General features: G+C 71.2%; 50 protein-coding genes, 1 tRNA gene and 1 pseudogene (1 of these 52 running past the window's edge). 22 read left to right on the top strand and 30 right to left on the bottom strand.

Features of this window, described 5'->3' with window-relative positions:
• Positions 1-72 precede the first annotated feature (72 nt).
• From EV382_RS34045 to EV382_RS31165, 3 genes are all read right to left on the bottom strand, one after another.
• On the bottom strand, positions 73-1,077 hold the full coding sequence (locus tag EV382_RS34045) for a hypothetical protein (RefSeq protein WP_130409363.1): 1,005 nt from the start codon (positions 1,075-1,077) through the stop codon (positions 73-75).
• 151 nt (positions 1,078-1,228) lie between these two features.
• On the bottom strand, positions 1,229-1,963 hold the full coding sequence (locus tag EV382_RS31170) for a YcnI family copper-binding membrane protein (RefSeq protein WP_130407812.1): 735 nt from the start codon (positions 1,961-1,963) through the stop codon (positions 1,229-1,231).
• A 17-nt stretch (positions 1,964-1,980) separates the two neighbouring features.
• On the bottom strand, positions 1,981-3,648 hold the full coding sequence (locus tag EV382_RS31165; protein WP_208758525.1) for a copper resistance CopC/CopD family protein: 1,668 nt from the start codon (positions 3,646-3,648) through the stop codon (positions 1,981-1,983).
• A 172-nt stretch (positions 3,649-3,820) separates the two neighbouring features.
• On the opposite strand from EV382_RS31165, the gene EV382_RS31160 reads away from it, so the two are divergent.
• From EV382_RS31160 to EV382_RS31145, 4 genes are read left to right on the top strand one after another with little or no spacing between them, the layout of a single operon-like run.
• Positions 3,821-4,411, top strand: a complete 591-nt coding sequence (locus tag EV382_RS31160; RefSeq protein WP_130407808.1) for a sigma-70 family RNA polymerase sigma factor — start codon at positions 3,821-3,823, stop codon at positions 4,409-4,411.
• 32 nt (positions 4,412-4,443) lie between these two features.
• Positions 4,444-4,968, top strand: a complete 525-nt coding sequence (locus EV382_RS31155; RefSeq protein ID WP_130407806.1) for a MauE/DoxX family redox-associated membrane protein — start codon at positions 4,444-4,446, stop codon at positions 4,966-4,968.
• Positions 4,961-5,677 (top strand): DsbA family protein, encoded by a 717-nt coding sequence (locus EV382_RS31150; protein WP_130407804.1) that lies wholly within the window; start codon positions 4,961-4,963, stop codon positions 5,675-5,677. The genes EV382_RS31155 and EV382_RS31150 overlap by 8 nt, the downstream gene beginning before the upstream one ends.
• A complete protein-coding gene (locus EV382_RS31145; RefSeq protein WP_244236868.1) occupies positions 5,674-6,786 on the top strand; it encodes a hypothetical protein in 1,113 nt (370 codons plus the stop codon). Before EV382_RS31150 ends, EV382_RS31145 begins: the two co-directional genes overlap by 4 nt.
• On the opposite strand, the gene EV382_RS31140 is transcribed toward EV382_RS31145, so the two are convergent.
• The 4 genes from EV382_RS31140 to EV382_RS31125 are packed head-to-tail and all read right to left on the bottom strand — an operon-like array spanning position 6,770 to position 9,448.
• The gene (locus EV382_RS31140; RefSeq protein ID WP_130407802.1) at positions 6,770-7,528 is read right to left on the bottom strand and encodes an energy-coupling factor ABC transporter ATP-binding protein; all 759 of its coding nucleotides are present in this window, start codon (positions 7,526-7,528) and stop codon (positions 6,770-6,772) included. The genes EV382_RS31145 and EV382_RS31140 overlap by 17 nt on opposite strands.
• Positions 7,525-8,295 carry a cobalt ECF transporter T component CbiQ gene (gene cbiQ, locus EV382_RS31135; protein ID WP_130407800.1) on the bottom strand — a complete coding sequence of 257 codons (771 nt, stop codon included), beginning with the start codon at positions 8,293-8,295 and terminating at the stop codon, positions 7,525-7,527. The genes EV382_RS31140 and cbiQ overlap by 4 nt, the downstream gene beginning before the upstream one ends.
• A 14-nt stretch (positions 8,296-8,309) precedes the next feature.
• Positions 8,310-8,735 (bottom strand): PDGLE domain-containing protein, encoded by a 426-nt coding sequence (locus EV382_RS31130; RefSeq protein ID WP_130407798.1) that lies wholly within the window; start codon positions 8,733-8,735, stop codon positions 8,310-8,312.
• Positions 8,732-9,448 carry an energy-coupling factor ABC transporter permease gene (locus tag EV382_RS31125; RefSeq protein WP_130407796.1) on the bottom strand — a complete coding sequence of 239 codons (717 nt, stop codon included), beginning with the start codon at positions 9,446-9,448 and terminating at the stop codon, positions 8,732-8,734. Before EV382_RS31125 ends, EV382_RS31130 begins: the two co-directional genes overlap by 4 nt.
• A 177-nt stretch (positions 9,449-9,625) precedes the next feature.
• Between EV382_RS31125 and bcp the strand changes: the two genes are divergently transcribed.
• The 4 genes from bcp (at position 9,626) to EV382_RS31105 (ending at position 11,742) form a co-directional block, all read left to right on the top strand.
• A complete protein-coding gene (gene bcp, locus EV382_RS31120) occupies positions 9,626-10,102 on the top strand; it encodes a thioredoxin-dependent thiol peroxidase (RefSeq protein WP_130407794.1) in 477 nt (158 codons plus the stop codon).
• Between the two features lie 30 nt (positions 10,103-10,132).
• Positions 10,133-11,056 (top strand): HNH endonuclease family protein, encoded by a 924-nt coding sequence (locus EV382_RS32980; RefSeq protein WP_208758524.1) that lies wholly within the window; start codon positions 10,133-10,135, stop codon positions 11,054-11,056.
• A tRNA-Leu gene (locus EV382_RS31110) sits at positions 11,042-11,124 on the top strand. Before EV382_RS32980 ends, EV382_RS31110 begins: the two co-directional genes overlap by 15 nt.
• A gap of 81 nt (positions 11,125-11,205) precedes the next feature.
• A complete protein-coding gene (locus EV382_RS31105; protein WP_130407792.1) occupies positions 11,206-11,742 on the top strand; it encodes a GNAT family N-acetyltransferase in 537 nt (178 codons plus the stop codon).
• 4 nt (positions 11,743-11,746) lie between these two features.
• On the opposite strand, the gene EV382_RS31100 is transcribed toward EV382_RS31105, so the two are convergent.
• The 3 genes from EV382_RS31100 to EV382_RS31090 form a co-directional block, all read right to left on the bottom strand.
• Positions 11,747-12,736, bottom strand: coding sequence for an expansin EXLX1 family cellulose-binding protein (locus tag EV382_RS31100; protein ID WP_208758522.1), 990 nt, complete (start codon positions 12,734-12,736; stop codon positions 11,747-11,749).
• Positions 12,737-12,847: 111 nt separating this feature from the next.
• Positions 12,848-13,666 (bottom strand): MOSC domain-containing protein, encoded by an 819-nt coding sequence (locus EV382_RS31095; protein ID WP_130407788.1) that lies wholly within the window; start codon positions 13,664-13,666, stop codon positions 12,848-12,850.
• A gap of 4 nt (positions 13,667-13,670) precedes the next feature.
• Positions 13,671-14,504: a class I SAM-dependent methyltransferase gene (locus EV382_RS31090; protein ID WP_130407786.1), complete on the bottom strand. Its 834-nt coding sequence runs from the start codon at positions 14,502-14,504 to the stop codon at positions 13,671-13,673.
• A gap of 119 nt (positions 14,505-14,623) precedes the next feature.
• Between EV382_RS31090 and EV382_RS31085 the strand changes: the two genes are divergently transcribed.
• Positions 14,624-15,688, top strand: coding sequence for an LCP family protein (locus EV382_RS31085; protein WP_130407784.1), 1,065 nt, complete (start codon positions 14,624-14,626; stop codon positions 15,686-15,688).
• A gap of 256 nt (positions 15,689-15,944) precedes the next feature.
• On the top strand, positions 15,945-17,375 hold the full coding sequence (locus tag EV382_RS31080) for an exopolysaccharide biosynthesis polyprenyl glycosylphosphotransferase (RefSeq protein ID WP_130409359.1): 1,431 nt from the start codon (positions 15,945-15,947) through the stop codon (positions 17,373-17,375).
• Between the two features lie 31 nt (positions 17,376-17,406).
• Here EV382_RS31080 and EV382_RS31075 read toward each other — a convergent pair whose 3' ends face one another.
• The 3 genes from EV382_RS31075 to EV382_RS31065 form a co-directional block, all read right to left on the bottom strand.
• Positions 17,407-18,669, bottom strand: a complete 1,263-nt coding sequence (locus EV382_RS31075) for a DUF1501 domain-containing protein (RefSeq protein ID WP_130407782.1) — start codon at positions 18,667-18,669, stop codon at positions 17,407-17,409.
• A gap of 1 nt (position 18,670) precedes the next feature.
• Positions 18,671-19,939 carry a DUF1800 domain-containing protein gene (locus EV382_RS31070; RefSeq protein WP_130407780.1) on the bottom strand — a complete coding sequence of 423 codons (1,269 nt, stop codon included), beginning with the start codon at positions 19,937-19,939 and terminating at the stop codon, positions 18,671-18,673.
• A gap of 100 nt (positions 19,940-20,039) precedes the next feature.
• Positions 20,040-20,924 (bottom strand): GH25 family lysozyme, encoded by an 885-nt coding sequence (locus EV382_RS31065; protein ID WP_130407778.1) that lies wholly within the window; start codon positions 20,922-20,924, stop codon positions 20,040-20,042.
• A gap of 320 nt (positions 20,925-21,244) precedes the next feature.
• Between EV382_RS31065 and EV382_RS31060 the strand changes: the two genes are divergently transcribed.
• Positions 21,245-23,287: a S8 family serine peptidase gene (locus tag EV382_RS31060; protein WP_244236866.1), complete on the top strand. Its 2,043-nt coding sequence runs from the start codon at positions 21,245-21,247 to the stop codon at positions 23,285-23,287.
• Between the two features lie 89 nt (positions 23,288-23,376).
• Here the strand turns inward: EV382_RS31060 and EV382_RS31055 are convergent, their stop codons facing one another.
• From EV382_RS31055 to EV382_RS31030, 6 genes are read right to left on the bottom strand one after another with little or no spacing between them, the layout of a single operon-like run.
• Positions 23,377-24,525, bottom strand: coding sequence for a glycosyltransferase (locus EV382_RS31055; RefSeq protein ID WP_130407776.1), 1,149 nt, complete (start codon positions 24,523-24,525; stop codon positions 23,377-23,379).
• A gap of 11 nt (positions 24,526-24,536) precedes the next feature.
• Positions 24,537-25,367: a glycosyltransferase family 2 protein gene (locus EV382_RS31050; protein ID WP_165435890.1), complete on the bottom strand. Its 831-nt coding sequence runs from the start codon at positions 25,365-25,367 to the stop codon at positions 24,537-24,539.
• Complete coding sequence (locus tag EV382_RS31045) at positions 25,364-26,515, bottom strand: glycosyltransferase (RefSeq protein ID WP_130407772.1); 1,152 nt, start codon at positions 26,513-26,515, stop codon at positions 25,364-25,366. The genes EV382_RS31050 and EV382_RS31045 overlap by 4 nt, the downstream gene beginning before the upstream one ends.
• A complete protein-coding gene (locus tag EV382_RS31040; protein WP_165435889.1) occupies positions 26,515-27,624 on the bottom strand; it encodes a polysaccharide pyruvyl transferase family protein in 1,110 nt (369 codons plus the stop codon). Before EV382_RS31040 ends, EV382_RS31045 begins: the two co-directional genes overlap by 1 nt.
• Complete coding sequence (locus EV382_RS31035) at positions 27,621-29,060, bottom strand: oligosaccharide flippase family protein (protein WP_130407768.1); 1,440 nt, start codon at positions 29,058-29,060, stop codon at positions 27,621-27,623. Before EV382_RS31035 ends, EV382_RS31040 begins: the two co-directional genes overlap by 4 nt.
• A complete protein-coding gene (locus EV382_RS31030; RefSeq protein WP_130407766.1) occupies positions 29,047-30,495 on the bottom strand; it encodes an O-antigen ligase family protein in 1,449 nt (482 codons plus the stop codon). Before EV382_RS31030 ends, EV382_RS31035 begins: the two co-directional genes overlap by 14 nt.
• A gap of 522 nt (positions 30,496-31,017) precedes the next feature.
• On the opposite strand from EV382_RS31030, the gene EV382_RS31025 reads away from it, so the two are divergent.
• Positions 31,018-32,256 (top strand): acyltransferase family protein, encoded by a 1,239-nt coding sequence (locus EV382_RS31025; RefSeq protein ID WP_130407764.1) that lies wholly within the window; start codon positions 31,018-31,020, stop codon positions 32,254-32,256.
• 27 nt (positions 32,257-32,283) lie between these two features.
• Here the strand turns inward: EV382_RS31025 and EV382_RS31020 are convergent, their stop codons facing one another.
• Positions 32,284-33,654, bottom strand: a complete 1,371-nt coding sequence (locus EV382_RS31020; protein ID WP_130407762.1) for a hypothetical protein — start codon at positions 33,652-33,654, stop codon at positions 32,284-32,286.
• 129 nt (positions 33,655-33,783) lie between these two features.
• Between EV382_RS31020 and EV382_RS31015 the strand changes: the two genes are divergently transcribed.
• The 6 genes from EV382_RS31015 to hutH all read left to right on the top strand — a co-directional run bounded on the left by EV382_RS31015 (position 33,784) and on the right by hutH (position 41,760).
• Positions 33,784-34,635 (top strand): MurR/RpiR family transcriptional regulator, encoded by an 852-nt coding sequence (locus tag EV382_RS31015; protein WP_130407760.1) that lies wholly within the window; start codon positions 33,784-33,786, stop codon positions 34,633-34,635.
• A gap of 17 nt (positions 34,636-34,652) precedes the next feature.
• Positions 34,653-36,311 (top strand): urocanate hydratase, encoded by a 1,659-nt coding sequence (gene hutU / locus EV382_RS31010; RefSeq protein ID WP_130407758.1) that lies wholly within the window; start codon positions 34,653-34,655, stop codon positions 36,309-36,311.
• Positions 36,308-37,510 carry an allantoate amidohydrolase gene (locus EV382_RS31005; protein WP_130407756.1) on the top strand — a complete coding sequence of 401 codons (1,203 nt, stop codon included), beginning with the start codon at positions 36,308-36,310 and terminating at the stop codon, positions 37,508-37,510. Before hutU ends, EV382_RS31005 begins: the two co-directional genes overlap by 4 nt.
• Positions 37,511-37,682: 172 nt before the next feature.
• Complete coding sequence (locus EV382_RS31000) at positions 37,683-39,044, top strand: formimidoylglutamate deiminase (protein WP_130407754.1); 1,362 nt, start codon at positions 37,683-37,685, stop codon at positions 39,042-39,044.
• Complete coding sequence (gene hutI, locus EV382_RS30995; protein ID WP_130407752.1) at positions 39,041-40,225, top strand: imidazolonepropionase; 1,185 nt, start codon at positions 39,041-39,043, stop codon at positions 40,223-40,225. The genes EV382_RS31000 and hutI overlap by 4 nt, the downstream gene beginning before the upstream one ends.
• Positions 40,222-41,760: a histidine ammonia-lyase gene (gene hutH, locus EV382_RS30990; protein WP_130407750.1), complete on the top strand. Its 1,539-nt coding sequence runs from the start codon at positions 40,222-40,224 to the stop codon at positions 41,758-41,760. Before hutI ends, hutH begins: the two co-directional genes overlap by 4 nt.
• A gap of 63 nt (positions 41,761-41,823) precedes the next feature.
• Here hutH and rdgB read toward each other — a convergent pair whose 3' ends face one another.
• The 9 genes and pseudogenes from rdgB to EV382_RS30945 all read right to left on the bottom strand — a co-directional run bounded on the left by rdgB (position 41,824) and on the right by EV382_RS30945 (position 48,715).
• Positions 41,824-42,441, bottom strand: a complete 618-nt coding sequence (gene rdgB, locus EV382_RS30985; RefSeq protein WP_130407748.1) for an RdgB/HAM1 family non-canonical purine NTP pyrophosphatase — start codon at positions 42,439-42,441, stop codon at positions 41,824-41,826.
• Positions 42,438-43,163, bottom strand: coding sequence for a ribonuclease PH (gene rph / locus EV382_RS30980; protein ID WP_130407746.1), 726 nt, complete (start codon positions 43,161-43,163; stop codon positions 42,438-42,440). The genes rdgB and rph overlap by 4 nt, the downstream gene beginning before the upstream one ends.
• Before the next feature lie 93 nt (positions 43,164-43,256).
• Positions 43,257-44,000, bottom strand: a complete 744-nt coding sequence (locus EV382_RS30975) for an MBL fold metallo-hydrolase (RefSeq protein WP_130407744.1) — start codon at positions 43,998-44,000, stop codon at positions 43,257-43,259.
• Between the two features lie 222 nt (positions 44,001-44,222).
• On the bottom strand, positions 44,223-45,188 hold the full coding sequence (locus EV382_RS30970) for a PLP-dependent cysteine synthase family protein (protein ID WP_130407742.1): 966 nt from the start codon (positions 45,186-45,188) through the stop codon (positions 44,223-44,225).
• A gap of 134 nt (positions 45,189-45,322) precedes the next feature.
• A pseudogene (locus EV382_RS30965) lies at positions 45,323-45,622 on the bottom strand (MoaD/ThiS family protein); the annotation flags it as partial.
• A gap of 65 nt (positions 45,623-45,687) precedes the next feature.
• On the bottom strand, positions 45,688-46,176 hold the full coding sequence (locus EV382_RS30960) for a M67 family metallopeptidase (protein ID WP_030487200.1): 489 nt from the start codon (positions 46,174-46,176) through the stop codon (positions 45,688-45,690).
• Between the two features lie 52 nt (positions 46,177-46,228).
• The gene (locus EV382_RS30955; protein ID WP_030331274.1) at positions 46,229-46,729 is read right to left on the bottom strand and encodes a DUF2017 domain-containing protein; all 501 of its coding nucleotides are present in this window, start codon (positions 46,727-46,729) and stop codon (positions 46,229-46,231) included.
• Positions 46,726-47,016, bottom strand: a complete 291-nt coding sequence (gene clpS, locus EV382_RS30950; RefSeq protein ID WP_030331276.1) for an ATP-dependent Clp protease adapter ClpS — start codon at positions 47,014-47,016, stop codon at positions 46,726-46,728. Before clpS ends, EV382_RS30955 begins: the two co-directional genes overlap by 4 nt.
• 148 nt (positions 47,017-47,164) lie before the next feature.
• The gene (locus EV382_RS30945; protein WP_130407738.1) at positions 47,165-48,715 is read right to left on the bottom strand and encodes a P-loop NTPase family protein; all 1,551 of its coding nucleotides are present in this window, start codon (positions 48,713-48,715) and stop codon (positions 47,165-47,167) included.
• A 194-nt stretch (positions 48,716-48,909) separates the two neighbouring features.
• Here EV382_RS30945 and EV382_RS30940 point away from each other — a divergent pair, with 194 nt between their 5' ends.
• The 4 genes from EV382_RS30940 to EV382_RS30925 are packed head-to-tail and all read left to right on the top strand — an operon-like array spanning position 48,910 to position 54,798.
• A complete protein-coding gene (locus EV382_RS30940) occupies positions 48,910-51,588 on the top strand; it encodes a LuxR C-terminal-related transcriptional regulator (protein ID WP_130407736.1) in 2,679 nt (892 codons plus the stop codon).
• Positions 51,589-51,604: 16 nt separating this feature from the next.
• Complete coding sequence (locus EV382_RS30935; RefSeq protein WP_130407734.1) at positions 51,605-52,891, top strand: nicotinate phosphoribosyltransferase; 1,287 nt, start codon at positions 51,605-51,607, stop codon at positions 52,889-52,891.
• 34 nt (positions 52,892-52,925) lie between these two features.
• Positions 52,926-53,507, top strand: a complete 582-nt coding sequence (locus tag EV382_RS30930) for an isochorismatase family protein (protein ID WP_130407732.1) — start codon at positions 52,926-52,928, stop codon at positions 53,505-53,507.
• Positions 53,508-53,547: 40 nt separating this feature from the next.
• Entirely contained in the window at positions 53,548-54,798 is a 1,251-nt protein-coding gene (locus EV382_RS30925) for an MFS transporter (RefSeq protein ID WP_130407730.1), read from the top strand.
• Between the two features lie 883 nt (positions 54,799-55,681).
• On the opposite strand, the gene ctaD is transcribed toward EV382_RS30925, so the two are convergent.
• On the bottom strand, positions 55,682-57,054 hold the 3' portion of the coding sequence (gene ctaD, locus EV382_RS30915) for an aa3-type cytochrome oxidase subunit I (RefSeq protein ID WP_130407726.1). Its footprint extends 385 nt past the window's final position; the window shows 1,373 of its 1,758 coding nt (coding positions 386-1,758); the start codon falls outside the window, past its right edge; the stop codon is at positions 55,682-55,684.

Genomic DNA, 57,054 nt, shown 5'->3' with positions numbered 1-57,054 from the left:
GTGAGAGTGGCCCTCCGCGTCGGCAGCGCGGCGGGCCACTCGCCGTTTCACCCACCGCCGTGGCCCCGGCCGTCAGCCGGTAGGCCCGTCGCCCGGTAGGACCGCCACCGGCCGGGCCGTGGTGTCGTCCCCGGCGGCCGGCGGCCACGCGAGACTCAGCGTCACCTCCGGTGGGCGGGGCAGCCGGACCGGCTCGTCCAGGTCGGCGAGGGTGGCGGCGCGCGCCGGTTCGGCGCCGATCGCCGACCGGGGCCGTTCCGCCGCGCCGACCGGCGCGAGTTGTCGGCGCGGCAACGGCGGGGTCGACTCGGGTTGCCGCAGGCCCAGGCCACTCAGCGAGGTGACTCCGAGGCGGCCGGCGAGCACCGGCACCTGATCCGGCTCGACCACGAAGATCACCTCACGTGGGCGCAGCGGTCGCAGCAGGAGCAGCGCCGCGCACACCACCAGCAGCACGCCGACGGCCAGCAGGCCCCAGGTGGCCGGGCCGGTCCACTCGGCCCGCAGTTCGGCGCGCAGGTCCAGGGCCAGGTCTGCCTCCCCGTCGGGGCGCATCACCACCAGGCTCATGGGTTGGTCGGCGAGGTCGTCCGCGCTCCACTCCAGGGAGCCGATCCCCTCGCGTACCCAGAAGGGTTGGCCCAGCGGCGTGACCGGCCCGCCGGCCGTCGCGGCGCCCGGGGTGTCCGCGACCGGGCCGGCCGGGTCAAGCCGGACCGGCAGCGGCCCCCGGGCCAGCGCCACCCGGCGGACCGTGGCGTGCGGGACCGCGTCCAGCCAGTTCCGCACCTCGGCGGTGGGCGCCAACCCGACGAAGGCCGGGCCGCCCGCGCCGCGGGCGTCCAGTCGCAGCCGGGTCTGTGCGGTACGCGCGAAGGACGCCTCCTGCCGCAGGAGTCGATCCAGGTCGGTGACGACGACCGCGTGACCCGGTGTGCGGACCGTCTCGAAACGGGCGGTGAAGGCTCCGCCGGGGTCGGCGTGACGGGTCACCAGCCACAGCCCGCCACCGGCGAACAGCGCCGGAATTCCCACGACCAACAGCAGCACTCCGGCGATCACCCGCACGAACCGCATCCGCACCGTCCCCCTCCGTAGCCAAATACCCGGCCGACCTTACCGACGTAGCCCGTCTGATCAGGGGATATCCACGGCACGGCCGGCACCGACTCGGAAAAGCGCGCTGGCCCGCCGGATGATCCGGCGGGCCAGCGGGTGAGACGGGGGGTCAGGCCTTGGCGACCGGCTCCCGGCGGGTACGCGCGAACGCCAGCCCGCCCAGCACCAGGCCGGCCAGGCCGGCGACGAGACCGGCCACACCGAGGCCGACCGCGAGCCCGTTGCCGTCGTCGTCGCCGTCGTCGTCGGGCGACGCGACGGCAGCGGTCGGCGCGGTCGAACCCGCCGGCGTCGCGGCGGCGGCCAGGGTGAGCACCGGCGCCGGGTGATCCGGCTCCTCGGCGCCCGGCGCCGGCTCGTCGATCCAACGCGAGATGTTGCCGTCCGAGTAGGTCTGCAGGGTCTTGAAGACCATCGAGTCGACCTGCGGCAGTGGGCCCAACGAGACCGGGAACTCCTGGAACTGCCCCGGCTTCACACCCGCGTCGCCGGCGGCCGTCCACGTGATCTTGGAGATCGCCTCGGTGAGCTGACTGCCGTGCACCTCGATTGGCGGGTCCACCTTGCGCTTCTCCGTGGTGACCGTCCAACCCGGCACCGGCATCGTCGACACCGAGCCGACCGGGGCGTTCTCCGGGAGCACCACCTCCAGCTTGGTGGTCGAGGCGGTGTCGCTCTCGTTGGGCACCCGGAACGCCAGGCGGGCGTAACCGCCCTGGGTCGCCTCCTTCGGGTTCACCGTGACGTGCGCCGACGCCGGTCCGGCGAAGCCGAACACAGCGGTGGCGGCGGCGGTGAACGCCAGGGCGGCAGCGGCGGTTGCGGTACGCCGGAATCCGGTCATGGGGTTCGCGAACCTCTCTAACGGATGGGCACGGTGGCGGTCACCGTGGCCTGGTCGATGTCGGTCGTACGGGCGGTGATCTTCAGTTGCCACTCACCGGCGGCCGGCAGGCTGATGTCGCCGTAGGCGTGGCTGTCCGTCAACCTCAGCAACGGCACCTCGATCGGCTCGATCCCGGCCGAGGGCAGCGCGACGGTCGCCTTCCACTCCGCGACCAGCAGCGGCTGGTTGTCCTTGCCGTACGCGTACAGGTGCACCGAGTTGTTGCCCCGCTCGGCCGGGCTCACCTCGACCTCCACGGTGACGAGCGGGCTGTCCAGCCTGGTGCTGAAGAGGCCGGCCTCGGCCCCAGCGGAGGGGCCGGCCGCGGCGGTGCGGGCCGGCGTGGTCTGCACGAGCGTGGCGGACACGGCCAGCACCACCACGGTGACGGCCAGCTCCACCAGGGCCGCCCGGCGCACCGGCACCGGACGTTGCGCCGCGACGCGGCTGCGCACCAGGTGCCGGGAGTACGCGGCCACGGCGATGACCAGCGCGAACAGACCGATCTTGGCGAGCAGCAAGCGCCCGTACGTGGTGTCGAAGAGCGCCTGCAGGGTGGCCACCTCGATCAACGCCTGGACGGTGCCGGCGAGCAGCAGCGCCGAGACGGCGAGCGCCGCCCAGCGCGACCAGATCGGCAGGATCGCGCCCAACTCCCGCTCGTCGGCCTGCCGCAGCAGGAAGACGGCGAGCATGAGCAGACCGCCCAGCCAGACCGCCATGCTGCCCAGGTGGACGGCGTCGACCACCACCGAGACCGCCGGCGCCGGGGAGGCCGCCGCGTGCCCGGCCAACGGCCAGGTCAGCAGGGCGACGCCGCCGAGCACGGCCAGGATGATCGCGTCCGCCCGGCCGGCGGGGCGGGCCAGCAGCGGACGCAGCAGGAAGACGGACGCCGCCAGCAGGCCGAGTCGGATCAGGTGGGCGGCCCCGAAGGAACTGCCGAACACACTGCCGAACCCCTCGCCGGTGACGTCGAAGAGACCACCGCCAGCCGTGTAGGGCACCTGCAACCACAGGTCCGCGAGGGTGGCGACGGCCACCAGACCGAGGCCGGTCCAGGCCAGCCGGGTCGGCCCCCGCCGGGAGAGCCGCTGGGGCCAGAGCGCAGCGAGCACCAACGCCGGACCGACCAGCAGCACCAGGCCGAGGTAACCGAGGAAACGGGCCACCTTCACCGCCGTCTCCACCACCGGGTTGGCGCGGCTGTCCGTACCCGAGTCGACCGGCGGGGTCGAGGGTGCGCCGACCGAGTAGGTGAACGCCCCGGAGACCGGATGACTGTCGGCGGAGATCACCCGGAAGCTGACCAGGTAGGTGCCCCGGGCACCGGCCGGGTCCACCGGGATGGTCACCACAGCGTCACCGAACGACGGTTCGCCCCGGTCGGCCCGGGACCCGTCCGGGGCGATGACCCGGATCTTGCCGGGCACCTTGCGGACCGACTCGCTGAACGTGAGGACCACCTCGGACGGCCCGTTCGGCACGATGGACGCGGCGGCCGGACTGCTGCTCTGCAGCACCGCGTGGGCGCTGGCGGGCGTGGCTGGCGCGATCAACAAGGCCACGACGGTGACCAGGAGGCCGGCGGCTGCGGCCAACCGGGCGGCCCAACGGCGGGGGGCGACAGTCATGCCGGCCATGGTCGCCGATGGGTGTCCCTTTCGGCGACCCGAGGGGGGTGGTCGCTGCCGTGTTCACACGTCATGAACTGGTAGTCGGCCCGGGGTGGGGAAAAGTTCCCGACGTGGCGCAGACCATCCAAGGGCCGAACGACCCTAACGCGGTGCCGGGTGCCGCGTAACCTGGTTTGTCGTGATCCCTGTCCCGCGTGACTCCGGTGCCGCCGGCCCGGCCGCGCCGGCCGACGAGGTCGCCCGGGACCCGGCAACCGAGTGGGCGCTGACCGCCCGGGCCGGTGACGCCACCGCCCAGGGCGCGTTCGTCCGGCTGACCCAGGCCGACGTCTGGCGGTTCGCCGCCGCCCTGGTCGACCCGGACAGCGCCGACGACCTCACCCAGGAGACGTACCTGCGGGCGTTTCGGGCCCTGCCCGCCTTCGCGGGTCGCTCCAGCGCCCGCACCTGGCTGCTCGGCATCGCCCGGCGGGTCTGCGCCGACCACCTGCGCACGGTCATCAGGCGTCGCCGGCTCGACGAGCGCCTCGCCGCGAACGCGTACACCGACCGACCGCACCCCGACCCGGCCGGCCAGCTCGGTGCCGCCGACCTGGTCCGCCGGCTCGGCCCCGAGCGGCGCTCCGCGTTCGTGCTCACCCAACTGCTCGGCCTGTCGTACGCCGAGGCGGCCGCCGTCGAGGGAGTGCCGGTGGGCACCATCCGTTCCCGGGTCGCCCGGGCCCGTGACGACCTGGTCGAGGCGGTCGGCGACGCCCTGGCCGGCTGAACCCGGAACTTCCGGCGCGGACGGGACGACAAATGAGCGTGACTGCACCTTCCACCCGAGGCGGCCGGTGGCCCCTGGTCCGCCCCTGGCTCGGCCTCGCGGCCCGGTTCGGCCTCGCCGCCGTCTGGCTGGTCGCCGGCGCGTCGAAGGTCAGCGACCTCGCCGCCTCCGGGCGGGCGGTCAACGCGTACCAGGTGTTGCCGTACGACGTGGCCACCGTGGTCGGCGCGGCGCTGCCCTTCGTCGAGCTGGCATTGGGCGTGCTGCTGCTGCTCGGGCTGGCCACCCGGCTCGTCGCCGGGGTCTCCGCCACGCTGCTGGTGGTCTTCATCGCGGGGATCGCCTCGGCCTGGGCGCGCGGGCTGGCCATCGACTGCGGCTGCTTCGGCAGCGGCGGGCAACTGGCGGCGGGGCAGGCACCCAGTTACCTCCCGGAGATCCTCCGGGACCTGGGATTCTTGGTTCTGGCCGGATTTCTGCTGATCTGGCCGCGTACGCCGGTATCCGTGGACGGGTGGTTGTCCGGCGAACCCGTTGTGGAGGACGAGGATGAGTAGTCGCAAGGGGCAGCGCGACGCCGCCCGGGTGGTGCGTGCGCAGTTGGCCCGCGAGCGCCGACGCCGCCGCACGATCTGGGTCTCCGCCGCCGCGGTCGTCGTCCTGCTCATCGCCGGCGTCATCGGCTGGGCCGTCTGGTCCAGCCAGCGCTCCGACGACTTCACCACCCCACCCGGCGCCAACGACGCCGGCACCGGCATCGTCGTCGGCAGCGGCCCGGTCACCATCGACGTCTACGAGGACTTCCTCTGCCCGATCTGCAAACAGTTCGAGGAGACCAGCGGGTCGACGCTCGAACAGTTGGTGGCCGAGAACAAGGCAAAGGTCGTCTACCACCCGGTCGCGTACCTCAACCGCTTCTCCACCACCGAGTACTCCACCCGCGCCTCGGCCGCCTCCGGCTGCGCCGCGGCGGGCGGCAAGTACCACGAGTACGCCAAGGCGCTCTTCGCCCAGCAGCCGCCGGAGGGCAGCGCCGGGCTCACCGACGACAAGTTGATCGACATCGGCACCAGCGTGGGCCTCGACCGGGGCTCCTTCGGCAGCTGCGTGAAGGACGAGACGTACAAGGGTTGGACCGAACACGTCACCGACGACGCCAGCCGGAGCAACGTCACCGGCACGCCGACCGTCAAGGTCAACGGTCAGCGCGTCGAGAACCCCACCCCGGACGCTCTCACCGCAGCCGTGGCGGCGGCCGGCAAGTGATCCGTACCCTGCTGGGCCGCGCCGGCCTGGTCGCCGCCGCAGCCGCCGTGGCGACCCTGATCAGCGCGGCCCCCGCCGCCGCGCACGGCGCGGACGCACCGAACGGCACCGACTACCGCACCCGGACCACCGGGGTCGCGCCGGCGCGGCCAGGGCTTGAGGTACGCGTCATCGAGGCGGGCGCCCGACTGGAGTTGACCAACCGCACCGGGCGCACCATCGAGGTCATCGGCTACTCCGGAGAGCCCTACCTGCGCGTCGGCCCGGACGGGGTCTTCGAGAACGACCGCTCCCCCGCCACCTACCTGAACCGCACCATCGACGGGGACACCGCGCTCCCGGCCGAGGCCGACCCGGCCGCCGCACCCTCCTGGCGGCGCATCGCCGACGGCACCACCGCGCGGTGGCACGACCAGCGCGCACTGTGGCAGGAGTCGACGCCACCACCTGCGGTACGCGCCGCACCGGACCGCGAGCACCGGGTCCGGGACTGGACCATCCCGCTGCGCGACGGCACCGACCCGGTGATGATCGGCGGCACGCTGGACTGGGTGCCGCCGCCGGACGCGTACACCTGGTGGGCGGTGACCATCGTGGCGCTGCTCGCGGTGGGCGCGCTCGGCCTGCTCGCCGCCGCCGCGACGGCCGGTCGGCGAGCACTCTCCGCGCTCGGTGCGCTGCTGATCGTCGGCGGCGCGGTCGCCGTGGTGTACCCGGTGGGGCGCGAGTTGGACGCCGGCGCGCAGGGTGTCGGCCCGGTGGTGGTCGGGTTGCTCTCCGGGCAGGTCTGGTCACTGCTCACCGGGCTCGGCGCGATCGCCGCCGGGTGGTACGCGCTGGCCCGCCGCCCGTCCGCCGACTTCGTGGTGGCACTGGCCGGGGCCTGCCTGGCACTCTTCGCCGGCGCGGCGAACGCCACCGTGTTCGCCCGGTCCATCGCCCCGGTGCCCTGGTCACCCGAGGTCGCCCGCGTCATGGTGGCGGCGGTGCTGATCGCCGGTGCCGGAGCGACCGCCGCCGGCGTCCTCCGCCTGCACGCCACCGCACGGGCCGCCGCCCGATCGCCGCGCGCCGCAGACACCGACCGGCGGGCTACCGCCGCGGGGTGAAGCCGTAGGGAAGCTCAAGACGGTGACGGGCCAGCAGGGCCGAATCGGTCAGCAGATCCAGGGTGGGAGCGTCGGCGACGATCCGGCCACCGTCCAGGATCACCGAACGCTCGCACAGCTCCGCCGCGTACGGCAGGTCGTGCGTGACCATCAACAGGGTCACCGGCAGGCCGCGCAGGATCTCGGCGAGCTCACGACGGGCCGCCGGGTCCAGGTTCGACGACGGCTCGTCGAGCACCAGGATCTCCGGGTGCATGGCGAGCACGGTGGCCACCGCCACCCGGCGGCGCTGCCCGAACGACAGGTGCTGCGGGGCGCGGTCCCGGTGCTCACTCATCCCCACGGCGGCGAGCGCCTCGTCCACCCGGGCGGCCAGCTCGGCCCCGCGCAGGCCCAGGTTCGCCGGCCCGAACGCCACGTCCTCCGCCACCGTGGGCAGGAACAGCTGGTCGTCCGGGTCCTGAAAGACGATGCCCACCCGGCGACGCACCTCGGCCAGGGTGGCCCGATCCGGGCTGACCGTCAGCCCGCCGACGTTCACACTGCCCTCGGTCGGGGTGAGGATGCCGTTGAGGTGCAACACCAGCGTGGTCTTGCCAGCGCCGTTGGGCCCGAGCAACGCCACCCGGTCGCCGCGCGGCACGGTCAGGTCAACCCCCCGCAGGGCGACGTGCCCGTCCGGGTACGCGTAGCGAACGCCCCGAACGTCCAGCGAGACAGCGGTCTGCACGACACCGATCATGACAGCACCACGGCGGTGGCGGCGACGGAGACCGCCAACACCGGGACGGTCGCCGCGACCAGCCACTGACCGACGCTCGCCGCACCCTCGCCCTGCCACACGGCGGGCATCCGCCCGGTGTAACCCCGCGACAGCATCGCCAGATAGACCCGCTCGCCGCGCTCGAAGGCACGCAGGAACAACGCCCCGATCCCGGCGGCGAAGCCGCGCAACTGCCACAGGAAGCGCGGGTCGTCACCCCGGGAGATCCGCGCCACCCGCATCCGCCGCGCCTCGCCGACGAGCACGTCGAGGTAACGCAGCATGAACGTGGCGATCTGGGTGAGCACCTGCGGGCAGTGCAGCCGGTCCAACCCCACGATCAGGTCCCGGGTGGTGGTGGTCGCCGCGAGCAGCAGCGAGGCGAGCACCCCCAGCGTCCCCTTGGCCAGGATGTTCCACGCCCCGTGCAGCCCGTCCTCGGACAGGCGCAGGCCCAGCACCTCGACCCGGTCGCCGCTGCCCAGGAACGGCAGAGCGACGGCGAACAGCACGAACGGCAGCTCGATCAACGCCCGGCTGAGCAGCCACCGTGGGCCCACCCGGGCCAGCGCCGCCACCACCGCCACCAGCACGGCGTACGCGCCGAAGGCCCAGAACGCCGCACGTGGGGTGGCCACCACGGCGATGGTGAAGACCACCATCGCCACGATCTTGACCTCGGGCGGGAGCCGGTGCACCGGCGAGTCCGACTCGCGGTACAGCACGTGCCCGTGACCGGCCCCCATCCGCGTACCCCCGCTCAGCCGTTGGCGCCGGCGTGGCGGCGATCGTCGCCGGACGCCACGATGTCGCCCTCGGCGGACGTCGTCGCGTCACCGTCGGCCGGCATGGTGCCCCGGCGACGCAGCAGCCAGAAGCCACCGGCGCCGACCGCGAAGGTCACCAGCACCCCGAGCACCCCGGACAGGCCGGTGGACAGGAAGCTGTTCTGCACCCCCCGCACGCCGTAGTCGGCGAGCGGACTGTCGGCCAACTCGTGGTCCTTCGCCTGCTGCGCCGGGCAACTGCCAGCGACGATGGTGTCGTCGGCGTCGACGGTGCAGCCCTTGAGCAACGACGAGTCCAGCCCGTCCGGGTGCGACGAGGCGTAGTTGCTGACCACGCCGGCGAGCAGCAGGGCGACCAGCAGGCCGCCGGCCAGGAAAGCCCAGGAACGGTTCTTCATCGGACACCTCCGGCGACCGGGACGACGGGAGCGGCGGGCGTACGCAGGGAGCGCAGCGCGTACACCAGGTCGGGGCGTACCTTCGCGACGGTGAGCACCGTGGTCGCGGTGATCAGGCCCTCACCGATGCCGATCAGCAGGTGGACGCCGGCCATCGTGCCGGCCAGGCCACCCAGGTTGCTGCCCAGGTCGGTGGTGCCACCCAGCCAGTACTGCAGGACGAAGCCCTGCGACGCCACCACCACGCTGACCGTCGCGGCGACGAACGCGGTCACGGCCAGACCGGCTCGGGTGCGGGGCAGCACCCGCAGCAGCAGCGCGATCAGCGCGTACGCCGCGGCGGTGCCGAGCAGTGCCATGTTCGTGATGTTGAGGCCGAGCATCGCCACCCCGCCGTCACCGAAGATCAGTGCCTGTACGACAAGCACCACGGCCACGCAGAGCGCGCCGACCCACGGGCCGACCAGCATGGCGGCGAGCGCGCCACCGAGCAGGTGGCCACTGACGCCGGCCGTGAAGATCGGGAAGTTGAGCATCTGGACGGCGAAGATGAACGCCGCCACCAGGCCGGCCATCGGGGCCAGCCGGTCGTCCAGGTCACGCCGGCCGCGCAGAACGCAGGCGGTGAGCGCGGCAAGCGCGAGGGCAGCGAAGATCGCTGCCACGGGACCGTCGATGATCCCGTTCGAGATGTGCATCGCCAGTGTCTCCACGCGACCTCCCACGCATCAGCGGGCCCCGACCGGGCCGGCGTGGCTCAGCCTATTTCCCATGCCTCGTTGTTGCCATAGTCTGGCAACAACGCGAGGTAATGATCACCTTTACCGGAGATGACAAGCCGGGGCGGCCAGCAGCGACGGCACCGGCGGGCACGGCGGTAGGGTCGGGCCATGACCGCGCCCGACCGACTCTCCCCCGGTGACCCCGCGCCCGAATTCACCCTCGGCACCGACACCGGCGACCAGCTCTCCCTCGCCGACCTGCGAGGCCGCAAGGTCGTCCTGTACGCCTACCCGGCCGCGATGACCCCCGGCTGCACCAAGCAGGCCTGCGACTTCCGCGACTCGCTCGCCTCACTCCAGGCCGCCGGCTACGAGGTCGTCGGCATCTCCCCGGACAAGCCGGAGAAGCTGGCGAAGTTCCGCGAGCGCGACGCCATCACCTTCCCGCTGGTGTCCGACCCGGACAAGGCCGTGCTGACCGCGTACGGCGCGTACGGCGAGAAGCAGCTGTACGGCAAGACCGTCACCGGCGTGATCCGCTCGACGTTCGTGATCGACGCCGACGGCAAGATCGAGCGGGCGCTCTACAACGTGAAGGCCACCGGGCACGTCGCCAAACTCCGCCGCGACCTCGACCTGGACTGATCTGTCGAACCCGTTCGCTACGGTCCGTCAGTGGTCCGATACAAGTACACGCCCGAAGCGCTGGCCGCCGCTGCCGCCGTCGCCCGCAACATCACCGAGGTGATGCGGTTGCTCGGCGTACGCGTCAGCGGTGGCTCGCACGCGCACATCAGCCGACAGCTCAAGCGGTTCGGCATCGACACGTCGCACTTCATGAGGCAGGCACCCAACAAGGGTCGCAGCGGTGTACGGCGCACCACCTCCGCACAGCTTCTGGTTGTGCTGCCCGAAGGGTCCCGTCGGACGCCCGGAGCGCGGTTGAAGTGGGCGCTGGGCACACTCGGTGTGCCGCAGGAGTGCGAGGGCTGTGGGATAGGGCCGGTGTGGCGTGGCGCGCCGCTCATCCTGCACGTCGACCACATAAACGGTGACTTCCTCGACAACCGGCCACCGAATCTCCGGCTCCTCTGCCCGAACTGCCACAGCCAGACCGCCACCTACGCCGGCCGGCGAAAACGGGCCTTTGATATCCCCAGCCTCGCGACGCCGACCGATGGGGAGGAACGCCACGACGGGGCGGCCAGCTCCGATCGCCGGCCGGCCACTCGCTCAGAGATCGTCGACCTCGTCGGTCGGGTCGACGCCCAGCAGGTGACGGCCTTGGAGGCGGCACGGCAGTTGGGTTGGACCCCGGCGTATCTACACAAGGTTCGGCGAAGGCTCGAGCAGGACGGCGTATTGAAAGCACGCCCGAACCGCAGCTGGCGTTCGGCGGCCCGTCGCGACGCGGTCATCGAACAGGCGCTGGCGCATCCGGATGCCGGGCCGAAGCGACTGTCCGGCATCCTTCGCAATCTGCCTGGCGAAGGATGCAGAGTCAGTCACGGCACGATCTCGACCCTTCTCAGGGAGGCCGGGCTCAACACCGTCGAAGCCAGACGCTCTAGACTCAGGGAGTTGGCGGGAGTGGCGTAACGGCAGCCGCGCAGGTCTTAGGAACCTGTATCCGGAAGGATGTGGGGGTTCGAATCCCCTCTCCCGCACAGGTCGACACAGATCACCTGCTGGGCGGCGGTGTCGGGCGCGTCACTGTTTCGGGTCGCGGGCCTGGTCTCCGGGTCAGGATGGCGGGCGTGAGTCTGCGCTTCGTCCTCGACCCCGACCTGACCCCACAGCTGCGAGCCGAGATCGTCGACCTGTGGGTGGACGTCAGCAACGCCGGCGGGGCGGTCGGCTTCGTGCCACCGGTCACCGCTGCCGACGTGCACGTCATCGCGGATCCAACCTTCGCCGGCATCGCCGACGGACCGGACCGGCTGCTGGTCGGTTACTCCGGGGGCCGACTGGCCGCCATGTTGATCTTCAGTGACAACCGTTTCCCGCTCAAGGCGCACTGGTGTGTGTTGAAGCGGGTGATGGTCCACCCGGACACCCAGGGCAGCGGCTACGGCTCGGCGCTGATGGTGGAGGCCGCCCGGCTGGGCAGGGTGTTCGGCCACGAGGCGCTGCACGTCACGGTGCGCGACGGGCTGGGGTTGGACAAGTTCTACGGCCGCCTCGGCTATCGGGAGATCGGCCGGCTGCCGCGCGCGTTGCGGGTGGCCCCCGATGACGACCGGGACGAGATTCTGATGTGGCTCGATCTGACGGTCGCCGACTGAGCGGTCAGCCCGCACACCAGCGGGCGTTCGCCCCGGCCGAACCGGTGGCCGGCGCGCTGGTGGTCGGCGCGCTCGTCCTCGCCACCTCGACCGGGCGACGGGCCGGCGTGGGCGTGGCGGCGGGCCGGTTCGTCGGTGGCCGGGTCGACGCGGACGGACGCCGGGTGGCCGCCCCGGCGCCGGACGTGTACATCCGGACCGCGCTGTTCTGCACTTGGCCCGGCGCCATCCGAATGCCGCCGACGGTGACCCGGTTGCCGTACACGTCGCTGACCCGAAGGTTGAACGGGCCCGGCCCGGCGCCGGAGGGAATCAGCCAGTAGTTGTAGTCCTGCCGGGCGGCCGACTGCCAGGGGCCGCTGTCACCCTGCCGGACCTCGACGGACCGCAGCGGGTTGCCGTGGTTGCCGACGCGGACGGCGAACCACCACTGGGACGCGCCCTCCTTGATCCGGAAGGTGAGTGGCCCGGGTAGCGGCGGGTTGACCACCGCGCGGTAGGTGACCGGTACGAGGCCCTGGACCGGGTCGGCGATCCGGGCGAACGCCTCACGGGACAGGTCGAGGTGGCCGGGCTCGCACTCCGGGCACTGGTCCATGATGAGCACCCGGACGGTGCCCTTCGGCCCGACGACGTCGACGAATCCGCCGCAGGCGGCGCCGGCGGCGTACTCCGTCGGACCGAGCGCGACGTAGAGCCGGTTGGCCGGTGCGGCCGGGTTGGAGCAGTTGCCGCCCGCGCCCTCGGAGTCGTAGAAGGTCGCCTTGCCGGTGTGCGTGGCGTTGCCGGTGGGTGGCGCGGCGACCAGCGCCCGGCCGACGGCGCAGGCCGGGGCGGCGCCGGAGCGCAGGGTGAGGGTGAACCCGAGCGCCGCCGCGAGGACGGTGACGCCGGCGGCGACCAGCCAGGGCTTCGCGCCGGACGGCGGCGCGGGCCGGTCCGCTGGAGGATGGTCCAGGTCGATGTCGATGTCGACAGCGCTTCCGTCCGTCACGACGGCGATGCTGCCGGACCGGGGCGCGTACCGACAAGCGGGCTAAGCCAAAGCTAAGACAGCATCGACGGACGGTGATCGGAGGGTGCCGGTCGCTGGTCGAGGGCCCGGTCAGGTCGTGATGACGATCGGGGCGTCCACGGCCAGGGGCCCACTGTCGAGCGGCACCAGGTTCAGTCCGAAGAGGAGCTTCTGCTTGACGTTGCGGTGTCGGCCGAGGGTGCGCAGGGGTTCCTTGTTGCGTACCCCGGTCTCCTGGTCGGTGGTGGTCACCACGCAGCGGTCGCACGGCCCGGCGGCCCGGAACAGCCGGTCGCCGATGCGCAGCGGCCGGCCGGCCCAGTCATCTTCGGCCCAGGCCGGCGCACCGCTGACCACCAGGTTGGGCCGGAATCGGGTCATCGGCACCGGCTCCTCCCCCGTCTCGGCCAACCAGTCGTTGAGGACGTCGAGGGAGGCGGCGTTGGCCAGCAGCAGCGGGTAGGCGTCGGCGAAACTGACCTGGTCGCCGGTGTCGTGTTCGCGGCCCTCGGCGGCCAGGTGGCGGGTCGGCTGGGCCAGCCAGACCAGCCGGACCGGGCGGCCGAGCAGGGTGCCGAGCCAGGCGTCGGCCGCCGGGCCGGCCAGCAGCGCGGGGACTCCGAAGGTGCGGCTGCGGAAGGTACGCACCGGGACCGGTTCGCCGTCGGCCGGTTCCGGCACGTCGAGGTCGGGCTGGCCGTCGGCGCGCAGCGTCAACCCGCCGGGGTGCACCGAGGCGTGCAGGCCGACGAGTCGGGTCGTCTCCCGTTGGGTGACGCCGACGCCGTCGGCGTCCACGACCATCCAGCGTCGGTCGCCGGCCAGGCCCCAGGGGTGCACGAACGCGTCGTCGTGGTCGAGCCGGTGGCAACCCTTGACGGGGTACGTGTGAATCGAGGTCAGCCGCACCTGGCTACCATGCCACGCCGATGCCGTCGCCCGGGTACCAGTGGTTGGCCGGGCTCTCCCGGTAGGCGAGGAACCGCCGGCCGGTGCGTTCGGCGTGCTCGGCGAGGACGTTGGTGCTGGTGACGTTGTCGGTGAGCAGGATCGCGTCGGGGGCGAGCTTGGGCTCGACGGCGTCGAACTCACGCTTCTCGTGGGCACGACTGTGGTCGCTGTCGTGCAGGAACAGGTCGACCGGGCGGTCCAGTGCGGCGATCGAGGCGATCGAGTCGCCGATCACCAGGTCGACGACGTCCGACCATGGGGTGGCTCGGGCGAGGTACCCGGCCTCGGGGTTGATGTCCAGCGAGGTGACCCGGCCCGGGTGCCCCTCCTGTGCGTTGCGTAGCAGGGCGGACGCCAGGACGCAGGTGCCCAGTCCCTTGTCCACGCCGGTCTCCACGATGTGCGAGGGGCGGGTGGCTCGGACGATCGCGTACCAGCCAACGCGTCGGGCATAGCAGACTTTCCTGTCGGCGAGACCACGGCGGGCCGCGGTGGCGGTGGTCTGCTCGATGTGGTGTCGCAGCACGTCGTCGGACTCGATTTCGGCGACGTGGCCGCGGGCCTGCTGGATCGGGATGTCGCAGACGACGCTGACGAACCAGGTCAGGTGGTGGCGGCTCAGCTTGGTCAGCTCATATGTGTAGTTGTGATGTTCACGGGAGGTGACCAACCAGCGGGCTGAGTCGCGCAGAACCTTGGCGTCGTGGCGGGCGACCCGGGCGAGTCGCTTAGGGAATGCGGCGACAGGTGCGAGTGGCGTACGGGCGATGGCTCGGCGCAGCTGCGTGACGTCCACCGCTGCTTCATATCAGGTTCAGGCAATCGTTCGGGGAAAAAGCCTTTTGGTCAGGATGTGCAGCCGGATGGACCGGACAGGGGTACATGCCTGTAACCCAGAATCAGTAGCATCGCGGCATGCAGTATCGCCAGGAGTACGTGGAACCCCAGACCCAGTTCTTTGACCAGCAGTCGCCGCCTGAGCCGACTCAGGCTCCCCGATCGCGGCGACGCCGCCCGCGGTGGCAGAGGGTCGCTCTGATCACCTTTCTGGTGATGGCGTTGCTCGGCGGTGGCAGTCTGATCGCGGGTGGGCTTTACTTCCGCTCGATCGATTCTGGGATCGACCGGGTCGACGCGTTCGCTGACGTCCCCGAAGAGGGCCGTCCGCAGGCGGCGGCCAAGGGCGCGCTGAACATGCTGATCCTGGGTAGTGACTCCCGTGATCCGGAGGGCACGACCGGCTCGCGTACCGACAGCATCATCCTGGCTCACATCCCGAAGGATCGATCCAGCGCTCAGCTCGTCTCGATCCCCCGTGACACCTGGGTGCCGGTGCCGCGCTCGAAGAACGGCAACAACGGCGGCCGGGACGCGAAGATCAACGCAGCCTATGCCTGGGGTGGCGTGCCGCTGATGGTGCAGACCGTGGAGAAGTTCACCGACGTCCGGATCGATCATGTCATGATCATTGACTTTGCCGGATTCGTGGAGATTATCGACGCGCTGGGCGGCGTCGATATCGACTCGGAGAAGTCGTTCACCTCGATCCACCCGCCGTTCCGTACCTTCAAGCAGGGCATGCAGCGGATGGACGGCGAGGCCGCGCTGGACTATTCGCGGCAGCGTAAGCAGTTCGCCGACGGCGACTTCGCCCGCATCCGGCACCAGCAGCAGGTCATCAGGGCAATCATGGACAAGGCGGCCTCCGGCGGCATCCTCACCAACCCGAGCCGGCTCAACTCGTTCGTCAAGGCCTCGTCCAGCGCGGTCTCGGTCGACGAGAAGATGTCCCTGCTGGACATGGCGACCGACCTGCGCAACCTGCGTGGCGGCAACATGACCTTCCTGACCAGCCCGACGAAGGGCACTGGCCGGGTCGGCAGCGAGAGCGTGGTCTTCGCCAACACCGAGAAGGCCAAGTCGTTCTACAGTGCGGTACGCCGCGACGCGGTGCCGGAGATCCTGGCCGCCGGTAAGTAGGGCGTTCAATTGGCCATCCGGCTATGGCGGCGCAGCTGAGCGACTCATATCCTGCGATCGCCCGAAGGCGCGACATGTAAGGCCGAGGGCAACCACGGGGGAGGAACCGATCATGTCACGCCATTCGGCGGTGAGTTATTCCAGCACGCCTGACGAAGCCGCGCAGCACTCTCTGGTGCCGCAGCAGCAGGCCGCGCCCACCGAGTCGGGGACCGCAGAGAACGAGCCAGCGAACGACGCACCAACCGTCGGCGCGATGCCCCGCGTCGAGCGGCCCGAACCGGCGGCCAAGGCAGCGATGGTCCCCGGTCTCGACACGACCGCGGTGCTGCCCTACGCCAGCTCCCGGGCCTCCACCGGCACGCGTTTCCTGCGCGCCTGGATGATGACGGCTCCCGTCGATGTGGTGGCACTGCTGGCGCCGTTGCTGCTGACGCAGAACTACTGGCGCGGGACGCTGGCCAACGCCGCCCTCACGGTGGCGATCTTCGCGGCGGGCGGGCTCTACCGGGCCCGGCGACACGTCAGCATTCTCGACGAGCTGCCGATCCTCTGCGGACGGCTGCTGGCTTCGGCCGCGGTGGTGGCCATCATCGCGGCCGAACGGCACGCCTCGGTGGAGTACGTGACCAGCTTCATGCGCGGCGTCGCGCTCTCCGCGGCGTTGGTGATCGCCGGTCGTGCGCTCAGCCGGAAGTTCACAATCGTCGCGCGTCGGCGGCGGTGGGTGGAGCACAACGCCATCATCATCGGCAGCGGCCCGATCGGCGTGGAGCTGGCCCGGCTGCTGCGGCGCTACCCGCAGTACGGTCTGCGCTTCGTCGGCTGCGTCGACGCCGCGTCCCGACAGGACACCGGCGCGGTGCCGCTGCTCGGCACCCTCGACAACGTCGAGCAACTGGTCCGCCTGCTCAACTGCGACGTCCTGGTCATCGCCGACCCGGACTGCACCGAGTCCACCCTGATCGCGACCCTGCTCCAGCCCAACACCTCGCGCTGCGACCTGTGGGTGGTGCCACGGCTGTGGGGGTCCCGGTCCCAGGCCGGATACCCCGACCACATCGGTGCCATCCCGATCGCCAAGATCGGCGATACGACCCTGTCCGGGCCGCGGTGGGCCATCAAGCGGGCCTCGGATGTCCTCGTCGCCACCCTGGCGCTCATCGTGCTGAGCCCGGTCCTGCTGCTCTGCGCGATCGCCACGTTCATCGACGGTGGCCGTGGCATCTTCTTCTACCAGGAGCGGATCGGCCGGTACGGCAAACCGTTCAAGGTGATCAAGTTCCGGTCGATGCGCCCGGTCGACGAGCAGGAGTCTCAGACCAACTGGTCCATCGCACACGACCGGCGCGTCGGCCCGATCGGGCGGTTCATGCGCCGCACGTCCCTCGACGAGCTTCCGCAGTTGTGGAACATCGTGCGCGGTGAGATGAGCGTGGTCGGGCCCCGGCCGGAACGGCCGCACTTCGTGGAGAAGTTCTCGGCCGAATACCCGAACTACGCGATGCGCCACCGGGTGCCCGTCGGCCTCACCGGGCTCGCTCAGGTCAGTGGCCTGCGCGGCGACACCCCGATCTCCGACCGGGCCAGGTTCGACAACTACTACATCGAGAACTGGTCGCTCTGGCTCGACGTGAAGGTGGTGCTCCGGACGGTGGCGGAGGTCTTCCGCGGTGGTGGTCGCTGACGGTCCCGACCGGCCGGTCGGGTCGTGACCGTCAGTCGCGCGCCAGGAACGGCAGCATCTTCGGCTCGTACCCGCCGCCGATGTAACGCGCCGGATCGGCCTGCAGGACCTCGGCCAGCAGGGTGCCGACGACATCCCGGAAGTCCGTCGTCGCCTTGAGGTCACCGTCGTCCAGGTCGGTCAGGCTCGGCTGCTCCCCGTAGAGCCCACCGGCGACCTGGGAACCCAGCACGAGGACAGGGCCGGCGGTTCCGTGGTCGGTGCCATCAGAGGCATTCGCCCGGACCCGCCGGCCGAACTCGCTGTAGACGACAGTGGTGACCTGGCGACCGGCCTCGGTACGCGACAGTCGGCCGGCGAAGCTGGTCAACGCCTGGTCGAGCTGGCGCAGCAGGAACTCGTGGCCGATCCGCTCCGAGGCATGCGTGTCGAACCCACCCAGACTCACCGAATACACCCGGGTGGGGACCCCGGCCTCGACGCACTGCGCCACCCGCAGCAGTTGTGCGGAGAGGACGTTCGACCCGCCCGTACTCGTAGCGGGGCTCTCCGGTTGGACGGTGACCTCCGGTGCGGCGCTGGCGGCTTCGGCGTCCCGGATGAGTTGGTTGATGTTGATGAGGTTGGCGTACGCGTCGGCGGCCCGCGCCTGCAACTCCGACTCGTTCGGCTCCCTGCGCCCCAGCACGCCGATCATGTCCGGGGTGATGCCGGTCGGCAGCTTGAGCCCACCGATGCTCACGCAGGCCCCGGTGCGGGTCTCCCCGGCGAGAAGGGGCGGGAGCATGGGCTCGAAGCTGACCGCGGCCTCGGGCGCGGCCTTGGTGCCGTCCAACCAACGGCCCACCCACCCCGAGCTGGTCGGACCGCTGGGCGAAGCGCTCTGCCAGATGTCCATGGAACGGAAGTGGCTCCGGTCCGGTTTCGGATAGCCGGCGCCGAGGACGACCGCCAACCGCTGCTCACCCCACAGCGAACTCAAGCCCTTGAGCATCGGGTTCAGCCCCAGCGCGTCGTCGAGGCGAAGCACCCGCTCGGGTTCGTAGGCCAGCTCGGGCCGGGCCGCGTAGTAGGCCCGACTCGCGTACGGGATGACGGTGTTGAGGCCGTCGTTGCCGCCGTAGAGGGTGACGATGACCAGCTTGGGGGTCTTACGGTGGTCTTCCCGGGCGGACGCCTCACCTGCGGTGTGCAGGAGACCGCCCAGGCTCAACTTGGCCGCACCGGCAACGAGGGCGCTGCCGCCGACAACTCCGGAGGCCAGCAGGAATCTGCGCCGGGTCACTGCATCCATGTCACGTCACCAGGTATTCCGGGCTCGCCAATCCGATGGTCAACAGGTGCTGCGGGTCGGTGGTGGCCTTCAGGGCCGCGTACGTCCTGTTGGTCCAGGTCTCGATGGTGAGAACGTGTGCCACGTCCTCCGGGGTGAGCCGTTGCGCAGGAACCAGCTGGGCGATCCGGCCGGCGAGGTTCAGGCGGGCCTGCGCCGCCCCGACGGTCAACCACTCGGCCCCGGCCGGCCACCCCTCGACACTCGGCGGCGCGAACGGCAGTTGGCCCAGCCGCTCCAGACCATTGAGGACGTACGTCGACATCTCATCAGACAACTCCCCGGGCCGCAGCCCCAGATGTCGCATCGCGCCGACGAACCACTCGGTCGGTTGCTTCACCAACCTGCCGGCGCTGGCGCGGAATGCGTCGTCCTCGAAGAGCTTCCGCAGCATCGACATCGAGTTCGGGAAAACGGCCACCATGGCGTCCCGGGTGGACTTCGGAATCGGGTCGGTCGAGGATGCGTAGCGGAACCACAGCCGCTCAGCGATGAAGGCGGCGCACCGATCCTGCTTGAGCAGGAAGTCGACGAGCGAGTGGGCGTCGAAGTTCTTGGTCGTGCCAAGGATCGTCTTGGCCCCGTTGTCGTGCCAGCCCGGGCTGAAGAAGGTGCGGGCGCCGTCGTAGTCGATCCGCCAGCCGGTCAGCGCGCGACCCGCCGCCTTCACATCCTGTTCGGAGTATCGGCCGATGCCGAGCATGAAGAGTTCCATCAACTCGCGGCCGAGGTTCTCGTTGGGGGCCGTCCGGGTGTTGGACTCGCCGTCGAGCCAGAAGACCAGCGCCGGGTCCGTAATCATCTTGTGCGCCATCACCGCGAAGTCCAGTGAGCTGCGCAACGTGCGATGCTGGGTCAGCATCAGTTGGGGCCGCAACACCTTCCGCACGGAGGTGGCCCAGTGCCCGTGCCAGAAGAACCACAGTTTCTCGCGCGTCTGGTGATCGGCCACGGTGAGGCGATCCAGCCACCACTGGGTGATCCGCGCCGTCTGTCGCCAACGCTCCTCGCTCGCCTTGGCGCGCTGGGCGACGGTCGGGCTCGACAGCCCGGAGAGAGGATCCGGACCCAGGACCGGCACGGGGGCCAGCGACGCTCCCACGTCCGGCGCGGTGGGCGCGGTGAGAGCGGCGACTGTCGCGTCGTACCCGGCCTTCTTCGCGGCGGCCAACTCAGCGGCGGTCGGGCCAAAACCGGCGCGGCGCAGTAGCAACGCGAGATCGTCGGCCATGCCAGCAAATGTATGCGACGTCGATGACCCGGTCGAGCCACGGGTCTGGAATTCCAATGTGCTGAATTGGTGACGACGATCCGGACCGGCGCCGCGCCGATCAGCGAAGCGTCGGCGTGGGTGGCCGACGGATCGGCGGCGGGCCGGGCGGCGCGGTGCTGACCTCGGGGCTGGTCAGCCGGGCCAGGCCCGCGTGGTCGCCCTTGAAGACGTTCTTGCTGTAGTTGCCGGGCTGGGACGGATCACCGGGCGCGTACTGCCAGATGGTCTCGGTGGACCAGCCGGCGGGCAGCGGCGGCCGGGTTGTGGTGTAGCCGGCGATGTCCAGCAGGAGGTCGCCGAAGGAGGGGTCACTGTTGGTGCAGGGGTTCCAGAAGTTGGTGTTCGTGTAGATCATCATCGGTCGACCGATGCGGGCCTTGACCTGGTCGGTGAACACCCGCACCCAGTTGGTCAGCTCCGCCGGAGTGAGCCCGTAGCAGGTCGGTGCGCCGGCCCAGTACGGCCACTCGAAGTCGAGCATCGGCACGAGCGTGCGGGAGTCCTTCGCCCACCGCATGTTGTTGATGAAGTAGTTGGCCTCCCCCACCGGGTCGCGCCCGTCCGGGCGGGCGAAGTGGTACGCGCCGACGAGGAGGCCCGCCGCCTTCGCCGCGGTGTAGTCGTCGTTGAAGTAGGGGTTGAGGTAGTCGTTCCCCTCGGTGGCCTTGATGTAGACGAACGAGTTGCCCTCGGCCACCACCGCGTTCCAGTTGATCGGCCCGAGGTTGTGGTCATGGCTGGAGACGTCGATGCCCTGGACGGTGTAACCGGCAGGTGGGTCGGCCAGCGCGGACGCCGGGCTCTGCCGGACCCCCGACATGCCACCGGCGATGGCTCGGCCGCCTCCGTCGGGGGAGGCTGCCGCGCCCGCCGCCGCAGGCGTGCCGAGCAGGTTGACAGCCAGCGCGCAGGCGACCAGCACCGGAATCCATTTCCGTGACATGAGTGTCCCGAATCTCCTTGCTCAGAAGCCGACGTCTCGCGGGTCGCCAGCGAACGCGGGCATCGCGCGGGCCGGCGGATCAACCGGCCCGAAAGTACTGTCGCACCTTACGCACGTGCGGGGCCTTCGCGCTGCCCTGCCCGGCAAAAGTGAATAGAGAACGACTTACGGCAGCAGCCCGCCGATGCGTGCACCGTCAATCGATCCGAACGGCTGAGCCATCGATGGCACGGGTGAACGAAGATGAGCTGCGTCTCTGCCGAAAGGCAGGGCCTGACAGGTGCGTCCGTTCTGGACGCTGACCAAACGGGGAGTCTCACGTGTTCCAACTTCGCCGAGCTGGTCGCTCGGTCACGGCCGGGCTCGCCCTCGCCGTAGTCGCCGCCGCAACGATTTCCAGTGGCGGTGCGGCGTCCGCCGCGCCGTCCGACGGGCAGAAGCTCCCGCGGGCCCTGAAGTCCGCGGACAGGGGCGCCATCAAGGACAGCTACATCGTGGTCCTGAAGGACGCCAAGGCGAACCCCGCCGAGGTCGGTACCAGCGCCACCGCCCTCACCAAGCAGTACGGCGGTGCCGTCACCCACACGTACACCCGCTCGATCCGGGGCTTCGCCGCCCGGATGAACGAGGCGCAGGCCAAGAAGCTGGCCGGCAACTCCGCGGTCGCGTACGTGGAGCAGAACCGCAAGGTGACGAAGACCGACACCCAACTGAACACGCCGTCGTGGGGCCTGGACCGTCTGGACCAGATCTTCGCGCCGTTGAACAAGCGCTACATCTACCCGAACACGGCGAGCAACGTGCACGCCTACGTCATCGACACCGGCATCCGCATCAGCCACCAGGAGTTCGGTGGCCGGGCCAGCTACGGGTACGACTTCGTCGACAACGACCCGGTCGCGAGTGACTGCGACGGGCATGGCACGCACGTCGCGGGCACCCTCGGCGGCACCAACTACGGTGTGGCCAAGGCCGTCAAGCTGGTCGCCGTGCGGGTGCTCGACTGCGAGGGCAACGGCTCCTACGCCGGTGTGCTGTCCGGCATCGAGTGGGTCACCGCGAACGCGGTGAAGCCGGCGGTCGCCAACATGAGCCTCGGTGGCGACGCCAGCGCGGTGATCGACGACGCGGTGGAGGCCTCCATCGCCTCCGGTGTCTCGTACTCCGTTGCCTCTGGCAACAGCGCCAGTGACGCCTGCCTCGAGTCGCCGGGCCGCGCGGCCTCGGCGATCACGGTGGGGGCGACCGACGAGGTCGACTTCCGCGCGTCGTTCTCCAACTTCGGCACCTGCGTGGACATCCACGCGCCGGGGCACCACATCCCGTCGTCGGTGGCCAGCAGCGACACGGCGATCGCCAAGTACAGCGGCACCTCGATGGCGAGCCCGCACGTCGCGGGTGCTGCGGCGCTCGCGCTGTCCGCGAACCCGACCTGGACGCCGCTTCAGGTGCGCAACTATCTCGTCTACGGTGGCACCCGACGGGTCGTCCGGAACACGGCCGCGTACAACACGAGCGACGTGATGCTGCGCATCGGCACCACGGCGGTGCCGCAGGTCGCCGGCCTGCGTTCGCTGACCAACGGCAAGACCGTCTCGGTGGGGTCGGGCGGCACCCAGCCGTTGACCGCCAGCCAGCCGCCGGCTCAGATCGGCGACCTGGAGAAGTTCACCCTGGTGAGCGCCGGAGCCGGCTACGTCGCCTTCGGGTCCTGGGCAAACGGGAAGTACGTCAGCGCCACCAATGGCGGCAACGGCTCACTGATCGCCAACGCCAGCACCATCACCGACGCGGAGCGGTTCGAGGTGGTGATGAACGGCGACGGCACGACCACCCTCATCGCCAAGATCAACGGCAAGTACGTCACCGCACCGTCGGGCGGCAGCCAGCCGCTCATCGCCAGCGCCACCACGATCGGTGGACCGGAGAAGTTCATGTGGGCCTCGCCGGCGGCGGTCGTGGTGCTGCGTGCGGCGGTCAACAACAAGTTCGTGACCACGGCGAGTGCCGGCAGGAGCCCGCTGATCGCCAACTCGACGACGGTCACGGACTGGCAGAAGTTCGACATGCTCGACCTGGGCGCCGACTCCATCGCGTTCCGAGCCCACTCCAACCGGCTCTACGTCAGCGCTCCGGCGGGGGGCACTCAGCCCTTGATCGCGAACTCCACCGCGATCGGCGGGGCGCAGTTGTTCTGGTTCTACCACTGGGATGAAGGCAACATGCTGTTCCAGGCCCAGAACAACTACAACCTCGTCCAGGCACCGAACAACGGCAACTCGTCGCTGATCGCAAGCTTCAATCCGGCGTCCTACCCGACGCTCTCGACGATGTTCAGTTACGAGGTCCAGACGGTCGGCTAACGCCAGCGGCTGAAAGACCGGGACCTTCGTCGACCGGTTCAGTGGGCCGCCGAGACACGTATCGCACGTGTCTCGGCGGCCCATCCGCGTTAAGAGGCGTCTACCCCAGCCCGAGACGAGAGCGACGCGTAGGCCGCCTGGAGCTGCCGACGGACCGCCGCCGAGCTGTGGTGCTGCACCACCCACTCCCGCCCGTTGGCGGCCATCCGCTCGGCGGCCTCCGGTGCGGACAGCAGCGCCGCGACCTTCGCGATCCAGCCGGCGCTGTCGTCGGCGACGCTGACGTGGACACCGTCCTGCACGCCGGCGCGGTCGGCCACCATGCTGGTCGTCACGCTCGGCACACCGGCGGACATGGCCTGGATGAGCTTCAGCTGCACACCGGTGCCCCGGAAGATCGGCGCGATGGCGACGGCCGCATCAGCGTAGTAGGGCTCGACGGCGGGCGCGTTGGCGTGCAACTCGATACCGTTGCCCACCAGCGCCTGGACCGACTTCGGCGGGTCCGTGCCGACGATCCGCAGCCGGGCGTCCGGGACCGCGTCGCGGATCCCCTGCCAGCACTCGCGTACGAACCACATGAGGCCGTTGACGTTCGCCTCGTAGCTGAGCCGACCCACGAACAGGACGGTGGGTGCGATGGGGCCCTGCTGCCGCTGCACGGAGAAGTCGCAGGGGCTGCGGACCAGGTAGGTGTTGGGTCGCTCCTGACCGGGCAGGGACGGCGCGGAAAGCATCAGCGGCACCCCCTTGCGGACCAGTTCGTCCTCCCGCGCCCGCATCCGGCCCGCCTCCACCCGACCCAACGTGCGCCAGGCGAGGTTGGGCCCGTGGGAGGCCAACTGGTCGTAGTACTCGCTGCGGAACTCGTCCAGGTCGACGATGACCGGCGTGTCACCACAGGCCTCGACCAGGTGGACGGTACGGAAGACGTTGAGGTGGACGACATCCGGCTGGAACTCGTCCAACTGCTGCCGCAGGGCGTCGGTGAGCGCCTTCGGGCTCGCGTACCCCGTCTGCAACGACACCCCGGTGCCGAGCGCACGGGCGGATCGCAGCATGGAGCCGGCGAACGAGTTGGTGACGAGGGTACGGTCCTGGACCGGCAGCTTCTCGGCCAGCCGCACCTCATCGTCATCGTGGGTGAGTGCGAGGAAGCGGACGTCGTGCTCGGCGGCGAGCATCTCCAGGATCACCAGGCTTCGCGGACGAACCGATGCCGGGATCCAGGGTGCCACAAACAAGATTTTCAAATCGGCAGCCTCCTTAGGGCGGACGCGAGGAGTCGCTGAGCTCGCGTGCCGTGCTTCGCGAAATAGACCTGCATGCCGGCCCGGTACAGGTTGTTCTTGCCGACCGCAGCGGTGCTGGTGCTCTCCTTGTGCTCGGCGACGCTCGTCCCGATCGACTTGACGCTCCACCCCGCGGCCCAGAGCCGGGTGCAGAGGTCGACGTCCTCGAAGTAGAGGAAGAAGTCGCGGTCGAACCCGCCGACGGCCCGGAAGGCGTCGCCTCGTACGAGCATGCAGAACCCCGACACCCAGGCGGCCTCGCGTACCTGACCGGTGGGTTCGACGTCGAGGTACTCGAGCATCTGGAACTTCTTGCGCAGCGGCGCCGCCTGTGCCAGCGACCGCTTCAGGCCGCTGGGCACGATCTCGTCGACCCGGAGGGCGGCCAGCCACTCCTTCGCCATACTCGGCGTGGGCCCCGCCGAGATCCCGAAGGTCCCGTCGGGGTAGCGCATCAGCGGCGCGGCCACGCCCAGCTTCGGGTCGGCCCGCAGCGCCTCGGCGAGGTGCGCGAAGGACTCCGCCGTGATGTGACAGTCGGGGTTGAGCAGGAAGTAGGCGTCCGCGTCGGGGACGGTCTCCGCCGCGGCGTTGATGGCCTTGCCGAAGCCGACGTTCGGCAGCGAGATGACCTGGTAGCCGAAGGACTTCGCCACCTCAACGCTGTCGTCGGTGGAGGAGTTGTCCACCACCACGACGTGCTCGATCGGCAGGGCGCCCAGGCAACCGAGGCTGAGGGGGAGCTCCTTGGCCGAGTTGTAGGAGACGATGATGGCTGCGATCTTCACTGTCGACCCGCAATCGCGTAGGCGTCGAGGTACGAGCGGACCGTGTCGTCCCACCGGAACGTCCGCTCGATGTGTGCGCGGGCACGCCGACCACGCTGCGCGGCGTCCTCCGGTGATTCGACCGCAGTTCGGGCGGCCGCCGCGATCTCGTCCGCCGTGGAGGCGACGAACAACATCGAGGCATCGCCCCGCACCGACTCGGCCGGGCCGCTCGACGTGATGACGGGACAGCCGAGGGCCATGGCGTGTGCCACCTTCATCAGCACACCGCCGCCCACGATCGACGGCACGACGACGGCATGGGCGGCGAGCATCTCCGACTGGAAGTCGGGCACCGCACCGGTCACCACCACCCGGCTGTCGCTCTCGCCGAGACCGACCACGTCGGGGGTGGGATCCGCCCCGACGATCCTGAGTTCGGCGTCCGGCAGGTGCCGCCACACGATCGGCATGACCTCGCGGGCGAGAAGCTCGGCGACGAGGACGTTCGCCCGTCGCCACATCGCCCCGGCGAAGACCAGACGCGGTCGCCCGGTCACCGGTGGCGGCGACCAGGACCGCTCCCCCACGTGGATGCCCGGCCGGGCGAGGACCGTGTTGGCGTTGTACTCCTTGGCGACCGCGAAGTCGGCGTCGGACAGGGTGATGACGGCCCCCGCCTGCCGGATCGCCGTACGCTCGAACCGGCGCGTCCGCACCAGCTCGGCGAGACGGTACGGCCGTTCCAGGCCGGATGACGCCCGGTACGACTCCCGCATCACCTTCTCGGTGATGTCGTGCAGGCCCAGCACCGAGGCCCGGCTGAGCCCGACGACCTCGGCGGATTGCAGGTACTCCGCGTGCACCACATCGGGCCGGAGCCGACGGATCAGCCCGGCTGCCTCCTGGGTCGCCTCGCGCGGCCACGCCTGGCGCAGCCACGCCGGTTCGACCCGGAGACGGTCGAGGTGGGTCGGCCGCGCGACGACGTCGGACGGCAGAAGCGTGTACTTCAGGTCGTCCTGCTCGGACCCGGCGGTGTTCCCCGGCGAGTACACGAAGAGCTCGACCTGTTCGGCCAGCCGTGGCGTGAGCTGCACGATGGTGTCGGCCGCGGCGTGGTTGTGCTGCCCGTTCGGCGCGAAGGGGGTGAGCAGCAGGACGCGCATCAGCCGAGCCGCTTCAGCAGCGTGGTGACGAACCCCTGCGCGACGCGTCCCTGGGCGGCGACCCGGGCGGCGGCCTCCCGGAACTCCTCGGTCGCCGCCGCGGCCTGGGTGGCCTTGCGGTAGAGCGTGTCGGCATCGACGTCCGGCGGCACCACGTACTCGCTGAGCCCCAGATCGACGAAGGCGTCCAGGACCTTCCGCTCGTAGGCGATGGCCACCGTGGGAACGCCGATCGCCACGGCCAGCAGGGCGGCGTGCAGGCGGGTGCCGAGGACGAGCTGATTCGTCGCGAGCGCCTGCAACCAGGTCCGCAGCGCCCCGGCGAGCGGCTGACTGCCGTCCAACGGGGTCTGGTCCAGGGCCAGCAGGTCACGGAAGGCACGGTCGTAGATGACGCGGTCGTCCTCGCCGTGCGCTCCCCGGCCGAAGGCCATCGGCAGGAAGGTGCCCGACCAGCCCTCCTGGACCAACCGGGCGGCACAACCGGAGGTGGCCGTCAGCAGCGGGCCCTCCAGCTCCGGCGCGAGTGGCCGCATCGACAGGGCGAAGCGACGACCGGAGTCGACCCGCTCCAGCTCGGGCAGCGGCAGGGTGTACGCCATGTCGCCAATGACCTCGGCGCTGGAGCCGAAGTGCGACGCGGTCCGCTCGTCGCGCACACCGACGCCGACACACGCGGCGCCGATCACCCGGAGCAGCTGACGGCCGAACGGCGTTCCGCCCTCCCGGACGCCGACGCCGACGGTGGCGACGGGCGTTCCGGCGATCTTGGCCATCGCGATGATCCGGGCGAACATCGGCAGGGTGCCGGGCCAGGACAGGTTGGGGGAACGCTCCTGGAAGACCGTTCCGGGGCCGAGGAGCAGGAGGTCACAGGACTTGATCGACCGTTGGACCGCGACCTGACGCTCCGAGGCGCCTCGTGCCCGCAGCACGGGCATGTTCTCCGTCTGCACGCCGTGCAGTTCCGCGACCCGCTCCGGGTTGGGGCAGAAGACCACGAACGAGGCGTTCTCCTTGACCGCGCGAACGCAGGTAATGAGCGAGTGAAGGAGGATCTCGTCTCCGAGATTGTCCGACCCGAACCACCCGACTATTCCGACCCTCACATGTCCTCCGTCGTCGCGGCCGGCAGGTGACCTGCGGCCCTCCGTTGAGCCAACAATTTGGCGGTAGCCAGAACGAGAATGATGCCGCCCAGAATGAAGGACGCCAGGGCGGGTTCCAGGACGGCCAGCAGTACGGCGAGCGCGCCGACCGCCGCCGCCACCATGACGAACGAGACAACGACCGGCCGCACCAGTTCCTTGATTCGCAGGAACCAGAGCAGCGACCCCGCCACGACCAGCTCGTTCAGCACCATCGCCGTGGCGGAGCCGAAGGCCCCGTACGTGCCGTCGAGTGCGAGGTTCAGACCGACGCTGCCGCAGATGCTCAACACCAGCACGATCAACCGGCTGGAGGCGCGGCCCTGCGACAGCAGAATGGCGGACAGGCCGAAGTTGCCGAATCGCAGGATGAGGAAGAAGGTGAGCACCATCGCGAGCGTCGGAATGTTGCCCGCGTGCTCACCGAACAACACGGCGGTCCCGATCGGGATGCCGATGAACATGACGCCGGCGGCGGCCTGACCCGCGAGCCCGAAGAACCGGAAGATCGTGAGCGGATCGTTCGACTGGGCGGCCCCGGACGACCGGCGCGGCGCGGCGTAGGCGAGCGCGCCGACGCCCATGGACGCCGCGACCTGGACCACCGGCCCGACGATCGCCGCGGCCGACACGTATTCACCGACCTCCGCGGCGGCCACGAAGAACGCGAGGACGAACACGTCGCCGCGGAAGTAGAAGAGACCGAAGAGGTCGGCGGCGAAGTACGGCAGGGCCAGCCGGATGTGCTGGACCACGCGGATGCCCCGGGAGTTCCGCAGCGCCGGCAGGATGCGCACGATGAGGAACGCGGCAGCGGACCGGAGGACGGCCGCTATCGACATGTAGACGGCGGCGTCGCCGAGGCTGAGCCCGTCCAGCAGCCACACGTCGACCGCGCACGCGCCGACCAGCAGGAGACCGGCGGACACGTTCGTGAGCGGCTCGGCCCACGCCGACGGCGTGCCTCGGATGAGGACCCACGCCGTCTCGTTCCACTGCTCAAGCAGGCTGGCCACGAAGATCAGGAAGAAGGCGAACTGCGCCTCCGGGGGCAGGACCACACCGATCACGGGGTACGCGACGGCGGCGGCCACCAGCAACGCGACGAAGCGCCCGCAGTGGATCCGCGCGACCACCGGCGGTGACACCGTCCCCGCAGCGGCCTCCCTGGTCAGGTAGGTCGGCAGACCGAGGGAGAGCGCGGCGGCGGTGAAGGACGCGATGAGCGTGGCGAGACCGTAGAAGCCGACCGCTTCGGCGCCGGCGCCTCTGGTCAGGAGCGCCATGACCACCAGGGTGGTCGACCGGGTGGCCAGGGTGGAGACGCCCAGCAGCCCCGACACGATCGTCAGGGACGGTCGCCGTCGCTCCGGCGTGGTGACCTCAGTCGCGACCATAGCCACTCGCAACCCGTACGTGCCGCGACCGGGCGTGGAAGTAGCCGGCGATCAGCGCCAACATCAGGAAGTACGGTCCCTGCATGAGCCCCCATCCCGTCATGCCGATCAGGACAAGGCCCGGCAGCGCGCTGACCAGGACCCGGGGCGCCAGTTCGGCGGTCCGCACCCGGAACACCGCGTGGACGGCTGTCGTCGCGGTCAGCGCGAACGGCAGCCAGAGCAGCAGCGCACCGATGATGCCCAGTTCCGCGGCGCTTAGCAACAGCACGTTGTGCACGGGCACGCCACTGGCGGTGAGTGGGTCGGAGGCACCGGCGATGGCCACGTAGCTGTTCGGGCCCACCCCGGCCCAGGGGTGCTCACGGATCACGTCGAAGGCGACCTGGAGCAGGTGCTGCCGGTCGCCCCCCTCGGGGTCGGCGGTGAACCGCTTGATCAGCCACGGCACCGACAGCAGGCCGAGCGCGCCGGTGATCCCGAGGACGACGAAGTACTTCTTCTGCCAGCGGCCGGTGACGAACTCGAGCACCACCAGGATGAGGATCATGGCGACCACGGCCGCGAGGACCGAGCGACTCTGCGTGAGGGAGACGCCGAGCAGGACGGCACCGAGCGTGCTCCAGGCCACCCACCGTTGCCGCACCGTCTTCTGCGGCAGGGTGAGCGCGCACATGCCGCAGAAGAACAGCAGCTTCGCCAGCTCGCCGGGATGGCTGGTCAGACCCGTGGCGCGGCCGAGCACGTCGAGCGCCTGTGTGCCGGCGATGCGGCGCAGCGGAAAGCCGAGGACCGCCATCGTGATCGCGAAGAGCTGCAACCAGGCCACCGCCGCGAAGGCCCAGAGCAGGACGGAGTTTCTCCGGTCGGCACGTTCGGCGGTGACACCGACGGCGAACACGATCGCCACCAGGGTGAAGTGCACCAGGCCGCTCACGGTGCGCAGGGACGAGTCCCAGGCGAGCACGGCGAACAGGAGCATCCAGCCGAGGAACGGCACCCACGGGAAGAAGGCACGGGTGAGTTGACGCCGCGTCTGGACCCCGATCACGACCACAGCCGCCGCGATCGCGATCGTGTACGTGTACAGCATCGGCTCGCCGGTGGCCACGCCGCTGTAGATGACCACCTCGGACGGAGCGAGGGCCATCGGCGCCAGACCGAGCGTCGCCACGAGCACGGCCAACACGGCGACGATGCGTTGATCCGGATCGGATCGCAGGCCCTCGACGAGCGCCCGGCCGGCCGAGGTCAGCTGCGTGAGCAGGCTCGGGCCCCGGTGACGGCCCGACGGGTGTCGGTTGGACGTCTCCTCGGCGGGGGCCACAGCCGGGCCGACTTTCCGCTGGGCCAGCACCTCACTGGGGTTGAGCCGGACCGTCGGGGCATGGCGAACATCATCCTGGGGATGACCACCGCCTGTGCCGGGGAACATGGCATCTCCGAGTCAGCGTTGGTCGGCCAGTCGCTGCCGGGGCTGCGCTGGTCGTGCGGGGGTTTAGCTCACGCCCTTGAAGCCAGGTCCGTGAGGTCGGGCCTCAGAACCGATGACCACCGGCTCGGCCGAAGCTGCGCTTCGCGGGCTAATCATAGAGGGGCCGGTGAGCGGCGAACCAGCGGTCCCGGGCCGGGTGCGGCGCAACCGCTTCGCCCTTCCAAAACCTCTACATCGGGCCCAATAGAACGGGACGGATAAGACGCTCCGATTCGCCTTTTTGTCATTTGCTGCACATATCGCCACCCCTCCCACACGGGTGCAGGTCCGCACGGGCATCGAGGGTCTCGGTAAGCTGAGCCGGCGGTCTTCTTCCTCTGGTGACCGCAGAGCCAGGACCGCCTCTATCGCCGGCGGCAAACGTGGTGTCCGAAGTGCCCTGAACCGCGTCCCGTGCCGGGTCGCTGAGGGTCGATACGTATCCTACGTTCCCCCGATCACCTCTCTCGCCAGGGCGCTGACATGAACCTCACCCATGTGGACCGCTCGACGCTCAAGGACCAGACCGTCGAGTTGCCGATCCAAGCAGTGCTCGATCGACCGACCGTACCGGCGACTTCGCGCGCGCCGCGGCTCTACGTCCTGGACCTTCTGCGTTTCCTCGCCGCCATGGCCGTCGTCGCGTACCACCTGTTGTTCGCCGATGCCCGAGAGACCTGGGCGGCCAACACTGCGGATCTGTTCGGCGGCCCACTGCGGCAGGCCGCCGGTTACGGATGGCTGGGAGTCGAACTCTTCTTCATGATCAGCGGCTTCGTGATCTGCATGAGTTCGTGGGGCCGATCATTGAGTGACTTTTTCACCTCGCGGGTCACCCGGCTGATGCCGGCGTATCTGTTCGCGGTCCTCCTGACCGCATCGGTGCTCATGCTGTGGCCACAGTCCGGCGAGAAGGCACCCGACCTTCGGCAGGTAATCGGCAACCTCACCATGACGCAGAACCTGCTGCAATTGAATAACCTCGATGAGCCATACTGGACGCTGCTGATCGAGCTCAAGTTCTACCTGCTGTTCCTGACCGTTGTCGCGTTCGGCGTCACGTACCGCCGGGTCCTCCTGTTCTGCATGGTCTGGACGACCCTCGCACTCATCGCGTACAGCTCCGATTTCAAGCCTCTGACGTTGATCCTCGAGCCACGATTCGCGTCGTACTTCGTCGCCGGAATGGCGCTCTACCTCATGCACCGGTTCGGGCAGAGCCTCCTGCTCTGGTGCATCGTCGGCTTCTCTTTCGCGATCAATGCCGTCATGTTGGATGCCCGGATCGCCCCACTCGTGAAGGCTGGCGTACCGATGTCGTGGAAGGCGTCACTCGCCCTGGTTGCCTTCTTCTACATCCTCATGATCGGTATCGCGCTGGGTTGGTTCGCAAGGATCCAGTGGCGAGGGCTGGCGACCATCGGCGCTCTCACCTATCCGCTCTATCTGATCCACTCGGCCAACGGGCGCACCGTCATCCGTCATCTGCGCGACGATGCGCCTCCGTGGCTGCTTCTGTGCGGCGTCGTCGGCGCGACGTTGCTCCTGGCCTACGTCGTGCACGTGTTCGTGGAGAGGCCGCTGAGCCGAGCATTGCGAGACGGCTTGAAGAGCAGCTTCCAGAAGGTTCGTGCCGCCTCGGATTCCACGGAGGACACTGCCGGCACGGTCCCGCCCCCGGGCGATCAGCCCGCCCACCGGCAGCCCCACCCAGTCTCGTGATCAGCTGATCACTGCGACCCGCGTTCCTCAGAAGCGCGCGTTGTCACGAATAGAGTTGATCACACGCCGAAGGGTGTCCATGTACGCCGTCGGCGCGGTCATTCGCAGTACGAGTTGGCGGTCGATCGCACCGTCCGGATCCGACCGCCAGAATGCGACCACAACGACGCCATACCTCTCAGCGCCGTTCAGCTTCAGGGTTTCGACCAGAACGACGTACTGCCCGGCGCTGCGCCACTGAAGCCCCCACGCCTCCTCCGCCTTACGCAGGGTGACACGCCGCTCGTCGTTGCATTCACGACATTCGCGGACGATCAGCTCGCCGCCAATTTCGGAGTTGTCCCCGATTGAGGTGCCGCAGTTGTACTCGACCTGCCCTTCGGCGCTGCCCCCGGGCGCGCACGCCCAGTCAGCTGGCACCGCGAAGTCGAAGTCCAGACCATCAAGGCTGAGTACTCGTACCGCGTCGCCGCTCGCGAAGACCGGCCACCTGGGCCAGTCTCCCGGTCGGGGCGGTTCCAGGCCCGGCTGCTGGGGCGGGCTGGTCGGCAACGAGGCGGTCGCGCCGGTCTGGGCCACGCCGGTCGGCGTGGGGCTCGCCGTCGGTACGGACGGACCCCGGAGGCTACTCCACGCGAAAGCGCCCCCGCCGACGACGAGCACCAGCACCACGGCGGCGAGCGCGACCCAGAGCCCGGTACGGCTCTTCCGTGGCGGCGAGGGGCGGATCCGTTGAGTCGGCGAACTGAACGGGTCGTACGTCGGCGCGACGAAGCTGTCCGGGCTCGGACTGCCGCTCGCCGGGGAGGTGTGCGCGTCCGGCGGTGAGGACGTCACCGCCGCGGGCGAAATAGGTACGCCGGAGATGGGGTGCGGGACCGCCGAGACCAACTGACCGGGGACCGGGCCGGACTGCACCGCCCACGGGGCCTGCGGGCCACCGGATACGGGCTGCGGCGGACCCGACACCGGCGGCACGGACGCCGCCGGCGGGGCAGAGGCCGGCGGGGCGGACACCGCCGGCGGGGCGGACACCGCTGGCGGGGCGGAGACCGAGGGCGGCGCGGAGGTTGGTGGGGCCGCCGTCGGCGCGGGGGTGTAGTCGACGCCGAGGGCCCGGAGCAGCTTCTCGGCACCGGGGCCCGCCTCGGCGGGGTAGGCCACCCACGGCGCGGCGGCGGAGAAGTCGGCGTACGTGTAGGGCATCGGATCGGCCGACCGGGCCAGCAGGTCGGCGGCCGCGGCGAACGCCTCGCGCCAGCCGGGTGTGGCGGCCACGGGGGCGTCGAGCACCGCAACGGTGACGAATCGGCCCTGCTCGTCGATTGCGGCCCATGCTTTCCCCACCGGAGACCCGCCGAGCGCGTGGGTGTACCTGTAGGGGCCTTCCGGCTGCATGCGCACTCCTCCGTTGAACCGCCGTGCGGATAGTACCGACCGTCGGCCAACCCGGCCTGCCCCGCCCGGGACCGCCGGCGGCGACCGCGACCGCTTGCCAGTGAAAGTTCTCATGCATAGAGTCAGAACATGAATGAAGGAGCTGTCGAGGCACCCGCTGACCGGGTGCTCGACCTGTTCCAAGGGGTGCGGCTCACCCCCACCCAGCGTCGGATCGCGCACTGCCTGGTGCAGCACGCCCCCACCGTCGCCTACCTGTCCGCCGCCGAGGTCGCCGAACTGGCCGGGGTCAGCCAACCGTCGGTCACCCGGTTCGCCGTCGCGCTCGGCCACGACGGCTACCCGGCGCTGCGCCGCCGGCTGCGGGACCTGACCACCGCGACCCCGGGCGGACCGACGGACGCCGGCAACGAGCTCCAACAGGCGGTACGCGCCGAGATGGACAACCTGGACCGACTGGCCGGTCAGCTCGCCGACCGCGCCCGGATCGCCGAGACCGGGCGGTTGCTCGCCGCCAGTCGCCCACTGCCGGTGCTCGGCCTGCGTGCCGCCGCGCCGCTGGCCGCGTACTTCGCCTACTTCGCGGCCAAGGTGCACCCGGACGTACGGGTCCTCGACGACGGCGGCAGCCTGCTCACCGACCGCCTGGAGCAGGCCGCCGAGGCCGGGGCATCCGCCGTTCTCGCCTTCGTGCTGCCCCGCTACCCCCGGGAGACCCTGGACGCGCTGCGCGACGCCCGGCACGCCGGGTTGACCGTGGTGGCGATCACCGACTCGCCGGTCAGCCCGGCCACCGACCACGCCGACGTGGTGCTCGCCGCCGCGGTCGGCGCGCAACTCGTCTTCGACCTGCACACCGCACCGATGACCCTGGCCATGGTGCTGTTGCAGGCGATCTGCGACGCCGCGCCGGCCGACACCCAGCGCCGACTGGAGGCGTTCGAAGCCTCGGCGGCCCGCCGACAGTTGTTCCTCGGTTGACCGGAGGAGAGCCAGAGATGACCCAGCCCATTCGTGCCGCACGGGGCAGCCAGCTCACCACCCGCGGGTGGCAGCAGGAAGCCGCCCTGCGGATGTTGATGAACAACCTCGACCCCGAGGTGGCCGAACGCCCCGACGACCTCGTGGTCTACGGCGGCACCGGCAAGGCGGCGCGGGACTGGCCGTCGTACCACGCGTTGGTCCGCACGCTGACCGACCTGCGCGAGGACGAGACGATGCTGGTGCAGTCCGGTCGTCCGGTCGGCGTGATGCGTACCCACGAGTGGGCGCCTCGGGTGCTGCTGGCCAACTCGAACCTGGTCGGCGACTGGGCGACCTGGCCGGAGTTCCGCCGCCTCGAACAGCTCGGCCTGACCATGTACGGGCAGATGACCGCCGGTTCGTGGATCTACATCGGCACGCAGGGCATCCTCCAGGGCACCTACGAGACGTTCGCGGCGGTGGCCGCGAAGAGGTTCGCGGGCACCCTCGCCGGGACGCTGACGCTCACCGCCGGCTGCGGCGGGATGGGCGGCGCGCAACCGCTCGCGGTCACCATGAACGGCGGCGTCTGCCTGATCGTCGACGTGGACCGCACCCGGCTCGACCGTCGGGTGCACGACCGTTACCTGGATGAGGTCGCCGACTCCCTGGACGACGCGGTGCGGCGGGTGCTCGCCGCGAAGCGGGACGGGCGCGCGCTCTCCGTCGGTGTGGTCGGCAACGCGGCGGTGGTCTTCCCCGAACTCCTGGTCCGGGGCGTGGAGATCGACATCGTGACCGACCAGACCAGCGCGCACGACCCGCTGTCGTACCTGCCGGTGGGGGTGGAGTTGGCCGACGCCCGGGAGTACGCGGCGGCGAAGCCGGCCGAGTTCACCGACCGGGCCCGCGCGTCGATGGCCCGGCACGTGGCCGCGATGGTCGGTTTCCTCGACGCCGGCGCGGAGGTGTTCGACTACGGCAACTCGATCCGGGGTGAGGCGCAGCTCGCCGGCTATCAGCGCGCCTTCGACTTCCCGGGCTTCGTGCCCGCGTACATTCGGCCGTTGTTCTGTGAGGGCAGGGGTCCGTTCCGGTGGGCGGCGCTCTCCGGCGACCCGGCCGACATCGCGGCCACCGACCGGGCCATCCTCGACCTGTTCCCGGAGAACGAGTCGCTGGCCCGTTGGATCAAGCTGGCCGGTGAGCGGGTCGCCTTCCAGGGCCTGCCGGCCCGGATCTGCTGGCTGGGCCAGGGCGAACGGGACAAGGCGGGGGTCCGGTTCAACGACATGGTCGCCTCCGGTGAACTCTCCGCCCCGGTGGTGATCGGCCGCGACCACCTGGACACCGGCAGTGTCGCGAGCCCGTACCGGGAGACCGAGGGGATGGCCGACGGTTCCGACGCCATCGCCGACTGGCCGCTGCTCAACGCACTGGTCAACACGGCCAGTGGCGCTTCCTGGGTGTCCATCCACCACGGCGGCGGCGTGGGCATCGGCCGGTCGATCCACGCCGGGCAGGTGTGCGTGGCCGACGGGACGGCCCTCGCCGGTCAGAAGATCGAGCGGGTGCTCACCAACGACCCGGCGATGGGCGTCATCCGACACGTCGACGCCGGCTACGAGAGCGCCCGCGAGGTCGCCGACCGGACCGGCGTCCGGGTGCCGATGACCGAGGGCGGTACCGCGTGAGCGACGACCTTGCGGCCCGGTTCCGGGCACTGTGGGACGAGATCGCGCCGGTCGGGCGGGACGCCGACAGCGGCGGCTATCTGCGGTACGCGTTGACCGAGCCGGAGCGGGAGCTGCGCACCTGGTTCCACGCGCAGGCCGAACGGCGCGCCATGCCGGTCACCGCGGACGGCAACGGCAACCTCTTCGCCCACTGGGGTGACCCGGAGGCGTCCGACGCGGTGCTCACCGGCAGCCACTTCGACTCGGTGCCGCACGGCGGGGCGTACGACGGGCCGCTCGGCATCGTGAGCGCGTTCCTCGCCGTCGACGAGCTGCGCGCCGCCGGCGTCACCCCGGGTCGGCCGCTGGTGCTCGGTGCCTTCGTCGAGGAGGAGGGGGCGCGTTTCGGCGTACCGTGTCTGGGGTCGCGGCTGCTCACCGGGGCGCTGTCAGCTGAACGCGCGGCTGGCCTGCGCGACGCGGCCGGGGTGAGCTTCGCCGAGGCGCTCGGCGACCGGCCGGCGGGCGCCCGCCCGGAGTTGCTGGGCCGGTTCGGCGCGTTCGTGGAGTTGCACGTCGAGCAGGGCCGCGCGCTCGTGGACACGGACGCGCCGGTCGCCGTGGCCAGCGCGATCTGGCCGCACGGCCGGTGGCGCTTCGACGTCGTCGGCGAGGGCAACCACGCGGGTACCACCCGGATGGCCGACCGCCGCGACCCGATGCTGACGTACGCGTTCACGGTGCTGGCGGCCAACAAGGAGGCCCGGCTGCGCGGCGCGCACGCCACCGTGGGCCGGGTCGCCGTCGAGCCCAACGCCACCAACGCGATCCCGTCGAAGGTCACCGGCTGGCTGGACGCCCGGGCCGCCGACCCGGAGACGCTGACCGGGCTGGTCGACGCGGTACGCGGCAAGCTCGCCGAGCGGGCCCGCCGCGACGGTACGACGGTGACCGTCACCGAGGAGTCGGCCACCCCGGTTGTCGCTTTCGACGGCGACCTGGCCAAGCGGCTCGCCACGCTGCTCGACGCGCCGGTGCTGCCCACCGGGGCGGGACACGACGCCGGGGTGCTCGCCGCGTACCTGCCCACCGCGATGCTCTTCGTACGCAACCCGACCGGCGTCTCGCACTCCCCGGCCGAGGCCGCGACCGACGACGACTGCGCGGCCGGGGTGCGGGCGCTGGCGCGGGTGCTGGAGGAGCTGACATGCCGGTAGGCGAGGTGCGGCGGTCCCGACACGGCGGCGGTCGACCCCTGGTGGTGTCGCCCTTTGGAGCTGATGTCGCAAACGAATCAGACCGAGACCCAGCACCCACGCCCGCGTTGGGACCGACGCCCGCGCTGCCGCCGATGTCGCAGACGATTCAGCTCCAAAGGAGGCGAGCGGCATGACCACCGCCCGCTGGCTCGCCCAGTACGCCTGGCTGCCCGAGCACGCCGAACCGACGCCGGACGTGCTCATCGAGGTCGAAGCCGGCCGGATCACCGGGGTCACGCCGTTGACGCCGGGCAGCCGGCCACCGGCCGGGGTCGAGGTGTACGCCGACGCGGTGCCACTGCCCGGCCTGACCCTCCCGGGTCTGGCCAACGCCCACTCGCACGCGTTCCACCGGGCGCTGCGCGGGCGCACCCACGGCGGTCGGGGTGACTTCTGGAGCTGGCGGGACCAGATGTACGCCGTCGCGGACCGGCTGGACCCGGACACCTACCTGGCCCTGGCCCGCGCGGTCTACGCCGAGATGGCGCTCGCCGGGGTCACCTGCGTGGGCGAGTTCCACTACCTGCACCACCGGCCGGACGGCGGGGCGTACGACGACCCGAACGCGATGGGGGCGGCGCTGGTGGAGGCCGCCGCGCACGCCGGGATCCGGCTCGCCCTGCTGGACGCCTGCTACCTGACCTCCACGGTGGACGGTCGACCCCTCGCCGGGCCGCAGCGCCGCTTCGGCGACGGGGACGCCGGCCGCTGGGCCGAGCGGGTCACGGCGTTCCAGCCGACCGACGCACACGCCCGGGTCGGCGCGGCCGTGCACTCGGTGCGGGCGGTCCCCGCCGACCAGTTGCGCACGATCGCCGACTGGGCCCGGGAGCGGCAGGCGCCGCTGCACGTGCACCTCTCCGAGCAGCCCGCCGAGAACGACGACTGCCGGGCCGTGCACGGGCGCACACCCACCGCGCTCCTCGCCGAGCACGGCGTGCTCGGGCCGGCCACCACCGCCGTGCACGCCACCCACCCCACCAGCGCGGACCTGACCCTGCTCGCCGACAGCCGGACCGGGGTGTGCCTCTGCCCGACCACCGAGCGGGACCTCGCCGACGGCATCGGCCCGGCCCGACGGATGGCCGACGCGGGCATCCGGTTGAGCCTCGGCAGCGACAGCCACGCCGTGGTCGACCTGTTCGAGGAGGCCCGCGCGGTGGAGCTGGACGAGCGGCTACGGACCCGCCGGCGCGGCCACTTCGCGCCGCTCGACCTGCTGACGGCGGCCAGCGTCGCCGGACACGCCGCGCTGGGCTGGGCCGACGCCGGCAGGATCGCGGTGGGTGCCCGTGCCGACCTGGTGACCGTACGCCTGGACAGCGCCCGCACCGCCGGGGTGCCGCCGGTGGGCGCGTTCTTCGCGGCCGGCGCGGCGGACGTCGCGCAGGTCGTCGTGGATGGCCGGGTGGTGGTGGCCGAGGGCCGACACCTGACCGTCGACGTGCCGGCGGAACTGTCGGCCGCGATCGAGGCGGTGCTCCCCTCATGAGCAGCCTGCTGGTCGACAACATCGGGGAGCTGGTCACCAACGGTGCCGGCGAGGGCCCACTCGGCATCCGCCGCAACGCCGCCGTGCTGGTCGAGGAGGGCCGGGTGGTCTGGGTCGGGCCGTCCGCGTACGCGCCGGCCGCCGATCACCACGTCGACGCCGGTGGGGCGGCCGTGCTGCCCGGCTTCGTGGACAGCCACGCCCACCTGGTCTTCGCCGGGGACCGGGCCGCCGAGTTCGCCGCCCGGATGGCCGGTCAGCCCTACACCGGCGGCGGCATCCGGACCACGGTCGGCGCGACCCGGGCCGCCACCGACGACGAGCTACGGGCCACCGTGCGCCGGCTGCGCGGGGAGGCGCTGCGCCAGGGCACCACCACCATCGAGATCAAGAGTGGGTACGGCCTGACCGTCGCCGACGAGGCCCGCTCGCTGCGGATCGCCGCCGAGACCAGCACCGAGACCACCTTCCTGGGCGCACACGTGGTGCCCGCCGAGTACGCCGACCGTCCCGACGACTACGTCGGACTGGTCTGCGGGCCGATGCTGGCCGCCGCCGCACCGTACGCGAAGTGGATCGACGTGTTCTGCGAGCGGGGCGCCTTCGACGTGGACCACGCGCGCGCCATCCTGGCCTGCGGTCAGGCCGCCGGGCTGGGCGTACGGCTGCACGCCAACCAGCTCGGCCCCGGCCCGGGGGTACGGCTCGGCGTGGAGCTGGACGCGGCCAGCGTCGACCACTGCACCCACCTGAGCGACGCTGACGTGGCCGCGCTGGCCGGCACGGCCCACAGTGACGGGTCGGGCACGCGCACGGTGGCGACCCTGCTGCCCGGTGCGGAGTTCTCCACCCGCTCGCCCTACCCGGACGCCCGCCGGCTGCTCGACGCCGGTGTCACAGTGGCGTTGGCGACGGACTGCAACCCCGGCTCGTCGTACACGTCGTCGATGCCGTTCTGCATCGCCCTCGCGGTCCGCGAGATGCGGATGACCCCGGCGGAGGCGGTCTGGGCCGCGACCGCCGGCGGCGCGCGGGCGCTGCGCCGCGACGACATCGGTGTCCTCACCCCCGGCGCGCGGGCCGACCTCGTCGTCCTCGACGCGCCGTCACACCTGCACCTGGCCTACCGGCCCGGCGTCCCCCTGATCCGCCAGGTAATACGCAACGGAGTTCCGCAATGACGAACGTGACCATCCAGCCCACCGGGATCACCGCCGACGACGTGCTCGCGGTGGCCCGCGGCACCGCCACGGTCGTCCTCGCCCCGGCCACCATCGACGCGATGGCGACCAGCCGGGCCATCGTGGACGGCATCGAGTCGTCGGGCCGTCCCGTCTACGGGGTCTCCACCGGATTCGGGGCGTTGGCCAACACCTTCATCGCCCCGGAGCGGCGGGCCGAGCTGCAACACGCGCTGATCCGGTCGCACGCCGCCGGGGTGGGCGCCCCGATGCCGCGCGAGGTGGTCCGGGCCATGATGCTGCTGCGGGTCCGCTCCCTCGCCCTGGGCCGCTCCGGGGTCCGGCCGCTGGTCGCCGAGGCCCTGGTCGACCTGCTCAACCACGACATCACCCCGTGGGTGCCGGAGCACGGCTCGCTGGGCGCCTCCGGCGACCTGGCCCCGCTGGCGCACTGCGCGCTGGTGCTGCTCGGCGAGGGCTGGGTCCTCGGCCCGGCCGGTGAGCGGCAGGACGCGGCCGACGCGTTGACCGCCGCCGGGCTCAAGCCGATCGAGCTCGCCGCCAAGGAGGGGCTGGCGCTGATCAACGGCACCGACGGCATGCTCGGCATGCTGCTGCTGGCCATCCACGACGCGGCGCACCTGTTCGCCATGGCCGACGTGACGGCCGCGCTGGCCATCGAGGCGATGCTCGGCTCGGAGCGGCCGTTCCTTCCCGAGCTGCACGCCATCCGACCGCACCCCGGTCAGGCGGCGTCGGCGGCGAACATCCACCGGTTGTTGCAGGACTCCCGGGTGATGGACTCCCACCGCGACGACCTGGCGCACGCCGTGCAGGACGCGTACTCGATGCGCTGCGCGCCGCAGGTGGCCGGCGCGGCCCGGGACACCCTGGACTTCGTCCGCACGGTCGCGGCCCGGGAGCTGGTGTCCGTGGTGGACAACCCGGTGGTGCTGCCGGACGGCCGGGTCGAGTCGACCGGCAACTTCCACGGCGCGCCGCTCGGCTTCGCCGGGGACTTCCTCGCCATCGCCGCCGCCGAGGTGGGCGCGATCGCCGAGCGGCGGGTCGACCGGCTGCTCGACGTCACCCGCTCCCGGGAACTACCGGCGTTCCTCTCCCCCGACGCCGGGGTCAATTCCGGGCTGATGATCGCCCAGTACACGGCCGCCGGGATCGTCGCCGAGAACCGTCGGCTGGCCGCCCCCGCCTCGGTGGACTCGTTACCCACCAGCGGGATGCAGGAGGACCACGTCTCGATGGGCTGGGCGGCGGCCAAGAAGCTGCGGACCGTACTGGACAACCTCACCAGCCTGCTCGCTGTGGAACTGCTGGCCGGCGTACGCGGCCTGCAACTGCGCGCCCCGTTGGAGCCGTCCCCGGCCGGCCGGGCGGCCGTCGCCGCGCTCGGTGCGGCAGCCGGCGAGCCCGGCCCGGACGTGTTCCTCGCCCCGGTGATGGAGGCGGCCCGCGCCGTCATCGCCGGGCCGGAGTTGCGCGCCGCCATCGAACGAGAGATCGGCCCGCTGGGCTGACGTCCGTCGGGTCGCTGCCGCCCCGCCGCGGATCAAGCGGCGGGCGGCAGTACCTCGCGCCCGTCAGACGGCGGGCGGCAGCACCTTCGCGACCAGCTTGGCCAGCTCGCGCAGCGCCTTGCCCCGGTGGCTGATCGCGTCCTTCTCCGCCGGGGTCAGCTCGGCGTTCGTCCGGTCCTGACCGTCGCCCAGGAAGATCGGGTCGTAGCCGAACCCGCCGTCACCGCGCGGCGCGCGCAGCACCCGTCCGGACTGCCGGCCGTCGACGAGGTGCTCCTTGCCGCCGGGCAGCACCAACGCCACCGTGCAGACGAACGACGCGGCCCGCTGCTCGTCCGGCACATCGGCGATCTGGTCCAGCACCAGCTGAAGGTTGGCCCGGTCGTCGCCGTGCTGGCCGGACCAGCGGGCGCTGAACACCCCCGGCATCCCGTTGAGCGCGTCGACCGCGAGCCCCGAGTCGTCGGCGATGGTCGGCAGCCCGCTCCGCCGGCACCCCTCCCGCGCCTTGATCAACGCGTTCTCGCCGAAGGTCAGGCCGGTCTCGGGCAGCTCCGTGTACTGCTCGACGTCGTCCAGCCCGAGCAGGGCGATCCGCTGCGCGCCCAGCGCGCCGTCCAGGATGCGCTGCAACTCGACGAGCTTCTTGCGGTTACGCGTGGCGAGCAGGACCTTGTTCATGCGAGTGCCTTTCGCTGGGCTTCGGCCAACTCGGCGCAGCCGGCGACGGCCAGGTCGAGCAGACTGTCGAGCTGGTCGCGGGCGAAGACGCCCGCCTCACCGGTGCCCTGCACCTCGACGAAGTCGCCCGCGCCGGTGCACACCACGTTCATGTCCACCTCGGCGGCGACGTCCTCCTCGTAGCAGAGGTCGAGCCGGGGCTCCCCCGCGATGATCCCCACGCTGACTGCGGCCACCGAACGGTGCATCACCTTCTCCGGCTTACCGACCAGCGCCTTGCGGGCGGCGAGCCAGCCCACCGCGTCGTGCAACGCGACGTACGCGCCGGTGATCGCGGCCGTGCGGGTGCCGCCGTCGGCCTGGAGCACGTCGCAGTCGAGCACGATCGAGTTCTCGCCGAGCGCCTTGAGGTCGATGCTGGCCCGCAGGCTGCGCCCGACCAGCCGGGAGATCTCGTGGGTACGGCCACCGACCCGGCCCTTGACGCTCTCCCGGTCGGAGCGGGTGTTGGTCGCCCGGGGCAGCATCGCGTACTCGGCGGTCACCCAGCCGAGCCCGGAGCCCTTGCGCCAGCGGGGCACCCCCTCGGTGACACTCGCCGTGCAGAGCACCCGGGTGTTACCGAACTCGACGAGCACCGAGCCCTCCGGATGGGTGCTCCAGGCTCGGGTCAGGGTCACCGGTCGAAGTTGAGAGGGCCCTCGCCCGTCAGGTCGCGCCATGCCTGCACCCTATGCGGTGCGACGATCCACCTCGCTCGGGGTGTCCCGGGAAACGTCCGCGCCGTGCCCACGAGGAACCGGCGACCGCGGCGGTCAGACGTCGTAGCTGGCGCCGGGCCGGACCACCTCGAGCGGCCCGCTGTACGCGGAGGCGGCCGACTCCAGCGTGTGCGCCTCACTGCCCCAGGCGGCCACCAGGTGGGTGAGCAGCAGCCTGCCCACCGCGGCCTTGGTCGCCGCCTCACCGGCCTCCCGGCCGGTCAGGTGCAGATCCGGCGGATTGTCCACGCCGTCGAGGTAACTGGCCTCGCAGAGGAACACGTCGGCGTTCTGGGCCAGCCGCAGCAGCGCCTCGCAGGGCGCGGTGTCCGACGAGTAGCACAGCGATCTGCCGCCGTGTTCCAACCGCACGCCGTACGTCTCGATCGGATGGTTCACCCGGTCGACGGTGACCGCGAACGGGCCGATCGGGAAGGTGCCCGGTTCGAGCGCGTAGAACTGGTAGACGTCCTCCAACGGGCCGTCGTCGTGATACGCGGCGCTGAGCTGGTCGGGAGCACCGGCGGGCGCGTACATCGGCAGGGCCGGGTGGGGGCCCTCGGGGGCGTACCGGCGGACCACCACGTACGTCACTGCGTCCTGGATGTGATCGCAGTGCAGGTGGGTCAGCAGGATCGCGTCCGGGGCGTGCAACCCCGCGTACCGCTGGAGGCTGGACATCGACCCGGAGCCGAAGTCGACCAGGAGCCGGAAGCCGTCGGCCTCGACGAGGTACGCCGAGCACGGCGACTCGGGGCCGGGGAAGCTACCGGCGCAACCAAGGACGGTCAGTCGCATCGAGTCGTCTCGCTGTCACTGTCGGTAGCATCCATGCCTGCCACCGCTCCAGCCATGATCTCTACCGACGCGTACGCCACGCTGCGCAGCCTACGCTGGCGCACCCGGCGGCAAGAATCATCCAACGGAAGTTGTCACGAACGTGACACCCGCTCGTGGTAGCCGGGCAGCGAACGGGCCGCCGACCTATGTCGACGGCCCGTAGTCGGGAGACCATCTCGGTCAGGCCCAGAGCTGCCCCTCCAGGGCGTCCTCCGCATCGGCGAGCGTGCCGCCGTACGCGCCGGTGGACAGGTACTTCCATCCGCCGTCGCAGACCACGAAGGCCACATCGGCCCGCCGACCGTCGCGCACCGCCTCGTGCGCCACCGCCAACGCGGCATGCAGGATGGCACCCGTGGAGAACCCGGCGAAGATGCCCTCCACCTCCACCAACTGGCGGGTACGCAACACCGCGTCCCGGGTGCCGACCGAGAACCGCCGGGAGAGCACCGAAGCGTCGTAGAGCTCCGGCACGTACCCCTCGTCGATGTTGCGCAGGCCGTAGACCAACTCGCCGTAGCGCGGCTCGGCGGCCACGACCTGAATGCCCTCGACCTTTTCCCGCAGGTAACGCCCGGTGCCCATCAGGGTGCCGGTGGTGCCGAGCCCGGCCACGAAGTGCGTGATGCCGGGCAGGTCATGCAGCAGCTCCGGCCCGGTCGTCTCGTAGTGCGCCCGAGCGTTGGCCTCGTTGCCGTACTGGTAGAGCATCACCCAGTCAGGGTGCTCGACGGCGATCTGCTTGGCGGTCGCCACCGCCTGGTTGGAACCACCCGCCGCCGGCGAGAAAATGATCTCGGCCCCGTACATCCGGAGCAGTTGGACCCGCTCGGTCGAGACGTTCTCGGGCATCACGCAGACCAGTCGGTAACCGCGCAGCTTGGCCACCATCGCCAACGAGATGCCGGTGTTGCCACTCGTCGGTTCGAGGATGGTGTCACCGGCGCGGAGCCGGCCAGCCTCCTCCGCCGCCCGGACCATGAACAGCGCCGCCCGGTCCTTGATGCTGCCGGTCGGGTTGCGGTCCTCCAACTTGGCCCAGAGCCGCACCGGAGGCGCCCCGTCAGGAACCGTCGGGGAGAGTCGGGGCAGACCGACCAGCGGCGTGCCCCCACAGGCGTCGAGCAGGCTGTCGTACCGCGCCATGGCGGCCGACCTCAGCGAGCCGCGACAGCGGCGTGCCGGCCGGCCCCCGCCGCCACGGCGCTGTGCGAGCTGGCCCCCGCCGCCACGGCGCTGTGCGAGCTGGCCCCCGCCGCCACGGCGCTGTGCGAGCTGATCGCCGCTGCCGCGGCGAAGCCGAACGCGCCACCTGCGACGGCCGGCAGGATGGTGATGCTGTCGCCGTCGGAGAGCTTCGCGTCCAGCGCGCCGAGGAAACGGACGTCCTCGTCGTTCACGTAGACATTGACGAAGCGGTGCAGCGTGCCCGCGTCGGTGATCAGCCGGCCGCGCAGACCGCTGTGCCGGGAATCCAGGTCGGTGAGCAGGTCGGCGAGCGTGTCGCCGGTGCCGTCGACGACCTTGGCGCCGCCGGTGTAGCTGCGCAGGATGGTGGGGATGCGAACCTCAATAGCCATGATGTCGAACTCCTCGATCGGGTGTGCCTACGGTGACGGGACGAGACGGCTGCGGCGCTGACGGGTCAGCGGCCGGAACACTCGTAATCGACCGTCGCCGGGCTCTGCCCGAACATGTAGGACTGGACGGCGTGCGGGTCGACGCCGGCCTCCACGACACGGACCGGCTCCTCGGTGACCACGCCGTCGACGATCCGGAACGACCGGATCTCCTCCGAGTCGGGCTCACGGGTTGAGACGAGCAGGTAGTGCGCCCCCGGCTCACCGGCGAAGGAGACATCCGTCCGCGACGGGTACGCCTCGGTGGCGGTGTGCGAGTGGTAGATGACGACGGGCTCCTCGTCCCGGTCGTCCATCTCCCGCCACACGCGCAGGTGCTCCATCGAGTCGAACTCGTAGAAGGTCATCGACCGCGCGGCATTGTCCATCGGGATGTGCCGGGTCGGGGTGTCGCTGCCGACGGGACCGGCGACCACGCCGCACGCCTCGTCGGGGTGATCCCGGCGCGCGTGGGCGACGATCGCGTCGATGATCGACCGGTCGATGCTCAGCACGTGCACCAGCCTAACGCCTGCCGGGCGCACGCCGAAGTGGTGCCGGTCACCCCTAGTCGATCAAGGCGTTGAGCAGCGACTCCTGGAGATAGCCGAGATACGCGTAGACCGAAAGCTGGAACACGCGGCTGGAACCCGGGTCCTCAGCGACCGCGTCGTCCAACTCCTCGCCCAGATCCGTGCCGTCCTTGATCTCCAGACGGACGCCCATCGCGAGCCGGGCGTCGTTCAGCGCCCGCAACCACGCTTCGGCCGCCTCGGCGTCCAACCGCACCTCGCCGCCGGCGTCGTCCGGCAACGCGGCCAGGATGGCCCCCGCCTGATCGATCTTCGCGGTCTTCAGGTCGCCCTCGGTGTACCGGCGGAACTCGGCGGTGCCCGGCGCGTCCTGCGGGTAGACCGCCGGAAAGAGCCGACCGACGACCGGGTCGGTGTGGTCGAAGCCATCGGTGAGCAGACCCACCACCTCGGAGGCGACCTTGCGCAGCACCCGCACCTCGTCGACGGCGAAGACCGCGACGTAGTGCCCGGCCTGGCGGCGGAACATGCTCATGACCGGTCCACCGTCGCCCACAGCCCGTACGCGTGCAGCTGCGACGCGTCGTGCTCCATCCGCTCCCGGGCGCCGGTGGAGACCACGGCGCGGCCCTTGTGGTGCACGTCCAGCATCAGCTGTTCGGCCCTCTCCCGGCTGTAGCCGAAAAGCTTCTGGAAAACCCAGGTCACGTACGTCATCAGATTGACCGGGTCGTCCCACACGATCGTCACCCACTGCCGGTCGGACGCCGGCACCTCGTCAGTGTCCGGCGTCTCGACCGGTACAACCTGCGGAGCCGCCATGCCCCCCATCGTGCCACCGGTTTCCCGGAACCGAGGAACCGGAACGCCGGCCCGGCGTGGATCACCCACCCCGGGCGCTCCCGACCCGCCCCGGATGCCATCGGACCCCCGGTCCGGACCGGACCCGGACCGACCGGTGGGCGCGCCGTCAGGCGAGCAGGATGCCGTGATCGACTGCATCGGAGAGCACCACGCCCAGCGAGAGGCGGATCACCTCGAACCGTCGGGAGATCTCCCTGGACAACCCCAGCTCAACCTCGCGCACCGCGCGCTGGGACCAGGCCCGAGCCGCGCTGTGGTCGTCGTTGCCGGGGGTACGCCACCGCTGCCAACACCCGCCGGAGAGCGCCACCGCGACCGGCGGAAGCACCTCGGAACGGGACGCCGCCGGATAGCTGGCGACCGCGTCGATCGCCTCCGCGCCGGTCAACTCGGCCACACCGGCCGTGCTGGTGATCAAGAGCACCTTGTCCAACTCGTGGCCGGGCCGGTGATCGGCCAGCCCGTACTGCACGGCCGCGGCGATCCGGCGTCGCACGCCTTCGGCCGGTGGCGCGCCGAGCACCTGGGACGCGACGTCGGTCACGATGCCGCGCACCGCCTGATCGCACTGCGCGGTGGCCAACAGCGACAACGCCGCCATCTCCCGGTCGAGGAGATCCGGTAGGCCGGCACAGCCGACTCCGAACACGATCTCCTGAACGGCCCGCAGGTGGATGTTCGCCAACTCCAGGGCGAGGTGCTGGCGGATCCGCTGCGCACACGAACGGGCCTGACGGTCGAGCCGTTCGGACCAGTCACCCGGATCGGCGGCCACGGCGACGCGGCCCTGCTGGCCCGGCAGCATCGGCGGGTCGACGCTGGCCCGCTGCAACCCCTCACGCGACGCCCACCCCACCAACGCCCGGCGCAGGTCGGCGGCCGTGTCAGCGTCGTCGACCGGGAACCACCGCGCGCCGACCAGCGCCGGCACCGCGGCCAGCAACGCCGCCCGATGCGCCTCCACCGTCACCGCAACCGCATCCACCTCGGTCTCCGCACCCCCGACCGGCGGGACGGACGCCCCCGCGCCCTCCGTAGTCGCCGCGCCGTCGGCCAGCGGAGCCCAACCCGCCGCGCCGGGAGTGACCGCGAAGACAACCTCCACCGGGGTCGGGGCAACCTCGGCGAGCAGGTTCAACTCAGCGGCGGTGAACGCCTGGTCGGCGGCGATCACGAAGAGCAGCGCGCCGGCTCGGCCCGCCGCCTCCAGCAACACCCGGGTCCCGGACACGCCGAGGGTGGCGGTGTCCGGAACGTCGATCAGGGTGAAGTGCCGCAGCAGGGGCTCAGGCACGCTCAGCTCGACACGCCGGGGCGGGCGGGCCAGTGCCGGACCGGCGGCGTCGCGGTCCGCGCCGTACGAATGCGGTTGGCGGTAACCGGGCACGAACGCCGCCCGGGTGGGCACCTTGGCGTTGCGCACCACCAACCAACTGCCGGCCGGCACAGTGAGCATGACCGGGTCGAGCCCGAGCAGGGTGGCGAGCACGGCACGCCGCTCGGCACCAGCCGGGCCGACGGCGACCACACCGAGCGGCTCGTCCGGGGCGGGGCCGGCCACGCCGACCCGGGTGGGGAGCGGGCCGCAGGTGGGGAGATCGGCTGGGCCGGTCATGTCGTCCGGCGAGTCGACCGAGGGGAGAGGACCCTGCTTCATCAGGTACCTCCCGATGCAGGTGACCGCAGGTCCGGTCACGAGAATTCCGGTGCGTCAACCCGGATGTCGGAAGACTACGGGCGGGCCGTCGACCGGGCGGAACACCGCGAATACTCACCGGTAATTGTGCGACTACTCAACTTCGTACCGTGACGGTGCGGGCGCGGACGGATTCCGGTCGATATGCTGCGCGAATGAGTCGATGGGAGTTCGTCGGCCGCATGGATGAGCTCAACCGTCTCCTGGAGGCGGTGACCGGTGAGGCCGGCCGCGGGCTCTTCTTCAGCGGCAGCGCCGGCATCGGCAAGAGCCGCCTGCTGCGCGAGGGCGTGGCCACGTTGCCCACCGACCGGTTCGCGATCTGGTCCATCGCCGCCAGCGCCACCACCGCCGCGCTGCCGTTCGGCGGCCTGGTCCAGGTCCTCCCCGCCGAGCAACCGCAGGGCCTCTCCCCCGCCGGCGTGCTGCGCTGGGCGCTCAACGTGCTGCAACAACAGGCGGCCGGCCGCCGGATCGTGCTCGCCATCGACGATGCCCACCTGCTCGACCCGCCCTCGGCCGCCCTGGTGCACCTGGTCGCCCGCGCCGAGAACGCCACAGTGGTCGGCACCCTGCGCGACGGCGAGCAGATCCCGCTGCCGATCCGGGCGCTCTGGACCGACGACCTGGTCGAGCACGTCGAGCTGTCCCCGATGCCGCAGGAGGAGACCGCCGACCTGCTGACGGCGATCCTGGGCGGCCCAGTCGACGCCGGTTCCGCCGACCGGCTCGGCCGGTTGTCCGCCGGCAACCCGCTGCTGCTGCGCGAGCTGGTGCACGCCGCCAGCGGCAGCGCCGAGTTGAAGCGCACGTACGGGATCTGGAAGTGGACCGGGCGACTGGAGCTGGCGCCCAGCCTGACCGACCTCATCGACACCCGGGTCGGCAAACTCACCGACGGCGTCCGCGCGGTCGTCGAGCTGGTCGCGTTCGGCGAGCCACTGGGTCTGCACCTGCTGAAGCAGGCGGCCGCCCAGGCGGACGTGGAGACCGCTGAGGAACGCGGGCTGATCGCCGTCATTCAGCACGACCGGCGCACCGACGTCCGGCTGGCGCACCCGCTCTACGGCGAGGTGATGCGCCGCCGCTGCCCGGTCAGCCGCACCCGCCGACTGCAGGCGCACCTTGCCGAACTGCTTGAGCAGGTCGGCAAACGCCGCCGCGACGACCTGCTGCGGGTGGCCGTCTGGCGACTCGACTCGGGCACCGCACAGGACCCGGGCCTGCTGGTCGATGCCGCGGTCCAGGCATTCACCCGCTACGACGTGCCGCTGGCGACCCGCCTGGCGCGGGCCGCGCTGAACGCCGACGGCGGCTCCGACGCGGCGGAGCTGCTGGCCACCATCCTGATGTTCGCCGACCGGCCCGACGAGGCGATCGAGGTCCTCGACGCGGTGACCCCGGAGCCCGGCGACGAGCGGCGGTTCTGCCGTTGGCTGACCGTACGCGGCATGGTCAGCTACTGGGGGCTGAGCCAGGAGTCCACGGTGGAGGAGATCGCGAGCCGGGTCGAGCAGCTCACCGACTCCGCCGACCGGTCCCGGGTGCACGCCTTCGAGGCGATCATGCGGCTGCACCGCCTGGACACCTCCACCGCGGTACGGCTCAGCCGACAGGTCCTCGACCGGCCGGCGGCCGGCGTCGCCTCCCGCGAGCTGGCCCGGTCCACCATCGCGTACGTCCAGGCCGCGCAGGGCGAGCTGACCCGCAGCGGTACGGCGATCGCCCAGGTGCACTCGGCCGCGGCGAGCTGGCGCACCGACATGCCGTACCTCCAGTTGGCCCTGGAGCTGGCCCGGGGCACCCGACTCATGCTCACCGGCGACCTGGCCGGGATCGACGCGATCGTGGCCGACGAGTTCGCCGACCTCGCCGGCGCCGGCGACTTCCGCCTCGGCACCGGCTACCTGGCGATCCTCCAGGCGTACGCGGCCCGCCTGCGCGGGCAGAGCGACGCGGCCATGCGGACCTCCCTGGGCGCCTGCGCGGTGCTGGCCACCAGTCGGGTCTACGCCGGGCTGGCCCAGGCCGAACGCGCCCAGTCGGCGGCGCTGCGCGGGGATGCCACCCAGGCGGTTGCGGCGATGGCCGAGGCCGACCGCACCCACGCGCCGGGCATGGCGGTGCTCTACCCGTGGCTGGAGCAGGCTCGGGGCGCGTCGCTCGCCGCGTCGGGCGACCTGCCGGGCGCGGTCAAACACCTCGCTGACCTGGTCGATCGGCTACGTTCGGACGGCTTCGCCGGGCACGAGGTGCACGTTCTGCACGACCTCGTCCGCCTGGAGCAGGCGGGCATGGCGGTCGGGCCCACCTGCTCCGACGGTGGTCGACGCACCGTCGCGCAGCGCCTCGCCGAGCTGTCCGAGCGGGTCGACGGGGTGCTCCCGCCGCTGTTGGCCCGACATGCCCGCGCCGCGGTGACCGACGACCCCACCGATCTGCTCGCGGTCGCCGACGACTATGCCGCCCTGGAGTTGACCGTGTACGCCGCCGAGGCCACCTCCCAGGCCGTCCAGCGGTTGCGTCGGCAGCACTCGGCTGCGGCCAACGACGCCCGGGAGCGCCTGGCCGGGTTGCTGGGGCGCTGCGACCTGATCCGGACGCCGGCGCTCCAGGCCGGCGCGCCCGTGCTCACCGAGCGGGAGTGGCAGGTGGCGCGCCTCGCCGCGCACGGCGCCCCCAGCCGGGCGATAGCCGAGCGGCTCTACCTCTCGGCCCGCACCGTGGAGAACCACCTCCAGCGGATCTACGCCAAGCTCGGCGTCACCGGCCGGGCCGAGCTGTGGGCGGCGCTGCGCGCGATCCCGGGCCATGACGGCGGCGACGGAAGCTGAACCTTAGGCTGGTGCGGTGAGCATCCACCGCCCCGCGCTCCTGACCGACCACTACGAGCTGACGATGGTCAGCGCGGCACTGAAGGACGGCACCGCCGACCGCCGGTGTGTCTTCGAGGTGTTCAGCCGCCGGCTGCCGAGTGGCCGCCGCTACGGCGTGGTCGCCGGGACGGGCCGGCTGATCGAGCTGATCCGCGACTTCCGGTTCGACCCCGCCGAGGTCGAGTTCCTGCTGCGGACCGGGGTGGTCGACGAGACGGCGGCGAAGTGGCTCACCGACTACCGCTTCACCGGCGACATCGACGGGTACGCCGAGGGTGAGCTGTTCTTCCCCGGTTCGCCGATCCTCGCCGTCTCCGGTGGCTTCGCCGAATGTGTGGTGCTGGAGACCCTGGTGCTCTCCGTGCTCAACCACGACAGCGCGGTGGCAGCGGCGGCGGCCCGGATGGTGACTGCGGCGCGGGGGCGGGCACTGATCGAGATGGGGTCGCGTCGGGCACACGAGGAGGCGGCGGTGGCCGCGGCGCGGGCCGCGTACCTGGCCGGGTTCCGGTTCACGTCCAACCTCGCCGCCGGTGCGCGCTACGGCATCCCGACGGCCGGCACGGCGGCGCACGCGTTCACCCTGCTGCACGACGACGAGCGGGCGGCGTTCGCGTCGCAGGTCGCCACGCTGGGCAAGGACACCACGCTGCTGGTCGACACGTACGACATCAGCCAGGGCATCCGCAACGCGATCGCGGTGGCCGGGCCGGAGCTGCGGGCGGTACGGATCGACTCCGGTGACCTCGCGGTGATCGCTCAGCAGTCCCGGGAGCTGCTCGACTCGCTGGGCGCCACCGAGACGAAGATCATCGTCTCGGGTGACCTGGACGAGTACGCGATCGCCGCGCTGGCCGCCGAGCCGGTGGACATGTACGGCGCCGGCACGGCCGTGGTCACCGGCTCCGGGGCGCCGACCGCCGGGTTGGTCTACAAGTTGGTCGAGGTCGAGGGACGCCCGGTGGTGAAGCGCTCCGAGCACAAGGCGACCATCGGCGGCCGGAAGGTCGCGGTCCGCCGCCACAAGCCGACCGGCACCGCCACCGAGGAGATCATCGTCCCGCAGGGCGTTCCGGACCGGCAGCCCAACGACCGCCTCCTCCAGCGCTCGTACGTGGTCGCCGGTGAGCCGGTGCCGTTGCCCACTCTCGACGAGTCGCGGGAGCACCTGCGCGAATGCCTGATCTCGATCCCGTGGGAGGGGCTGAAGCTCTCGGCCGGCGACCCGGCCGTACCGGTCACCGTCGTACCCGCCGGCTGAGCCCACCACCGATCCGACATCGAAGGGGACCCCGATGGCCAACGCGCTGATCATCGTGGACGTGCAGAACGACTTCTGCGAGGGCGGCTCGCTGGCCGTTCCCGGCGGCGCGGCGGTGGCCGCCGGCATCTCCCGGTTGCTCGCCGCCGAGCCGGACCGGTGGGCGCACGTGGTCGCCACCAAGGACTACCACGTCGACCCGGGTGCCCACTTCGGCGATCCGCCGGACTTCGTGGAGTCCTGGCCCCGGCACTGTGTGGTCGGCACCAGCGGTTCGGAGTTCCACCCCGAACTGGACACCGCCCGGGTCGAAGCGATCTTTCACAAGGGTGAGCACGCGGCGGCGTACTCCGGTTTCGAGGGGCATGCCGACGACGGCGAGTGTCTGGCTGACTGGCTGCGCCGACACGACGTGGACCGGGTCGACCTGGTCGGCATCGCCACGGACCATTGCGTCCGGGCGACCGCACTGGACGCCGCCCGGGAGGGTTTCGCCACCACCGTGCTGCTCGAGCTGACCGCCGCAGTCGCTCCGGCGACCACCGACGTGGCCCTCCGCGCCATGGACGGCGCCGGTGTGGTCATGCACGGTCAGCCTGTGATCAGGGACGCATGAGGCGGTAATTCGTTGGTCAAGGGGCCTCCGTCGGTCGAGGATGTCGCCGGAGGTACGGACCCACATGAACATGAAGCCTTACCGGCGGGCGCTCGCCCTGCCCGGCCTGCGGTCGCTGTTGGTGGTCGCCGTCCTCGCCCGCATCCCGCTCACCGCGACCGGGGTGACGCTGACCTTCCACGTGGTGCTCGACCTTGATCGGGGCTACGGGGCGGCCGGCCTGGTGGGTGCGGCCGTCACCGTGGGTGCGGCGATCGGCGGGCCGCTGCTCGGCCGACTCGTGGACCGGCGAGGACTGCGCCCGGTCCTGGTGCTCACCGGGATCGCCGAGGCGATCTTCTGGTCCACCGCGCCCTCGCTGGCGTACCCCCTGCTCCTGCCGGCCGCGTTCGTGGCCGGCTCGCTGGCCCTGCCCATCTTCTCGGTGGTCCGGCAGTCGATCGCCGCGCTGGTCCCCGAGGAGCAGCGTCGCCCGGCCTACGCGCTGGATTCGATGTCGGTGGAGCTGTCCTTCATGATCGGCCCGGCGTTGGCGGTGGCCCTGGTCACCGCGATCTCCGCGCAGACCACCATGTACCTGGTCGGGGGCGGCATCGTCGCCGCCGGGATCGCCCTGTGGCTGGTCAACCCGCCGATCCGCGGTGCCGCCGAGCCCAGCGGTCCACCCCGTCGGGTGCCGCGCCGGGAGTGGCTGTCGCCCCGACTGCTCGCCGTGCTGGCGCTCAGCGCCGCCGCGACCGTGGTACTCGGTGGCACCGACGTGGCGGTGGTCGCCGTCCTGCGGGCCAGCGGTGAGGCCGGCTGGACCGGCGCGGTGCTCGCCATCTGGGCGGTCGCCTCGCTGGCCGGGGGTTTCGCCTACGGTGCTGTCCACCGCTCGTTCTCCCCGCTGGTGCTGACCGCCGCACTGGCGGTGTGCACCATCCCGGTGGGGCTGGGCGGCGCGCACTGGTGGCTGCTGTGCCTTGCGCTGATCCCCGCCGGGGCGCTCTGTGCGCCGACCATCGCGGCCAGCTCGGACGCGGTCAGCCGCCTCGTTCCGGCCGAGGTACGCGGTGAGGCGATGGGTCTGCACGGCTCTGCGGTCACCGTCGGCATCGCGGTCGGCGCGCCGCTGGCCGGCGCGGTGATCGACGCCAGCGCGCCACTCTGGGGCTTCGTGGTGACCGGTGCGCTCGGCGCGCTGGTCACCCTGGTGGTGCTCCCGATCGAGCTGCGTCGCCGCCGCCGCAACGCCGACGCCCCCACCTCGCCGCCCGTCAACGCCGACCTCACCCCCGCCACCCGCTAACGGTCTGACCCCGGCCAAGCCGGGCCAAGCCAAGCCGGGCCGAGCCGGGCCGAGCCGGGCCGAGCCGGGCCGAGCCGGGCCGAGCCGGGCCGAGCCGGGCCGAGCCGGGCCGAGCCGGGCCGAGCCGGGCCGAGCCGGGCCGAGCCGGGCCGAGCCGGGCCGAGCCGGGCCGGGCCGGGCCGGGCCGGGCCGGGCCGAGCCGGGCCGAGCCGGGCCGGGCCGGGCCGGGCCGGGCCGGGCCGGGCCGGGCCGGGCCGGACTGCGGCAGCTCCGCCGACAGGCGAGCCGGAGCGGGTCGGGGCAGCCGCGCGCCAACCTGATTGGGTGGGTGTGCCGCGGCAGTTTCCGGTCGGCGCGCTGTCGGGCGGCGCAACATACCGGGGTAACTGCGGATCGAGGTGTCCGCCGGCAGGCATACCTGCTAATGAGCTTGATGTCTGTGGGTCATCACGATGACTCACAGACATCAAGCTCATTAGCGACAGGGCCTGCGTTGGGGAAAGGCCGAGCCGACGCAGGCCAAGCCCACGCAGGCCAAGCCCACGCAGGCCAAGCCGACGCCGAGCCAGACCCAGCCGACACCGGGCCAGACCCAGCCGACGCTGGGTTAGGACGAGCCGACACCGGGCCAAGCCAAGCCAAGCCGACACCGGGCCAGACCAGGCCAGACCAGGCCAAGCCAGACCAAGCCGAGCCGATGCCGGGCCAGACCGAGCCGAGCCCAGACCTAGCTGACGCCGCGGAAGGCAACGGCCGGTAAGCGGCGTGGAGCGGCCGGAACGAGGCGAGACGCGGCAGCGGCAGCGGCAGCGGCTGGACATGGCGACGGGCGCCGCTCCCGGTGTCCCGGGGGCGGCGCCCGTCGTACTGCCTGGGTCTTGCGTCAGTGCCGGTCGACGTCGCTCGCAGTGTCCTCGCGGTAGCTGGCGCCGCCGTCCGACTCGCTGGTGAGCGGCTTGGCGCCACCCTCCGGCGGGCCGGCCAGGGTCTGGCCAGCGGCCAACTCCGGGAACTTCGCGTCGAACGCCGGCCGCTCGGAGCGGATCCGCGGCATCCGGTCGAAGTTGCGCAGCGGTGGCGGGCTGCTGGTCGCCCACTCGAGCGAGTTGCCGTGGCCCCAGGGGTCGTTCACCTCGACGACGGGGCCGGTCTTGTACGACTTCCAGCAGTTGTAGATGAACGGCAGCGTGGAGATACCGGTGATGAACGCGCCGATCGTGGAGATCGTGTTCAGCGTGGTGAAGCCGTCGCCGGGGAGGTAGTCGGCGTACCGGCGGGGCATGCCCTCGTTACCGAGCCAGTGCTGCACCAGGAACGTGGTGTGGAACCCGATCATGGTGAGCCAGAAGTGCACCTTGCCCAGGCGCTCGTCGAGCATCCGGCCGAACATCTTCGGGAACCAGAAGTAGATGCCCGCGAAGACCGCGAACACGATGGTGCCGAAGAGCACGTAGTGGAAGTGAGCCACCACGAAGTACGAGTCCGACACGTGGAAGTCGATCGGCGGGCTGGCCAGCAGCACACCGGTGAGACCACCGAAGAGGAAGGTGACCAGGAAGCCGACCGCCCAGAGCATGGGCGTCTCGAAGCTGATCTGGCCCCGCCACATGGTGCCGATCCAGTTGAAGAACTTCATACCGGTCGGCACGGCGATCAGGTAGCTCAGGAAGCTGAAGAACGGCAGCAGCACCTGGCCGGTGGCGAACATGTGGTGCGCCCAGACGCTCATGGAGAGCGCGGCGATCGCGACGGTCGCGGCGACCAGACCCTTGTAGCCGAAGATCGGCTTGCGGGAGAAGACCGGGATGACCTCGCTGATGATGCCGAAGAACGGCAACGCCACGATGTAGACCTCGGGGTGACCGAAGAACCAGAACAGGTGCTGCCAGAGCATCGGCCCACCGGTTGCCGGGTCGTACACGTGCGCGCCGAGGATGCGGTCCGCGGCGAGCGCGAACAGCGCGGCGGCCAGCAGCGGGAAGACCAGGATCACCAGGAGGCTGGTGACCAGGATGTTCCACGTGAAGATCGGCATCCGGAACATGGTCATGCCGGGCGCGCGCAGGGTCAGCACCGTGGTGATCATGTTGACGGCGCCGAGGATGGTGCCCAGACCGGAGATGGCCAGACCCATGATCCACATGTTGGCGCCGACGCCCGGCGAGTGCTCGACGCTGCTCAGCGGCGCGTACGCGAACCAGCCGAAGTCGGCGGCCCCACCCGGAGTGATGAACCCGGCGGTCGCCATCGTGCCGC

The sequence above is a fragment of the Micromonospora violae genome, assembly GCF_004217135.1.
Lineage (GTDB): Bacteria > Actinomycetota > Actinomycetes > Mycobacteriales > Micromonosporaceae > Micromonospora > Micromonospora violae.
The sequence above is the reverse complement of the archived record's forward strand: the minus strand, read 5'-3'. Positions and strand labels throughout refer to the sequence as shown.

Coding starts and splice junctions, on each gene's coding strand:
- EV382_RS31030 (WP_130407766.1), bottom strand. CDS start 30,495: ATGTTCCCCGGCACAGGCGGTGGTCATCCCCAGGATGATGTTCGCCAT.
- hutI (WP_130407752.1), top strand. CDS start 39,041: ATGAGCAGCCTGCTGGTCGACAACATCGGGGAGCTGGTCACCAACGGT.
- EV382_RS34045 (WP_130409363.1), bottom strand. CDS start 1,077: ATGCGGTTCGTGCGGGTGATCGCCGGAGTGCTGCTGTTGGTCGTGGGA.
- EV382_RS30975 (WP_130407744.1), bottom strand. CDS start 44,000: ATGCGACTGACCGTCCTTGGTTGCGCCGGTAGCTTCCCCGGCCCCGAG.
- bcp (WP_130407794.1), top strand. CDS start 9,626: ATGACCGCGCCCGACCGACTCTCCCCCGGTGACCCCGCGCCCGAATTC.
- EV382_RS30925 (WP_130407730.1), top strand. CDS start 53,548: ATGTCGCCGGAGGTACGGACCCACATGAACATGAAGCCTTACCGGCGG.
- EV382_RS31140 (WP_130407802.1), bottom strand. CDS start 7,528: ATGATCGGTGTCGTGCAGACCGCTGTCTCGCTGGACGTTCGGGGCGTT.
- EV382_RS31070 (WP_130407780.1), bottom strand. CDS start 19,939: ATGGCCGACGATCTCGCGTTGCTACTGCGCCGCGCCGGTTTTGGCCCG.
- rph (WP_130407746.1), bottom strand. CDS start 43,163: ATGGCGCGACCTGACGGGCGAGGGCCCTCTCAACTTCGACCGGTGACC.
- EV382_RS31080 (WP_130409359.1), top strand. CDS start 15,945: ATGCCCCGCGTCGAGCGGCCCGAACCGGCGGCCAAGGCAGCGATGGTC.
- EV382_RS31020 (WP_130407762.1), bottom strand. CDS start 33,654: ATGCAGCCGGAAGGCCCCTACAGGTACACCCACGCGCTCGGCGGGTCT.
- cbiQ (WP_130407800.1), bottom strand. CDS start 8,295: ATGGGGGCCGGTCACGGGCACGTGCTGTACCGCGAGTCGGACTCGCCG.
- EV382_RS30970 (WP_130407742.1), bottom strand. CDS start 45,188: ATGGCGCGGTACGACAGCCTGCTCGACGCCTGTGGGGGCACGCCGCTG.
- EV382_RS31000 (WP_130407754.1), top strand. CDS start 37,683: ATGACCACCGCCCGCTGGCTCGCCCAGTACGCCTGGCTGCCCGAGCAC.
- EV382_RS31085 (WP_130407784.1), top strand. CDS start 14,624: ATGCAGTATCGCCAGGAGTACGTGGAACCCCAGACCCAGTTCTTTGAC.
- rdgB (WP_130407748.1), bottom strand. CDS start 42,441: ATGAACAAGGTCCTGCTCGCCACGCGTAACCGCAAGAAGCTCGTCGAG.
- clpS (WP_030331276.1), bottom strand. CDS start 47,016: ATGGCGGCTCCGCAGGTTGTACCGGTCGAGACGCCGGACACTGACGAG.
- EV382_RS30945 (WP_130407738.1), bottom strand. CDS start 48,715: ATGAAGCAGGGTCCTCTCCCCTCGGTCGACTCGCCGGACGACATGACC.
- EV382_RS31165 (WP_208758525.1), bottom strand. CDS start 3,648: ATGGCCGGCATGACTGTCGCCCCCCGCCGTTGGGCCGCCCGGTTGGCC.
- EV382_RS31105 (WP_130407792.1), top strand. CDS start 11,206: ATGGCGGGCGTGAGTCTGCGCTTCGTCCTCGACCCCGACCTGACCCCA.
- EV382_RS31130 (WP_130407798.1), bottom strand. CDS start 8,735: ATGAAGAACCGTTCCTGGGCTTTCCTGGCCGGCGGCCTGCTGGTCGCC.
- EV382_RS30955 (WP_030331274.1), bottom strand. CDS start 46,729: ATGAGCATGTTCCGCCGCCAGGCCGGGCACTACGTCGCGGTCTTCGCC.
- EV382_RS31065 (WP_130407778.1), bottom strand. CDS start 20,924: ATGTCACGGAAATGGATTCCGGTGCTGGTCGCCTGCGCGCTGGCTGTC.
- EV382_RS31075 (WP_130407782.1), bottom strand. CDS start 18,669: ATGGATGCAGTGACCCGGCGCAGATTCCTGCTGGCCTCCGGAGTTGTC.
- EV382_RS31170 (WP_130407812.1), bottom strand. CDS start 1,963: ATGACCGGATTCCGGCGTACCGCAACCGCCGCTGCCGCCCTGGCGTTC.
- EV382_RS31025 (WP_130407764.1), top strand. CDS start 31,018: ATGAACCTCACCCATGTGGACCGCTCGACGCTCAAGGACCAGACCGTC.
- EV382_RS31150 (WP_130407804.1), top strand. CDS start 4,961: ATGAGTAGTCGCAAGGGGCAGCGCGACGCCGCCCGGGTGGTGCGTGCG.
- hutU (WP_130407758.1), top strand. CDS start 34,653: ATGACCCAGCCCATTCGTGCCGCACGGGGCAGCCAGCTCACCACCCGC.
- hutH (WP_130407750.1), top strand. CDS start 40,222: ATGACGAACGTGACCATCCAGCCCACCGGGATCACCGCCGACGACGTG.
- EV382_RS31045 (WP_130407772.1), bottom strand. CDS start 26,515: ATGCGCGTCCTGCTGCTCACCCCCTTCGCGCCGAACGGGCAGCACAAC.
- EV382_RS31015 (WP_130407760.1), top strand. CDS start 33,784: ATGAATGAAGGAGCTGTCGAGGCACCCGCTGACCGGGTGCTCGACCTG.
- EV382_RS31155 (WP_130407806.1), top strand. CDS start 4,444: ATGAGCGTGACTGCACCTTCCACCCGAGGCGGCCGGTGGCCCCTGGTC.
- EV382_RS31035 (WP_130407768.1), bottom strand. CDS start 29,060: ATGGTCGCGACTGAGGTCACCACGCCGGAGCGACGGCGACCGTCCCTG.
- EV382_RS30940 (WP_130407736.1), top strand. CDS start 48,910: ATGAGTCGATGGGAGTTCGTCGGCCGCATGGATGAGCTCAACCGTCTC.
- EV382_RS30930 (WP_130407732.1), top strand. CDS start 52,926: ATGGCCAACGCGCTGATCATCGTGGACGTGCAGAACGACTTCTGCGAG.